Below are 57,671 nucleotides of genomic sequence, written 5' to 3'. Positions count from 1 at the left end.
TCGGAGCGGCAAATATGCTGTTCAATGATGGGCGTGAGATATGCCTGGGCGGCAGCCAGTTTGTTGTCCGAAATTTCGCCTTGCACGCGAACATCCCCGGCCAGCCGCACGAATGTCGCGTAGCGGGCCGTCTGGGGCATGGCGTCTCCAAGCATGAACACCACGAGCCCGACGACCATCAGCACCAGCACGACCGGGCCAGACTTTCGCACGGTTGCAAGCGGAAAATTGATACGATGCTTGAGAGACATGAACCGTTCTGTGGCGTTGCGTGTTGTCACGGTTGGCCGAATGATTTTCAGGGCGGGATGAGGACAATTCGAAAAGACGATGGTGGCCGGGTACCACCATCGTCCCGATCGAAGCTATTATCGTGTACGCAAACTCACGCGTCGAACTATTTATCCTCGTGATAATAAGACGTGTAACGCGATGCGTAATAATCGCTTGAGCCGAAGGAGCGGTAAAGCTTGAGCTTCTTCGCATCGACGCGGTTGAGGATGACGCCGAAGCACTTTTCGCGGATCTGCGGCTCATGGCTGAAGATGTTGCGTACGACGCCGCGGGCAGTGTTGCCCCATTCGATCACGAACAGGAAACCGTCCAGCCTGTCACTGATGGCGCGGGCATCGATCACCGGCGCAATCGGCGGCAGGTCCACGATCACGTATTCGTAGTCCGCGCGCAGATCATTGATCAGCTTGCGCATCGGCGCGGACATGAGCAGTTCGGACGAATGCGAAACACGCTGCTTCACGACGGTGGGCAGGAACGCCAGACCGGACTTCGGGTTGAAGAGCAGGACGTCGCGGTAGTCCACGCCTTCGAGCAACACTTCCAGAATGCCGCGTTTGGCGTGGCGACCAAGTGCGCGGGTCGAACCCGGATTGCGGATATCGGCATCCACGAGCACGGTCTTTGCGCCCTGGCTGGCCAGCAACTCGGCAAGGTTGGCCGCGATGGTGGACTTGCCTTCGCCCGGCAGCGTGGACACGATACCGATGACGCGTGTTTCCTTGCCCGGCAGGCTGAGGTCGATGGCAAGACGGGCATTGCGCAGCGTCTCGGCCATCGGCGACATCGCATATTCGATCACATAATCGCTTATGCTCGACGTTTTCAGAATGGAGCGGCTCTTGTCGTAGTCGCCGTCGACCGTCTTGCTGGAAACCACCTTTCCATCAAGTTCCATGACATTGCCAAGGAACTCCTGGCCAAGCACCTGGCGTACCTCTTCCCCGGTCCGGAAGAAGCGGTCGCGGAACTCCCGCACGGCGCCGATGGCGACACCGGCTGCACCGCCGATGAACATGAAGAAGGCAATCACGAGTATCTTGACGGGCGCGCTGGCTTTCTGCGGAACCGTTGCGTTGGAGATAATGCGCGCTTCGGTGACCGGGAAGGACTGCTGCTGGATTGCTTCCTGATAACGCTGGAGGAAGGTCTGATAGAGGTTCTTGTAGGTTTCTGCCTCACGCTGAAGTTCGCGAAGCTGAACCTGCGTCTGGCTCGCGCTGCTGGACACGCCACTGGCGCGGTCCACGCTTTCCTGCAACTGACGCTCGCGCTCGGAGGCGACATCGAGATCGCTCTTGTAACTCTGCGCCACGCGACGGATTTCGTCGAACATCAGGCGCTTGTATTCCTGCATTTCGTTACGCAGGCGAATGGCCTGTACGTGCTGACGCCCCAAACGGGCCGAGATTTCGGCTTCGAGCTTGGAAGCCTCGAGATACTTCTTGCGCAGTTCGTTGGCCACGGAACTGTCGAGCACGTCGGTCACGACTGCGTCCAGTTCGCCCGTATCGAGGATCTGCTGGATGCGCTGCAGGCGCGCGCGCGCCTTTGTCGTATCCGACTGAGCCGCGATGAGGGCCGAGTTCAACTCGGAGAGCTGCTGGTCCGATACGAGGGAGCCGTTGGAGCCGGACTGGATCAGGTTGTTCTCGGCACGGAACTTCTGCACAGCAAGGTCGGAATCGAGTGCCTTCTGACGCAGTTCGGTAATGCGGTCGCTCAGCCAGTCGCCGGCGCGACGTGTGGCATCATACTTGGAGTTCAGCTTGTCGAGCAGATAGGCGTCGGCAAGTGCATTGGCGATGTCTGCGGCCTGCTGCGGCGACTGCGACGTGTAGTCGACACGGAGCACATAAGTACGACCAACGCGCGAAATGTCGAGGTTGTTTCCAACAGTGTCGGCGGCACGCTGGCGCTTGCGATCGGCCTCATCCACGGCCTGCGTCTCGTCGTCGGACGAGAACCAGCGGGAAACGTTCAATACGGAACGAACCGCACCGATAGCGTTGCCGATCAGCGAACCCCGGTCAGCGTTGAAAACCGGGTCTTCCGTGAGGTTGAGCTTGTCCACGACGGCGAGTGAAACCGCATCGGACTTCAGAACTTCCACCTGGCTGAGAACGGAGGCTTCTTCATCGGCAACGGCGCCGATCGTCGAAAGCTGCTCCACGACCTGACCGTTACTGCGGTCGATCAGGATTTTTGCCGAGGCGGTGAAAGACGGAACTGCAGTTGCCAGATAAACGGCGCAGAGGGCGAGTGCGACCACAACGCAAACGGCGACGATGCGCCATTGCCGGTTGATGACGGCAAAAATGGCATCAAGATCGCCAAGCTCAAAATGAGTGGCCTCATCTGGTTGAGTGGCAATGCCACTTGCTCTCTCAGATATATGACGCAGTTGCAAGTCTCACCTCATTCACGGTTGTTTCAGTCTATCGCCCACCGCAACGAAGAACACTGCGATCAAAGCACTGCATTCCACCCGTAAACTTTATCGCATCGGCATCCGCATAAAGGCAATATTAGATTTGTAAGACTTGAAACAAAATAATGGTCTGCGCGAGACTTTTCGCGCAGACGTGCCGTAAATGCCGCAAATCATCACGGTTGTTCAGTCGGGCTCGTGCTCGTCCTGAAATTCGTGGTTGCAGCGGAGAAATAGCTGACGCCAGAAGGCGCTGTTACGCCAGCCGTCTGTGTCACGCCGTTCAAGGCAGAGCCTACGCCGCCAGTGGGAAGCGGCGAGGGATTGTTCCCGGTAATGTCCGCCGCACCGCCTGCACCGGCGCCTCCGGCCTGACGGCCAGCCGCCGTAAGCAGAAGGTTGTCGAGGAATGCCTCAGACAGGGCAACCGGCGCTTCACGCGAAGTGGCCTGCGACTGAATGGACGCGGCCAGCAGAATGTTATCGCCGGACGTCTTCAGGGTCGATGCAGCCAGCGCCAAACCTTCGCCGAAGACTTCATCGAGCGGGATGGCATTTGCCTCTCTCGCCATGCTGATCAGCGTCGCCGTGTTGGCGGGGTCGGCCAATGCGAAGGCGGAAACGCTTCCTGCCAGCTTGACCGGTTCCCGATCAGCCGCAACCGTCATGCCCTTGAGAATTTCCACGATCAGCGTTTGCGACGTTTCGGGATTCGTTGCGAGGCCGGCAAGGTAGGGGAAGACCGTCGGATCGTTGACGAACAGCGCCGCGACCTTGTCCGAGAGCGTCAGCGGATCGGCAGCCTGTAGGCGCCCGAGAAAATCGCCGACGGTTTCGCCTTCGTTGCGCACGAGCGGTGCGGCGGCCGGCGCGGGTGCCGTCACTTGCGCGGGCGCCGTCTCCTGCGCCTGCGCTGAGGGCGACCAAGAACAAATTCCAGCCGATGCAATAATCGATGCAGCAGCAACTTGCGCAAAGAATGAACGAGACATTTTTCTGCACTCCTGTTTGACGAATGTACTTACACACAGGACCTGAGCGTTCAACCCGTTTTTTCGGGTTGTGCCGGCGCTTCAACTGTCAAAATTTGGGTGGCATTTTCGCAAAAAAAAGACGAAGTTCGGATATCCATTTGTTCGTAAACGATTTTTTAACGATCAGCAAAGGTGCCGCCGCTCGGCATCCTCAGCTTTCCCAAATTAAGTATATTGAAAGAATATCGCCTGGCGGCGGGAAAACGGACAATGAAGCCGCCTGTTTTATCTCAGCCCAGCAGATGGGCCCGCCCGCGCTCGATCTTGAGAACAGTCAATTGCCCTGTCGTTACGGCGTTCGTATCGATTCCGATACGGTTCGGTCCAAGGTCCAGATCATCGCTCGGCGTATGTCCGTGAATGACAGTGTAATCCATCCGGGGGCCTTCAGACAAAAACGGCTCCCGGATCCAGAGCATGTCCTGGTCGGTCTGGGCATTGAGCGCGATGCCGGGGCGCAGGCCTGCATGCACGAAAACGAAGTGGCTTGCGCGCAGCGAAATCGGCATGGCCTTGAGAAAATCGACATGTTCGACAGGAACGGACTCTTGCATTGCCCGGCGAAGATCCTCGGCCAGAAGCTTGCGTTTGGACATGAAGTAATCGATGTCCACGCCGTAGGAGAGGAGCGTGTCTCGGCCGCCATACTCAAGCCACCACATATTGCTGAGCGGATCATCCATGAAGTCGAGAAAAGCGGCTTCATGATTTCCGCAAAGGGCCAGCCGTCGCATGACGTCCGGAAGCGGCTTCAAGAGATGGGAAATGACTCCGGCCGAGTGCGGTCCACGATCGATGTGGTCGCCTAGGGTGACGATGAGCCCGCGATCACCGGTCTCGTTCAAGTCGGCTTCGATCTTTTTCTCGGCCGCGAGCAACAGGTCAAGTCGGCCGTGAACATCGCCGATCGCATAGATGGAGTAGGCCGGAATATCGTCCCCAAGATCGATCCGTCGCCTGCTTCGCGAAGCTGTGATGGCCGTCGTCGCGGCGGTGCGTGCGCCCAGTTTGTTGATAAACAACTTCAACATCAGCGATGCCACATGTGTATCAACCAAAATCCTCCTGCGTCGGCGTGCTCGCCAGTTTTCACTTAAACCGTGTCTTCATGCAAGTCACAACGGCAGGACGTATGGTCACGACGGCGTGTCGGTATCTTTCAAACGGCACTTCGTTCCGTTGAGGGCTGGACTGTGCCGATCATATGAACATAGACGCCGTCGATCTCGCGAACCATGCGGTCGGACGTGTAGGCCGAGAGGAAGCGTTGATAGGCCCGTTCGCCCATCGCCCTCAATTTCTCCTTGTCGAGGGCGGCAAGCACTTCATGCAGCGCCCTGTCGTCCTCGGGGGGGAAGAGAAAGCCGCAGTCGCCATTGCCGATGACTTCGCGAAGACCACCGACTGCCGATGCGGCAACCGGTTTGGCAAGCCGCATGGCCTCGACCGCGACGAGACCGAAACCCTCCCAGCGTGACGGCATCACAAGCACGTCGCAGCTTTTCATCTGTGCAATGACATCCTTGCGATCCAGCCAGCCGAGCTTTTCAACGCAGGACGGCATTTCATCCTGCAGGAAGTTGCTGCCGACGGCGACGTCGCCGGCCAGACGGACGCTGATCTTGTCTTCCAGGCCGACGACAGCCTTCAGAAGGATATCGACGCCCTTCTGGCGGTCCAGCCGACCGGCGTAAAGCACCTTGAGGCGTTTATCGTTCCATTCGGCAGGCTCGACATCCGGCGGTTCCGTGGCAATGCCATTGGGAATGAGGTGGAGGCGGCTCTCGCCGACCCCAAGCTGGCGACCGCGATCGAACTCATGACGCGAGATAACGATCGTCTCGTCCGAAAACAGGGCCAGAACACGCTCGGAAACCTGGGCGAACAACCGCATGGCGGGACCGCTCTTCATATCGACCGACCAGCCATGCGGGCAGAAGGCAATCTTTGCCATGCCTGCTGTCCGCAGCGAGCGCACGACGAGGCCGGCAATCGAAGAGTGAGCGTGGACGACATCCGGACGGAACGTAAACAGTGCCTGACGATACGCGCCGATCAAATGAAACGCGCCGGCCAGCCGTCTTGGCCGCGCGAAATTGATGATGACGGGGCTGACGTTGCTGATGGACGTTTCAAGATAGTCCATCTGCGAATCGGGAATAAGCAGAGCCACATTCTCCGCGCCGTATTTGCGGACCTGGTGAGGAATAAGCTCCGCCAGATAGGACCCCGTTCCGCCGATAATGCTCTCACAAACATGAAGTATTTTCATATGTTCCGAAGACTCTGCCGCTTTGAGCGTATTGATGTGACTGCTGATAGCAGCGCTGACTGTATATTTCCTGTCTCTCCACTACCATGCAAAAATCATGTCATTTTGAAAACAGTTCGAATAATTCAAAATTGAATCCTCAATTGCAACCTAGACTGAGTAGTTACACTCGCGATTGTTAAATCGGGGACGACATTCAATCAACGCGCCTAAACAGCCTGATTTTCAGGTTCCATGTCCCACTACCCGAGTGGGGTTGTGTCGGCCCTATTCGTCTCGCTGAAAATGCAATGCGACCCGTTCGACGCCTGCCACATCGAGGATCACGGGGTCATCGCCTATTTTAAAGGCGCCTTCGGATGGCTGGACCGATCCATTGCACAAATGCCTTGCAGCCACCGGCGCATCGCCGGCCACGCTCAGCCGCATGCCACGCTTTTGCGATGTGGTCCAAACCGCCATCCGCACGCCATCCGGTGTATCAACCTGCACCACGAAGAGATCGTTCGAGGGACGCTTGATCTCGAAACGTTTTGCCCCCTTCAGGAAACGTACGGCCTCGCGAACTGCACAGGCCTGGGGATGGGGCACGAAATCGTAGTCGTAAAGGCCGAAATTATCCTGAACGTCGTTCTCGTTGCGGCCGGAATCCTTCAACTCGTAGACCCAGGCACCCTTGAGCCACGGCGTGGCAGCCGACCAGAGCAGAAACTGGGCCATGTTGGCGGCGGCCATTTCTGGCGTGACACTGCAGCGGTGCTTGCCGGTCGGCCAGCCAAACTCCGTGACGTAGACAGGCCGAGGCGGCGCTCCGGGATTGAGCGTTTTCTGGAGGTTTTCGAGCCGGTCGATCATCTCGGTCGCGGTTCGCTTGCTCAGGTCGTCGTAGCACATGTTGTAGAGATGCACGGAAAGCGACGTACGGGCATCGGGCTTGAGTTCGTCGACCATCGCCTTCGTCCAGCTCCAGTCATGATCGTCACCCACCGCGCCGTAAAGGATCGTTGCCTTCGGCGCGTCCTTGATTGCCACCGGCAGCGCCGACTGCGCGAGTTTGGCGTAATAGGTCGCGGCACGTTTGTCTTCCGGCCCACCGGGGCCGCGCAGCATCGGCCTTCTGTCTTCCGCGTTGATGTTCCATTCGTTCCAGATTTCATACATCGGCGAGTAGGATGCGGTCTTTTGAACGACATCTGTAATGAACGCGTCGTACGAGGCTCGTCCGGCATCCGTCACCGGAGGATTGCCTTCCGGCACATTCGGATTGGAATGGCCAGGAATGAGAAGCGGGGTGAGCCTGGACGTCATCAGCATGGTCAGAAGCCTTGGCGGCAAAGTACCGCTTCTGCCGCTGCCTTCCGGATCGTAATCGATCCACGGAATATCGTCGCGATAGGAATCGACGCCCAGTTCCGCCAGGGGACCGACCGAGAGTGCGGGAACGTAGTTCCGCTTGCCCTGAATGCCGAAATGGGTCGCAACGCCCGTCAGCATCGGTTCTGAGCGTTCGGCGAGTGCCGTCCGTTCGACCGTGACGTCCAGATTGCTACTCGATGCTGCATCGCAGGAAGTCAGAGGAGCGATGCAAATCAGAATTGCAAAACTCATCCTGAAATAGTTCATTCGACATGCTCCATCTGGTGGCAATACTGATTTTACAGGCCTCGCGGCTAAAAATTGCGAACACATTCTGGAAGTAAACCGGAGTTTCGCGGCAATGACGAGGCAAAATCGTTTCGCACATGCGTTTTTTATGTGGCGCCAACCGGCGTTCAGGGTCGAGGGCTCAAGTCAGTATTGCGGATTTTCCTGCTCAGGCGGCGATCGCCGGCACGGCCGCAACCTTTTCGAAGCGGGGCCGGCGAACGCGAACCGTCGCGGACCCGGCACCGGTAAACTTCACGTCCAGCGCCCGGCAAACCAGCCAGTTGATACTGTCATAGGCCGGAACGGTCGCGACCTCGGTCGCGTCTTCCAGAACGAGATGCTCTGAAGACGGATAGGCGCCGTAGGAACCGGTTTGATGGCATCCGTGGGTGAAGAGCGAGGAGGTGACGCCGGTTTTCACGGTATTGACTTCCATCGCTGGCGCGGCGGCGCCAAGATTGACGGCGCCCGGCATGATTTCCACGGTCGAGAAGCCACGCAGATTATCGCCCGCCAGCACCTTGCCGGCCGCCGATGTCACCTCATACTGGAAGAAGATGCCCCCCGCATTGGTCGTATTGATGACGAATTCCACGTAACGGCCGGCCATGTCCTCGCCGACATTGATGGTGAAGGTCGTGGTCGAATCCGACGAACGTCGAGTGGCCGCCCAACTGGTTGGAACCCCCGCCAGCGCCCCGCCGGACGGATTGAACCCAAGCGTGCCGCCAGCTCCCAGCGTTCCGGTCGTGCCGGAAAAATCGGGATACGTCAGAAGTTGCGAGGAAAGGTTCGATGAATAGCGTACCGCACCATCTGCGTAGAAAGATGGCAGGTCAGGAATGGCCTTCCTGACGATTTCCGCCAGCCGCTTGCCAACCGCAACGGCACCGGGAACGGCTTCATGAACGAGCACCCCGCTGTCATTCATCATATGGCCCGCGCGGAAAGCATAGAGCGCATTGGTTGTGTTCAGCGGATCGCGCAGCGGCTCCCGGGTTTCCAGAAGCCACATACGGCGGCCGTAAGGCAGCATGCCAATCTTGCGGTTCGTATCCTCAAACAAGGCGATCTGCGCTGCGTTGGCATTCGATGAACCGTGCAGCGTGCGGAAGATGCACTGGATACCGCGCGCCGTGCACGTATCGATCAACCGGGCCGCGTTGGCGACCACATTATCCGCCACGTTCGCCGGCGTCACGGCCACGCCGCTTACCACATCGGTGTAGCTGCCCTGGGCCACGTCGTTGGTGCCCATCGTGAAGATGATCGTACCGGCATTCGATGCATCGAGCGAGCCGTCCTCGACATCGGACAGGAAGCGCTGCAACACCTCATCGCTGCGCCACCCGGAGACGGCCCGTTTCATCACGTAGATCATGCGCTGGCCGGAGAGCGCGTTTGCGATATTGATGCTGTTGAAGGCGGCCCGTCGCAGGCGCACGCCTGGGTCCATGAAGGTCTGGGCGACCAGACTGTCGCCGTAGAGTGCGACGAGGTTCGGGCATTTGTTGACACCCTGAAGGCCTGCAATGCCGGCCGCATTGATGCCCAGTACGGCTTTCAGGTGGCGTTTGGCGATGTATTCGATTTCACCCGTCATCTTTTTTCCTTTCGGCATGGGACGGGGAAAGGATGGCATTGCGATCCGGGCCGGGAGCAAAATGACGGCGTCGATAGAGCTTGAAACCGCAAAGGGAACATTGCGGACATACGGCGCGCTTTGTTTTACAATGGCTTAGCGCCATGCTGGCCGGCAGGCAAAAATCCACGAAGGAATTTTTGCGCCGCTTTATGCCCCGCTCGGGCTATCGGGCAAAAAGCGTACGCGAAAATCAGGGCTGCAAATCGGAATAGATCTTACGATAATCATCGATCAGATCGGAGAATGCGCGCCGCGACGAGGCCTTGTCCACAAGGGCGGCTTCCGCGTCGGCGAGCAGCTTCGGTTGTTCGATGAGCCGCTTTAATATCCCGGCCAGAGCGTCGACTTCCGGGGGGACGATCCAGCCGGTAACGCCATCCTCGACGCCTTCCGAAATGCCGCCGCGGTTGCTGCCGATGACCGGTCGGCCAGCCGCCAGCGCATCCAGAACCACAAGCCCGGCCGGTTCTTCCCAGATCGAAGGTGCGACGCTCAGATGGACCTGCGCATAGAAATCGACCGGGGAGACAAAGCCGAGGAAGTCCATGCTGACCGCCGGGGCAAGCTGGCGAAGCCGTTCCTGATCTTCCGGTGACGCGGTGCCCGCGAGCTTCAGTTCGATGCTGCCGGCCGGCAAGAGGGCCGCCGCTGCGACAAGCAGGTGCAGGCCTTTTTCCTCCGCAAAGCGGCCGATATAGCCGACTTTGAGCACGCCTTCATATGGCATCGGCGGCAGAAGCGAAATGGCTGGATTGGCAACGTTGTGCACGACATGGGTCGGCAGGTTCGGCGCAAAGATGCCTTCCTGCTGATGGATCGCCAGGGTCCGGTGACTGACGCTCGTCACCGCATCGAGATCGCGGGTGCGTTCGCGCCGGTTGGTCGTCAGCAAGCGGCAGGAGCCGCAGCTCGTTTCGCAGACCTGGCCGTCCTTGAACCGGGAACAGCGCGGACAGATCAGGTAATAGTCATGGAGCGTATGCACGACCGGAATGCCGAGCGCCCGGGCCACATGCCACATATCGGTGCTCAAGCCATTGAATGTGTGGGTGTGAAAGATATCCGGCTTCACATCCTTCAGGATCGCCTCAAGCTCGCTTGGAGCGCGCCAGCGGTCGTCGATCACATGCCATGCCATACGCATCAACGGGTTGGTTTTCGGCGCGAAGGGCGGGTAGAGATTGCGGATCGGCACGAAATAAACGCTGACCCCGTTGGCGTCTTCGCGCCTGTAGTGACCGTCGAGGGCAATGCGCACCACCGATACGTCGTCACCCGCCGCGACCAGCCCCTCGGCAAGCTGCCGGGTGAAGACCTCCGCGCCGCCCATGATGCGGGGCTCGGAGGGCGTCGGATAAAGTGCGGCGGCAAGGACTACGCGCATGAATTCACCCTTCGGGCAATGGCGGGAACGAACAAACCGGCTCGGGAAGCCGGTCCGTTCACATCATCGAGGCGACGGCATTCAGGAGCTTCGACGCACTTCTGGACCAGCGGAAGTGCGACAGCGTATCGGGCGCATTGGCATAAGCCCGCATCAGGATCGAACGGTCGGTAATCACATCCTGCAGCACCCGCTCCAGGTGGGAGCGGTCCAGCGGGCTGAAATAGATCGCGCTCGCCCCGAAAACTTCTTTCAGCACATCGATGTCGCTGACGAGGATCGGTGTGCCACAGGCCAGGGCCTCGAGCGGCGGAATGCCGAAGCCTTCGTACAGGCTGGGGAAGATCAGGGCATAGGCATTGCGGTAAAGGGCGGCGATCGCTTCGTCGGAGACGCGCCCGGTATAGATGATGTTCGAGGCTTCGACGGTCTTCGCGCCCGCGAAAACCTTCGAATTCTGTCCGCCGGAAACCACCAGCTTGAGACCGGGTGGCGCCACCTTGAGGAAGGCATCGACGGCAAAGTCGATATTCTTGTGCGGTGCCCGCGAGCCGAGGATGAAGAAATAGGAACCAGGCCGCAGGTCGAACTCCCTGAGGATGGTATTGTCCGGCTGGACCCGTAGAATGTGTTCATAGCCGTTCGGCACGACCGTTATGCGGTTTTCCGCAACGCCAAGAACGCGGGAAACCTCCCGTTTGGAGAAGTCCGATACTGTTGCGATGCGGGCCAGGCGTGAGCACACCTTGTCTATGATCATGTGGACGAGGCGGTAGGCTTTGGAGAAATACTGCGGGTAGCGGTAGATCACAGCGTCATGGATGACCAGCAACTGCCGCATCTTGAAGAGGGGCGCGCCGTTGGCCAGATTGATCAGGAAGCCGTCCCGCGCCAACCAGGGCAGGCAGACCTGTTCCCAGAGATGGCCGTTGAAGGGCCCGCTTGCCCGCTGCTCGATATGCTTGAGCGGCAGAAGGTCCTTGCAGACGCCCGGCATGAGGAGGACGATGTCGTAGGACTTTCTCAAGTCGGGATCGGCGTCCAGCAGTCCGTCAAGATGGGTCACGATTTCGCGCGCATAGCGCTCGACACCGGTCACCGCGCCCGTCAGAAACCGGCCGTTGATGTAAATTCGTCTTTTCTTCACGCAATATTCCCCGCAAAAGTCGATTTACCCAATCACAGCGGCATGGGGCGGTCCATAGCCCGTCGCCGCTCGGTTTCCAGCGAGCATGTGTCAGGCCGGGAGCAATTCATCAGGAAGTTTCCCGTCTCGATACCCGCTGTACAAGCCGAACGCAAGCAACGAGAACGTTTGTTGCCGTTCAGCCATGCCGGGTTTGGCCGAAACTATTCGGCCGGTCGCCCCAGCGGCCTGAACGAAGCGAGTGAATCGGATGAACCGAACCTCTGCAGGATTGGCTTCAACCTCAATTCAGTTCGGGAGCGGAGGGCGAATACATCGCTGAACATGTAACCGAACATCATCGTCGCAAAGGACGGGCCGTAACACTGCACCGTAATGGAATAGATATTGAACAGGAATATCACGGCGAGCTTGGAGGTATCCCGCGACATGCCGGCGCTCTTGTACTGCGCGATGAGAATGAAAATCGTCGACGGCCCCATCATCAGCAATGTCATCAGATAGAAATTGTCGAGCGGGATGTAGAGCTGGGCATATGACGTATAGTAGATCGGATAACACATGCATCCCATGCCGCAACCCGTGAAGATGGTCCAGGGAAACATCTCCGCCATCAGTATGTAGGGTTCCTGCCAGGTGTTGTTGATCCGGTCCTGAAGGCTGAACAACTTTGGACTGATTTCCGTCAGGTCCATGCCAGCCGTAAAAATGATGAGCACAACGGGCACGAGAATGAAGAGAAACGAGAAGCGCGCCACCTTGCGCATGACGAAGATGCGGCGTTCGTTGTTACCGAGGAAATACTGGAACAGGTAAAGCAGGATCGCAATAAAGAACACGCCTGTGGCGGTCTTGCTGGTCGACGTGTTCAGCGCCCAGTAAATGATCGGCCAGGACACGACGTTGACCAGAAGCCTGTGCTGTCGAGCCAACAGCATATAGAGGAACGCGCAGAAATAGCCGGCCATCGTACTGTCGCCCGCGAGGCCACCATAGCGCACGATGCCGCCTTCCACCCACCAAAGGCGCGTCGCCTGACGTTCCACGCCGAGCGTGTTGAAGGTCTGCCCGACCCATGGATACGAGATATAGGGGTTGAGGATCAGGCCGATCACCGACGCCACAAACACGACGTGGAGAATGATGTTGGGCCATTTCCGTTCTTCCAGCACGGTGCCGCTCAGCGACATGCCGGCCAGAAGGGGCAGAAACATCTTGATCGAGGAAAAGAAGCCGCCAATGGTGTCGTTGGTCGTGAATACGCTCACCACAAGGGAGAAGACGAAGGAAAGGCAGATCGCGATCCCAAGCGGATTTCGCCGCGAAAACTGCTGGATGAAGAAGATGATCGTGGCGCCCATCGCGAATGCGTCCACGACGAACCACAGAAAATCGAGATGCACCAATGAAAACGCATAGCGCATCACGCCGGACATACTGTCGCGAACAGCGAACAGCATGAACGTCGTTATGAGATAGGCGCTTACAAGTGTTTCCGCCTTCTTCTTGGAAATCCGAATCATGGAGAGATATGCCTCTTGACCAAGGTTCGCCTCAGCTTGTCACAACTTTTGACGTGAACCGTCCTGACCCGGCCAGCATCACTAATGATACATGCGATACATCGGGATGGAAAGCGAGAAACGGTAACTTGCTCGACATCGGACCTCACCGCGTTGTCTCGGAAGGTGCTGGCATCGCGCTGTTTTTCGGTTTCGATGACCGGAACATCTTGAGAACCGGTTTTTCCACGTATTTGTGGAAGACGATCGAGGCGGCGATGCAAATAACTACCGAAACCGCGAAGTAAACCAGGCGGACGGCTAAGAACTCATGGCCGCCGAACGTATCCAGCACGCGGGTCACGACCGAAAGAAGCGGGAAGTGAATGAGGTACAGGGAATAGGACGCCTGGGCCAGCAGCAGAACAAAAGCGCTTTCGCCAACGGGCTTGCGCAAGAACCAGACGAAGAACAGCGCCGCGCCGATGCCGTAGCCGATATTGTTCAGCCAAAGGGGTGTGGCGAAGGCGCTGCGGCCGATGCAGGTGAGCAGGAAAAGCCCGATGCCGGCGGCCCCCACCAGTCCCCGGAAGGGTACGTCAATCTTGCGGACATGGATATGGGCGAGCCCGATGCCGGCGAGAAACAGAAAGTTGTTGGTGTTGAATACAATCTTGAACGCCGTGCCGCGCTCCATGAACGGACCGATGATCAGGCCGAGAGCGCACCAGGCCAAAAGCAGCGACCATCCAAGGGAGCGCTTCCATATCCAGACCGCGAAAATGACGTAGAAGAGAACTTCGTGGCGCAGCGTCCAGGCAACGGACAGGACCCTTTCCTTGGCGAGCGGGAAAGGGAAGTAAATTCCAAGATAATCGATGAAACCGGCGACGTTCGGCGTCAGACCGGCCTTGGCGGTGACGAAAAGAATGGTGGCGACGATCCACAATGGTATGAGGACGCGCGTCCAGCGCTTGTGAAAGAACGACCTGACATTGGCCAGACTTCCCTCGGGATCGCCATGGTGAATGAGATAGATGACGAAACCGCTGATAACAAAGAAGATCTGGACGCCGCTGTCGCCGTTGATCAGGAAGTGCAGGGTCGATTCACCCATGTATTTTGGACGGGCGAACGTCACCTCGACATGAAAAAGAAGCACCAGAATTGCAGCGACGGCGCGCGCATACTCAATCTGTAGAATTCTCATTCCTGCTCCACCACGTTTCGCTTTCGCCACTTTGCCCGATCAGGCCACAGCAGGCAATTCACTCATTTGCGCTTGCTAAGATGGACGCCGGTGCAGCATGGCATGTTTTTCGCCTTAATGCTGCGCCGCCCATACAAATATCGAACTAAACTTCTAGATCGAAATTGTCTGCGAGCAAGCCCAAATGCTCTCACACTTCATCTATACGCCCAGGAAATGAACTGGAAACTGGCCTCGTTTTTCTATAGCCTGACGGAAATTCGGGGTGCCGGGATTGCAATGACTTACTTGACTGTTGCAACGCACGATATTTGTAAACTGGGAAGGAATGCAAAAGTATGGCAGAGAACGCAAAGCCTTCATCTCCTCGTTTTGCCTATATCGATTGTGTTCGCGGTCTTGCTGCTGTCTTCGTGCTGATGCAGCACACCCTTGAATATGCCGGTTTCATCAATGTTCTTGGAAAAGGTTCGTATAACCTGATTGCCAATTTCGGGCAGGCCGGGGTCTTTGCCTTCTTTCTCGTCAGCGGCTTCGTCATTCCCTTCAGCCTGGAGCGGTCGAAATCCGCGAGAGACTTCTGGATCAAGCGCCTGTTGCGCATCTATCCCCTCTATCTCTTCATGTTCGCCATGACGTTCCTGGTGTTCACCTATGTCGAGGGCATACCATTCGAGCGACCGCTGCTGACTATCCTCGGGCAGCTTGTCTTCATCAATGCCTGGGTCGGCTTTCAGGATTATGTCGGCGGTTCGTGGACGCTGGTCATCGAATTCACCTGGTATGTTGGCCTCTTCATCTGGTGGCGCTTGACCGGCGGCATTCATGCGAAGAAGTTGCTGATCGTTGCTTTCGTGACCGCAGTCACGGTTTCCACGATTGCCATCGTCTATCCCACGCGCATTCCGCTCGGTAGTCTCGGCAATCTGTTGGCCTGCTGCTGGGGCCTGTTCATTCTTGAGTATACGAAGGGCAGGTTCAGCCTGCGGCAGTTCTGGCTGGTGAACGGTGTTTTCGTGCTGGTCTGCGTATTTGTTCTTTATGTCGGTTTTGGCCTGCGCCCCGTGGCGCGCCTCGGTGAAATGGTCAATTTTCCGATTTTCGTGGCGTCCTGGACCATTGGCGCGGCGACCTTTTTCTTCTTCTATCTGTTCCGCAATTCTCCAGCCATCTGCAACAGATACCTCGTGCTTCTGGGTTCGATCAGCTATTCGGTCTATCTCGTACACCCGCTGCTTCTGCATGTGCTGTCGCGCTATGGGGTTGTCGGTTTTCCGTTCGTTTTCATCGGCATTCCAGCCACGATCGCCATTGCCACGCTGACCTATCGCTACATCGAGCAGCCGTTCATTCGTATCGGTCACGGGAGGAAGGCGGCTCCTCAGCCGAACCCCGTCAAGGCATGATGCACTCTGCCGGCCCGCTGCGAGGCGGGCTGGGCATTTGTTTGTCATATTGAAAATTGAATATGGTGCCGCCGATTACTCGCACCAGGACGGGCGAACATCCAGTCTGGGAAGAGCACTCTCGGCGCGCCAGTGCATTGCTGACCGGCCGCCGATTTGTGTGACCGGCGATCATATAACCCGTGATTGAAGGCCCATCAGGCGGGTGCCGACCACGGTTCCGCCTGCCGACCGCCTTGGTCGAGGCTTAAATGTTTTCGACCTCGACAACGTGGGCGAGATAAGCCTTTTCGAGTTCCGCGACAGTCATTTCCTGCCAGTTTTCCGGCAGTTCGCCACCGAACATCTCTTCCATTTCGATGGCCAGGGACACGAAGGTCAACGAATCCACGGCGAGATCGATAAAGCGCTTTGCCGGCGTGATTTCACTTCGCGGCAACATGGTCTCGTAGATTTCGGAGATCGTGTTCCACGATGGCTGGTTCAGGCCAAGGATCTCCTTGACGCTGTTGAATATCTTGCCGATGAAGGTGCTTTCCGGCGGTTCCTCCGGCGCATTTGCCTCCTGCAGGATGCGGCGATAGTCATATTTTCCACTCGCGAAGACGGGCAGCTTTTCGTAGCTCTTCGTCTTGAAGATGTGGTCCGGCAGGTTGAAGCGCTTGGCAAGCCCGGCGATATCCGGGGCATTGGTCGTTGCCGACGTCTCTTCGATGGCGATGATGATGTGGCGATCATCCCCGGTGACCGCGCAGACACCCTCGAACACGCGCTTCAGATAGCTCTGGACTTCATCGAGATTGACGCGAACGCCGAAAGGCTTCACGAAACGGGATGCACGCCCGACGATGAAGAAGAGGCCGTGATCACGGATTTCGGCCAGGTCGCCCGTTTTCAGTCGCTCCGGCGTTTCATCCGTCGCAAGTTCCTCGGGTGAGGTGGCGTAGCCGAGCATGACATTCGGACCTTCGTAGGCGAGTTCGCCTTCCCGGTCGGTCTCGGTGATTTCATCGCCTTCCTCATCGATGAGGTAGAGACGACCGCCGGGGATAGCCTTGCCGATCGAGGCCGGGAACTCAGCGGCCAGTGCAGGCGGCAGATAGGAAATGCGCGGAGCGGCCTCGGTCTGACCGTACATAACGTAGAAGCGAGCGCCTGCTGCCTCGAACTTTTTTGCAAACTCCTGCACGAGACCTGCTTCCAGCTTGCCGCCGGCCTGGGTTGCATAGCGCAGTGACGGGTGCTTTTCGGCCCGGAAGCCGCTATGCTTGAGCGTCTCGAATGTGTAGGGCACACCGGCAAAACTGGTCGCCTTGTGTTGGTCGAACTCGTGCCAGAAGGTTTCTTCCATCACCGCAAACTGGGTCAGAATCAGCGCGCCGCCGCAGGCAATATGCGAATTGATGATGGACAAGCCGTAGGAATAGAAGGGTTTGAGGTGCTGGAAGGCGCGTTCGTCGGATTTCAGTTCGAGATATTCGGCAATCGAACGGGCATTGGAATCGATATTGCGGACCGAGAGCTTGACGAATTTCGGCGAACCGGTGGAACCGGAGGTGGACAAAAGGACGGCAAGATCGGGATGCAGCACAATCGGTGCTTCGTTGACGGTGCGGACGGAGCGCTGGCCGTCGATCACGATGTTCGGCTTGTAGAAATCGACCAGTTCCTGCACCTTGGGCGATGACAGGTCTTCCAGCAGGTAGACGACATGGCCGCCTTGCAGACATGCGAGGTAATCAACGATGGAACCGATGTCGTTATGGGCCTCGATAAAGACGAGCTTGCGGGTGGTGCCAAGATCGGACTTGCGGGCATCCACCCGCGCGGCCAGATCCAGGTAGGAGAGGGTTTCACCCGTGTCGGCAACGATCAGGGCCGGTGCGTCACCAAAGCGGCCGAGATCTTGGAAGAAAGGTTTCCGGTCTAGCTGCATTTTGCATTTCCTTCCAGCAAGGGCTTCCCGAGTCGGGTCGGCGCCTCAACCACCGATAATGTACCGGCTCTTGTCACGTGTGATGAGTTTTAGAACGACATAGACCGCAAGACTCATGACGATAATCGCAAGGAACGTCGCGATAATCACGATGACTTCGATAAATGGATTTTCGATCGCTGTAATAAGGCCCGCGCGACGCAGCACGGCGCGCTCGAGTGCCGAAAAATATCCGTGAATGAAGAATATGAAGAAGCTGAGCCGCGCAAACATGTCGAGTATGGCGTTTCGGCGGTCAAGATACTGTGCGAAGAAGACGGTGAGGAGCACGGTCAAAGGCAGATAGAAAAGCATCGTGCTGGTTGCGCCGTCGACCATCGTCGTGTCGTACACAGTAAAATAGAAGATGATGTAGATCGCCAGATACCCTGCCAGAAGCCAGCCGCTGATTGGCTTGAGCTTCAGAAGCGTTTGCAGGTGCACATGTGAAGCGATCCCGAGCAGATAGGACGGCAGGTAGAACACGAAGGATTGCAAAGGATTGCTGTTGCCCGGCGGGCGACCGACGATGAATGCGATGATCGTCGTGAGGAGAATGGCAGGGATCAGCAAATTCGAGCGTGTAATAAACTTGAAAGCCGGGGAAGCGATGAAATAGAGCACCACCATGGGAATGAACCACAGCGGCCCGAGGGCTGCCCCCATGGCAAGAATATAAAAATACTGTACTACGGGATTAAAGTTATGGCGCAGCCATTCAAGGTCTATCCAGCCATGACCGTTCTTTATCCCAATCAAGTAAGTCAAGATCGCCGGAGTGGCGATGAAAATATAAGGAAGTATGACGGAGAGAAACTTGTTCTTGAGGTAGGGCCCGTACTCGTAACCATCGAGGGTCGATGAAAACAGATACCCGGCAATGAACATGAAGACGACTGTGCCGTTACCCAGTACGTAGTCAAGAAAATAGCCGACATCGCCAGGCTGGGGAACCGCCGAAATAGCATGCGTAAAGACGATCAGCAGGATCGCCACGCCTCTAAGGTTGTTGATGAATTGCATGCTATTCCCTAAATCTTTGAAGATGTTTAACGAAACTTTGTCTTTTCGTTACCCGTGGGCGAGCACATAGTCAGTACGCTTCCCGATCATTGACGCAGATCGCACGGCAAATAAACATTGCGTCGCAACATTGGTCAAGCACCTTGCGGATTATAGGTGCAATACTGCAACCGCAGAATTGGAAGTGCTATGCAGACGTGCAGAAGAACATTCCTTTCGTTTTCGCTGGCGGCTTTAGCTTTGCCAGTCATGGCGAAAGCGGCCAGACCGCGTCGTGTCGGACTGGTCCTGTTGACCGGCAATTCGCATTCGATAGGCTGGGCGCAAAGACAGGCGGGGGATCGATTTTCCTCACGGGTGTTGCAGGTTGACCGCAACGGACAGCTCAATGGCATCACTGCGGGCATTCTCAACGCCGGCGACAAAAACCCGGCATTCGGCAACGAGTCGGTTGGCCCTTCGCTTTCCTTTCTGAACGGCCTTGCGGCGCAACGACCGGATCTTGATGCCATCGTGGCCGTGGCGCGTGGACAGGGGTCGACCGGGTTCGTGCGCGGAAAATGGGACCCTGCGGAAGCGAACCGCGGAAATCTGCTGCAATCGGCGCTTCGCCGCTGGAATTCCGCTTATGTTGCGCTGCTTGCCCTTGGCTGCGAGGTCGAACCGATTGCCGCCGCGCATCTGTCGTCGCGACCTGACGTGGACACATCCGATCCCGTCAGCCTGACGGAGAGGGCACGTGAATACGCGTTGCACGTCGATGCCTATGTCGACTTCGTTCGCGCAAACCTCAAAGCCGTACCGCCCGATTTTCCTGTTATCATCTCGGCGGCAATGACGCAGATGCAGGTCAGAATGCTGGGGGCGCCCGCGCTGACCTTTCTGTCGTCGGCGCATGGGGTTGCCTGGCGCAAGGCGCGCACCTGGTTCATGGACCCCATCAACGACTGGGGGGATGGCGAGGCCGCGAACCTGCCGGTTCACTCTTTCGACGGGACGCATGCGGATCGCAACGGCGTGTTGACGGAAGGCCGTCTGCTGCTTGCCGGCTTGCAGAAGGCGCGGGATAATCGCGATCCGCGTCTGCCATTTTCCGGTTTGCCGGAAACGGCCCGGCTTTTGTCGCTCTACGATTTCCGGGCGGGCGGTCTGACCGATCTGGCCGGCCGCGAGGATATTGAGCAGGGTGGTGCGACCCCTGATATCGTTGGCTTTTCCTCGGTGTTCGGAACTTTCGCGTTTCACCGGGACGGCCCTGGTGGCAGTGGCTATCTGCGCCGCGCGGCGCTGCCTGCGCGTTTTTCGATCGTGCTTCGCCTTTGCTTCGCGGATACAAGACGGGCACATACGCTCCTGACGACAGGGGGGCCTCTGGAGCGACCGCTTCTCGTGGTTGCGTCGGGTGCTCTCGTCGTGCCGGGTCATGGTGGCGAAATCGCCGTGCCGCTTACCGCAGATGACAATCAGCCCGTGACCGTGGCCCTGACCTGTGACGGTAAGCAAATGTCGCTCATTGTCGATGGCGTCGTGCAAGGCCGTGTCGCGGCACCGGCAGATGCGGTCGAGTCCTTGAGGCTGTTCCCGGCGAATGCCACTGCAGATGTCGATTTTCGGGGGCAGGTGCAGTATGCGGCGATTTTTGACGACGCGGTTTCGCCCGATCTTGTCGGAATGCTCGCCAGGGCGCGATTTGCGCCCTCCCGGTGAGGCACGGAAAGCAAGATCTTTGGCGGTGCAGTGCCTTCCGTGATATCCCGCACCGCCGCAAAATCCGATGTTGCGTTCAGACCTGCGAGGAAAATGAATGCGAACTGCCCTCTGTCACTCCGCCCTCACGCTTGTCACGCTCGCACTCGTTCTTCTCGCTTCCCGCTTCTTTCTGACCTCCGGCATCGTTGCGGTCGCATTCAGCCTGCATTTGCATATCGCTGTCCTGTGCGTCGTGGCCTGCGCGCTTGCCCTCGTGCTGCGGCGTGGCTGGTATGGCTGGCTGATGTTGTCTATCTCTCTCGGCATGGTCGGTTACGGTGTGATTCTGATGCAGAGCCACGCTCTTCCGGCCGCCACTGCCAGCGATGGCGCGGGTGGTGTGCCGTTTCGTGTGCTGTCGTTCAACGTCCTCTTCACGAATGACGAGGGCGGTAGCGAGGTGGCCGATATCGTGCTGGCGTCGGGTGCAGATGTGGTATCGTTGATGGAGGCGGGTCCGGTGCGTCCGTATCTGGACCGTTTGCGCGTGGCCTATCCCTATCAGCTCGGCTGTTCAACGACAGGACCCCGCTCCTGCGACCTGGTGTTGTTATCCAGGCATCCGTTCCGCTCGGCGGAACTGGGAACTCTCAGTAATCTTTGGCCTGAGCGGCTTGCGCTTGCCGTTATCGATCTCGCGGGAAGGCCCGTCAATATCGTGGCGGCACATCTGAGCAAGCCCTATTACGATGACTACCATAACAGGGAGGCGCGCCGTCTTGCCCGGCGTCTGGAAAAACTGGACGGGCCGCTCGTGCTGTCTGGCGATTTCAATGCTTCGGTTCTCGCGCCCGACATGCAGGGCCTGTTGCGGCGAACCGGCTTGCGCACGCTTCCCCTGGAGCCGGCAACCTGGCCTGTGGGCGCGGCACCCGTTGGACTGGCGATCGATCACATTTTCGCCCGGCCGCCAATGCGGCTGGTCAAGGCCGGGCGCATCGGCCCGGCCGGTTCGAACCATTACGGCTTGATCGCCGACATGCTGCTTTTCGAATCAGCGGGAGGCTGAACGACCGGCTTGCCGCGCGGACGACGCATCACATAGCGCTCGAGGGCTGGCATGATGGCCACCGAGATCAGGGCGCAGACGATGGCAATCGCCAGCGCGATAAACGGCAGGGCTAATTGCTTTGCCGGCCAGGGCACCATTCCCAGTGGTCCCTTCAGTTCCTTCACGGCATAGATGTGAATGCAGAAGATGACCAGCGAGTGCGTCGAAAGAAGATCGGCGAGTTTGGTACGCGGCACAAGCAGGCAAAGGGCTGCTACGGCCATCGTGCCCAGAAACGCAGCCAGCAGATAGATCAGATTATTACGTCCGAACTCCATGATATTGATGTTGGCTGTGCCGTTTTTCAGGGCAAGCGCCGCCATGGCGAGGGCAGCCACAACACCAATCGGCACAAGCATCCAGCGCTGGATTTCGATGCGTCCAACTGGGCCTTCGAGCGAGCGGCGGAACAGCAGCCCCGCGCCGACAAAAGCAAGGCCGACGCCCGTTGCGTCCAGCGCCCAGGGCAGGCGCGGTCCGCTATAGTTCGTCGTAAAGAGGAAGAGTGCGATGAAGACCGGTATGCGGGCGAGCGTCGGCAGCCGCATGGTGGCATATAGCACGAGGAACGTGGAAACGAGGAACGGCAGATACCAGATCGGCCCGTTTTCATGCAGGAAACGGTCACCGTCCGCCTGTGTTCCGTAAATCGATTGCCAGATCGCTGTCAGCACGCTGTCGATTTCGACGTGGAATTTACGCCGCAGCACGATCCAGATGATGATGGAAAACACGCTCACGACGGCATATAGCCGGGCGAACGGGAAGACATACTTGCCGAGAAAGTCTCTGAACGTCGTGGCTTCCAGCCGTGAGGACAGCATGAAGCCGGTCAGGAAGAGGAAGGCTGGCAGGTGAAAGGCGTAATCGATCGTTTTCACCCTGTACCACAAGGCCGCGAAATGCCCGAGCACGACGAGGACGATCAGCAGCGCTTTCGCATTGTCGACCCAGACGATGCGCTTTGTCGCGCTGTCCGCACTCAGGAGAAGGGTTTTAAGTTGCATCTGGCGTCCTGCAAGTGAGGGTGGCGGGCGGGCGATGGCGGTGTCTGTCCGGTCGCGGCACATCGGCGTCGACCGGATCTGATCGTAACAAAGCATTTGTCGCGATCAACAGCACAATAAATTGAGACGGTTTGATGACGCCGCTATCGAGGCCCTCATTTAGAGTCTTGCGACCAGACGAACCACGCCATCGGCTGGCAAAGATACCATCAACGGAACGCCAGGTCCTCCGCTATCGATGCGGGCAAACAAAGCACGGTAGTTCTGCGTCGTCGTCCCACGGCCAAGACGAGGCAGAGTGAGGGCGCATGTTACAGAAATCGAGATTTGAGTCATGAAGGGGTCTCCGGTTAAGAGATTATCCTGACATTAACCTGAACGACGAGGATATTCGTTTTTCCTGATAGTTAGCCGTGGTTTATTTTGATGAGGTTTCGTCAATCAATTTGTGCTACCCAGATCTTTACATCGGCTCTGACGAGAGTAACTCTGCCCAACGCGGCCGATGGAGGTCTTATGGCGCCAAAATACGTTACAAATATACAGATACTGCGCTTTTTTGCGGCTCTTTCGGTTGCTTTGGCCCACATCGGGGTCGCTGTTGAAGAGCATGATCAGGTCGATTCTTCCGTGTTCCGGATGGTTTATCCTTTCGATTGGGGCCTCGGTGTCGATGTGTTCTTCATCATCAGTGGCTTCATCATGTATTATCTGATGCGCGACCGATTTGGTGAGCCAGGCATTTCCGGAAAATTTCTGCGTCGTCGCCTTATTCGTGTCGTGCCGTTGTACTGGGCCTGCACGACGCTGATGGTGGCCTCCATCCTGTCCGCGAAGCAGTTGATCAACAACAATGTTCTCGATCCGGTTCATCTGATAGCGTCCTATCTCTTCATCCCCTGGCCAAGGGCGAATGGCGAGATTTTCCCGGTCTTTTCTCTGGGGTGGACGCTGAATTACGAGATTATCTTCTACATCGTGTTCGCAATCGCGCTTTCCATGTCGCGCCGCAGCGGTTTGATCTTCGCTTTTCTGGCGTTTTCCGCTCTCGTGGCCGGACACATGGCGGCTCCGGAATCCTGGTGGTTCCTGCATTATGTCGGTGACTGGATTATCTTCGAATTCCTGATCGGGATCGCACTGGCAGCGATTTTTCTCAATACCGATAGAAGAATATCGCCGCTTGTCGCCGTCGCTTTCATGGTGGTTGGCGTGCTTCTGGCCGTCATCTTCTACCAGACGGGAAGCTACACTTTCATGCCGCGCCTTGTGACCGGTGGCATACCCGCCGCGTTCATCTTCATCGGTGCAGTGTTCGTGGACTTTACGCCGAAAAACCGCGTTGCGCGCTGGCTGGAGGTTGGGGGTGATGCGTCCTATGCGCTCTATCTGGTTCACGCATTTACGGCGAATATCGTGGCGATCATCGGCGGCAGGCTTGGTTTGCCCTCGCTGGTCACATTCGGCGTTGGTGTGGTCGTCAGTGTCGGTGCGTCGGTCGTGACTTACCGGTTCTTCGAGCGGCCAATCACGAATTTCCTCAATCAGCGCTTCGGTCGGGTCTGATCCGTGGAGTAAAATTCTCCTCGAGCATCCCGGCATAAGATTCCTGTCGCACAGCGATGATGTCTTATTGTGTCCGAGGACTGTAAAATGCCTGAATAAACTCGATCGCCAATCATCGTACCCAGAAAATGAACATTCGCTTGCGTTGCCGTCTGTGGAAAACCGTGGTTAAAGACTCCCGAGATTCTGACTGATGAAGGCAGTATGTGCTTGTTCCGCAACAGTGCATTAAGAATTGGCGCTTAAGAGTGTTATTAATGTGATTTGTTCACGCACTAGGCTACCCTTCGGTCTAAATGGCTGCGCGACTGTTGAAAATTGTCTTGAGGACCTTATGCGACTTTTGACTGTATCGGTTTTACTTGCAACCACCGCTTTGGCTGGCTGTGCGGCAACATCTGCCTCAGGTCCTGCATCCTCGAAGATCGAAGCGCAGGCTGCGCTGAAGATTGAACCGGTGAAAACGAATGGTGGCAAGACCGCAGGTCTTGACTACGCACTGATCGACATCAACAGCGCTGTACTGAATTACCTCGGCGATACCACCAGCACGACGATTGCAGGCAGCTTCGGCGGCGGCAAGGGCGGTATTCCGTCACTTCCGCTCGGCGTTGGCGATGTCATCCAGGTCTCGGTCTTCGAAAGCCAGGCCGGTGGTCTGTTCATTCCGGCCGATGCAGGCAGCCGTCCCGGCAACTATATCACCCTGCCGCAGCAGAGCATTGACCGCGAAGGCAACATCACCGTTCCCTACGCCGGCAAGATCCGCGCCTCCGGCCGCTTCATCGATGAAGTGCAGAAGGAGATCGAGGAGCGTCTGGCGAACCGTGCAATCGAGCCCCAGATCATGATCTCGCGTCTGACGATCCGCTCTGCACAGGTTGCTGTGCTCGGTGACGTCAACAATGCCGCAAAGATCCAGATTTCTGAAGGCGGCTCGCGCATTCTGGATGTGATCTCCGAAGCCGGTGGTCTCAGTGCCCCGAACGTTGAGTCCTACGTGACACTGACCCGTCGCGGGCGTTCTGCTCGCATCAGCTATAATCATCTGATCGCGACGCCTGCCGAAAACATTTACGTGGCACCGAACGACACGATTATCGTGGAGCGCGAGCGCCGGACATATATGGCCTTTGGTGCGTCGGGTGCGAATGGCCGGTTTGAATTCGAGGATGCCGATCTCAAGCTGGCCGATGCGCTCGGCAAGGCTGGCGGTCTGCTCGATTCCCGTGCGGACCCGGCTCAGGTCTATATCTATCGTACCGTCAGTCGTGAACTGCTGGTCAAGCTGGGCGCTAATGTGTCCAAATTCCAGGGCGAGGCCGTTCCGGTCGTCTTCCGTGCGAACCTGCGCGATCCGTCTACCTTCTTTGTGGCTTCCAAGTTCCCGATGCAGCACGGCGACATCATCTATGTCACCAACTCGACGGCGACCGAACTTTACAAGTTCCTCGATCTCGTCGGCTCGGTTCCCTCGACGGCAGCGGATGTTTCGGCCAACGCTCGCTCGACGCGCCTCAACATCAAGAATTTCTAATCTCTGGTGGGATTATGAAACAAAAAGCCCGGCCTTTTGGCCGGGCTTTTTGCATTGTGCGGTGACGAACGTATTGATCAGCAGACACGCATCATGCACGAGTGACCGGCGCGGTGCGGGTCACTCGTCGTTTTTGATGAGTACTGCGTCAGAAAGTGCGCGCGAGTTCGAGCCCCTTGGCGAGAAGCGCGTTTGCCGCGGCTTCGCTGGCCGCTTCGACATAGCAGCGCATTTCCGGTGCATTGCCCGAGGGGCGGAAGTGTATCGTGCTACCGTCCGCAAGCGATATACGCAGGCCGTCAATATCGCTGACGGCAGCAACCGCGCCAACCGGTGCGACGAAGCTCTCAAGATTGGCGCGCGTTTCCCGCAAATGCGCCATCAGCGCGCCGCTCTTCTCCAGCGGATAGTTTTCCAGCCGGTCCGCGGCGGCAACGGGAAGGTTGAAGTCCTTCGCAATGGTCGAAAGCGACTTCTTCTGTGCCGCTGACAGATAAAGCGGTGCCAGAATGGGAAGGAAGCAGTCGCGTGTCGGTAGCGGATCGAGCCTTTTGCCGTTCACCGTAAATGGTGAAGCAGTCAGCAATCCGCCGTTGGCTTCGAAGCCCATCACATTGGTTTTGCCAGCAGCCAGTGCCTCCATCATGCCGGCAATAACATAGGGTGAGCCGACGCGGGTGCGAACAACAGTGAAGACGCCGTTGGCCTCGATGCCGGAATTCGACGTCACCGGTGTCGAAACGATGTCGGCGCCGAGGAACCGGGCTGTAATCAGGCCGATCAGGTCGCCGCGCAGCGGGGTGCCGGTTTCTTCGGTGAGCAGAGGACGGTCGCCGTCACCGTCGGCCGAAGCGATGGCGTCAAGACCGTACTCCGCCGACCATTTCTGTAGCAGCGCAATTGTTTCCGGGGAAACGGCTTCCGTATCGACCGGAATGAAGGTTTCCGACCGGCCAAGCGGGGTCACTTCAGCGCCGTAGTGGCGAAGAACATCGACCAGAAGATCGCGCGCTACAGTCGAGTGTTGGTATACACCGATCTTGAGCCCGTTGAGCGCATTGTCCGGCAATACGGAAATGTTGCGCCCGTAGAACAGGGCTATGGCGTCGTTCGAGCGGTCCTCACCCACACCGGGCGTCGCGTCGATGTCGGAAATGGCCGCTGCCTGCGCGGCGATCGCCAACTCATCGGCTTTGTCGATCTCGCCATCCGGACGATAGAACTTGATTCCGTTGCGGTCGGCGGGGATGTGCGACCCCGTCACCATGATGCTCGCTGCCTTCAGCGACAAACCGTAAAGCGCCAGAGCGGGAGTGGGTATCGCGCCGACATCCAGCGGCACGAGGCCGCAACGGGCGAGCGCGCCGATTGCCGTAGCGGCAATTTCGGGGCTAGAATCGCGGAAGTCACGACCGACCAGAATGGGGTCGCCTGCTTTCGCAAGCCCGGCATTGACCAGATGGCGGGCGAAAGCGGTGGCGTAAACCGCAGCTGCGCGCCCCTTGAGGTCGATGGAAAGGCCACGCAAGCCGCTGGTGCCGAACTTCAGACTCATTTTCTCTCCAGGTCGCAGGGATTGACGCGTTACTAAAGCAACGGATCGGCTAGACTGTATTTATTATTATGGTTCAAGCCAGTGAGGCAATCGCAAAGCGGTGGATTTTACCATATGGCCAACATTTCGTCTTGCGGCTTGACTCCCGGGGCCGAGACAAGGAATTTGACGTCCGATGAAACTCCTACACCATATTTGCAAGGAATTGCCGGCGTGAAAGAAACTGTGAGCAAAATTACTCCTGTGCTTCTTGCTGGCGGTGCGGGATCGCGCTTGTGGCCTGTGTCCCGCGATCAGCTACCGAAACAGTTTCAGCCGCTCGTCGGCCCCTATTCCACTTATCAGCAGACCCTGAAGCGTGTTTCGAGCCCCGCGCTCTATCGGGATCCCGTGGTCATTACCAATGAGGACTTCCGTTTTTTCGCCCGTCGGCAGGCGGAGGATGTCGGGGTTGATGTTCTTGTCGCGCTTGAGCCGGCCCGTCGCGACAGCGCCGCGGCCATGGCTGCGGCCGCTGTCATTGCCGAAAAGCGTTCGCCCGGTGGCCTTGTTCTGGCGCTTGCCGCCGACCATGTGGTTCTGGATGACAACCTGTTTTCGGAAGCCGTGCGTCTTGGCTGCAAGGCTGCGCTTGAAGGCCATCTCGTCGTGTTCGGCTTGACGCCGTCCGAGCCGCGAACCTCCTATGGTTACATCAATCCCGGCGCGGTTTTCGGTGATGACGACGATTTGCGCCTTGTCGAGGCTTTCGTCGAGAAGCCGAACGCCGAGAAGGCCGTTGCCTATCTCGAGAAGGGTTATCTCTGGAATTCCGGTAACTTTCTGTTCCGTTCCGACGTGATGATAGCCGAATTGCGGGCCTATGCGCCGGAAATATTGGACGCCGTGACAGCGTCGGTCGAGAAGGGGGAAACTGATCTCGGCTTCTTGCGTTTCGACAAGGAAAGTTTCGAGGCTTCGCCGAAAAATTCCATCGATTACGCGGTGATCGAGAAGACGAGGAAGATCGCCGTCGTGCGCGGTCACTTCCCCTGGTCCGATATCGGGAGTTGGGACGCCATCTGGGAGGTTTCCGAAAAGGATGACTTCGGAAATGCCATTGAAGGCGAGGGGCTGGCGTTGAATTCGGAAGGCTGCCTTATTCATTCGAGCGGCTTGATGACGACGGTCGTTGGGGCCAAGGATCTTGTCGTGGTCGCCACCAAGGATGCGGTCCTCGTTGCGCCGAAGTCCCGGGCTCAGGAGGTCAAGGGTCTGGTGGATCGCCTCAAGACCACGGGGCGTGCCGCCGTAACCGAACTGCACAGCCGCGCATATCGCCCCTGGGGCTATGTGGAGGAGATGTTGACGGGTGAACGTTTCGGCGTGAAGCGTCTGCTGATCGATCCGGGTGCACGGACCTCGGTCCAGCGCCACATGAACCGGTCCGAACATTGGGTCGTCGTGCGCGGTACGGCAACGGTCATCATCGGCGAGAATGAAACCGTTCTGACGGAAAACGAATCCCTCTACGTCCCGGTCGGAACGTTCCATCGCATTGCCAATCAGGGCCGCATTCCGCTCGAGTTGGTCGAAGTTCGCACAGGGGCCTATATCGGCGAAGACGATATCGAACGGATTGAGGACGATTACCGCCGGCTCTGACGAGCCGGCTCCGTCCCTATCCGCGAATGACCGTTTCGAACACGTAGCGGTCCTGCGGGTAGATCGACACTGAAACCTGATAGAGCCGGCCGTCGGCATCGGTATAGCGCCGCTGGATGCGAACCGTCGCCGTTCCCTCGGCAACGTCCAGAGCTTCCGCCCGCGTTCGGTCTACACCGAGCGCATCGATGCGCACGACAGCCTCTGCCGGGTGAATGCCGTAGCGCTTTTCCACCAGTTCGAACACTGCGCCGCCGCCCGGAGGCACATCGCGTTCGACATCGGCGTATTCTTCCAGCAGATAGATCTCGATATAGGAGACAGGAGCTGCAATGCCAGGCATGCGTCGCCTGAAGGAGAAGCAATACCAGTTGCCGCTCTCATCGAGGTCGGCCTCGGCAAAGGCGCGGTCATGCGGGGAAACGGGGCCGCCGGTCAGCAACTCGGTCTCTGTGCCCACAGGATAGGCGAGCAGGGCCTCAAGAGAGTTCAAGGGCATTCGCAATTGCTGCGGCTCCCGTGCCACCACAATCGTGCCCGACCCCTGGCGCCGACGGATCATGCCGCGGCTTTCGAGGAAACGCAACGCTTCGCGAACCGTGGCGCGGCTGACTTTTTCCGATGCGGCGATTTCCCGTTCCGTCGGCAGAGCGGTGCCAATGGCAAATTCGCCAGCGGCAATACGCTGGAACAGCGTTTCGGCCAGGGCCTGATGTCGCCATTGCGGCTTGCGATGCATCGCCATCGTCGTGTCCGTGGTCTCGCTCAGTGTTCGTTCCCCCTTTTGCTCACTGCCCCTGAATTTACTAGCTCTCGCCCAACATTCCGGCAAGACCCGTTACGCACCGGGCGCGGCTCGACCTGGTATGTAGGGATAATTGTCGATTGCTAAAAAACGTCACTTGTGCTTCTCCTGCATTCGCCTATGTTCGCCGTAACTTGCATGTTTGCGCTTGGTTTTCTGGAGAGTTTCTGAATGTTCGGCCGATGCCTGTTTGCAAGTCGCCACACACTTCCGGTCATTCTGGCCGGCGCGACGATGTTCCTGCTCTCCAGTTGCAGCGACAACAAGTCCCAGGCGGAAAAGCCGCTGACGCCGGTCAAGGTGGAGCAGGCGCGGTTCACCAGCTATTCGCCGGCGGTAACCATGACCGGTGAGATCGAGGCGCGGATCGAGAGCGATATTTCCTTCCGGGTTTCGGGCCGCATCATAGAGCGTAGCGTGGATACCGGGCAGCATGTGAAGGCGGGTGATCTGCTTGCCCGCCTTGATCCGGAAGAGCAGAAGGCTGACCTTGCCTCGGCCGATGCTGGCCTGAAGCTGGCCGAAGCCCAGCAGGCACAGCTTCAGGCGGCGTTCAACCGCAGTTCCGAGCTCTTGCAGAAGGGTCTGACGACCCGTGGCGATCACGACACCGCCCGTGCGGCGCTGACCAGCGCCCAGCATGCTGTCGATGCGGCCCGCTCGTCCCTTGCCTCCGCACAGGACGCGTTGGGCTATACAGAACTGCGCGCTGATGCCGATGGCATCATCACCGCTCGCAGCGCCGAAGTCGGTCAGGTCGCGCAGGCTGCGCAGATGGTGTTTCGGTTGGCCCGCGATGGCGCCCGCGATGCCGTGTTTCATGTGCAGGAATCCATTTTCCTCAGACGCAACGCCTTCACCGGGCAGCAGGTAGAGGTTTCCGTTGCGCTTCTCACCCGGCCGGAGGTCACGGCCAAGGGCGTGATCCGCGAGATTTCACCGACTATCGACGCCAAGACGGGCACGGTCCGGATCAAGGCGGATCTTGGCGATGTCAGCGCGGACATGGCGCTCGGTGCTGCCATCAGCGGCCGGGTGGTGCTTGACCCGACGCAGGTTATCCGTGTGCCCTGGACGGCGATCGGTTCGAAAGACGGCGAGCCGGCGGTCTGGGTCCTTGACCGGAACGCGCAGACGGTCGCCATGCGCAAGGTATCGGTCTTCTCCTATGAAAAGGAGGCCGCGCTCATTTCACGCGGCATAGCGCCTGGGACAGAGATCGTGTCGGAAGGGGCCAAGTTCCTGCGCGAGGGGCAGAAAGTCCGGATTCTCGGGGAGGACAAGCCGTGAAGCGCTTTTTCATTTTCGCTCCCGTTCTGCTTCTCGTCGCATGCAGTGAGGAACAGGTGAAGGCGCCGCCGCCGGTGCGTCCGGTGCTTTCCCTGGTTGCAAAGGCGACCGATCATGTCGATGCGGGGTTTGCGGGTACCGTCCAGCCACAGGTCTCCACACCCATGGGGTTTCGAACCCTTGGGCGTCTTGTTGCGCGAGACGTGCAGGTTGGCGACATGGTGAAACAGGGCCAAAGGCTTGCAGCCATAGACCCCACTTCCATGAAGCTTGCGCTCGAGGCGGCGGAAGCTGATCTCGCCAGCGCGCGCGCGCAGCTTGTCGATGCCGAGGCAACCGCCGAACGGGTCAAGGTGCTGCGGGCAGGCGATGCGACATCGCAGTCCATGGTCGAACGTGCCGATCTCGGACGTGCTTCCGCTCAGGCTTCCGTGGCCAAGGCGGAAGCTGCACTCTCCAAGGCGCGGGAGCATCTGTCCTATACGACGATTTCGGCGGATTACGATGCCGTTGTCACCTCCGTCGATGCCGAGGTGGGGCAGGTTATTTCACCTGGCGAAACGGTTCTCACCATTGCCCGACCGGACCTGCGCGATGCGGTTGTCGATGTGCCGCTTTCCGTTGGAACGGTGGCGATGGGTGAAGCCTTCGCGGTCAGCCTGCAAATCGATCCCAACGTCAGCGTCATGGGAACGGCCCGGGAAGTTTCGCCACAGGCAGATCCGTTGACGCGTACTTTTCGCGTGCGTATCGCCCTTTCGGATGCGCCGGAGAATTTCCGCCTGGGCACGACGATTACGGCGCGTCCCGAACATGCGTTGGTAAAAACCATCACGCTGCCCCTGGCGGCACTGCTGGAAGAGGGAGGCAAAACCTCTGTCTTCGTGCTGGATGAGGCGACTGCGACCGTGCGCCGGCAAGACATTACCGTTGCCACGCGCGACGAGAGCGGCTTCACCCCCGCAAGCGGCATCAGCGAGGGAATGCGCATCGTGATCGCTGGAGTTCATGAATTGCAGGATGGCCAGAAAGTGAAGCTTTCCGGAGACGAGGCCCGATGAAAAAGTTCAATCTCTCCGACTGGGCACTCGAGCACCGCTCGTTGATCTGGTACTTCATGCTGTTGTTCATGGTCGCGGGCGTCATGTCCTATGTCGACCTCGGCCGTGAAGAAGATCCATCCTTCACCATCAAGACCATGACCATTTCGGCCAACTGGCCGGGTGCTTCGGTGGAAGATACCACGACGCAGGTCACCGAGCGCATCGAGCGCAAGCTCGAGGAACTCGATACGCTGGATTATACCCGCTCGATGACGAAGCCGGGCTCGACGCTGATCTTCGTGAACCTGAAGCCCACCACGCGCGGCAAGGTCGTGGCGGACACTTGGGTGAAGGTCCGCAACATGATCGCCGACATTCAGAAGGATTTCCCTTCGGGTGTTGTCGGACCGTTCTTCAACGACCGCTTCGGCGATGTGTTCGGCAATATCTACGCTTTCACGGCGGAAGATCTGCCGCACCGGCAATTGCGCGACTACGTGGAGGAAGCCCGCACCCGCGTGCTGACCGTCGAGAATGTCGGCAAGGTCGATCTGATCGGCGCCCAGAACGAAGCGATCTATCTGGAGTTCTCCACCCGTGAACTGGCGGCCATGGGGTTGGACCAGCAGACGGTTCTGGCTACGCTGCAGGCGCAAAATGCCATCACGCCCTCCGGCGTCATCCAGGCCGGGGCCGAACGGATCAACATCCGCGTATCGGGCCAATTCAATTCCGAAGAGGATCTGAAAGCGGTCAATCTGAGGATCAACAACCGCTTCTTCCGTCTCAGCGATATCGCCCGCATCACGCGCGGCTATACGGACCCGCCGTCCGAACTCTTCCGTTTCAACGGCAAACCGGCGATCGCGCTTGCCATCGGCATGAAGCAAGGCGCCAATCTCCTGACCTTCGGTGAGCATCTGAAGGCGGAAATGCAGTCCATTGAAAGCGACCTGCCGGTTGGCGTTGGTGTCCACCTTGTTTCCGATCAGCCGCATGTGGTGGAAGAGGCCGTCTCCGGTTTCACCAGAGCACTGTTCGAAGCCGTGGTGATCGTTCTGGTTGTCAGTTTCGTCAGTCTCGGGCTACGTGCGGGGTTCGTGGTGGCGCTAGCCGTGCCGCTCACACTCGGCATTACCTTCCTTGTCATGGCGCTGCTCGACATTTCGCTGCAACGTATCTCGCTCGGTGCGCTTATCATCGCGCTCGGCCTTCTGGTCGATGATGCGATGATCGCCGTCGAAATGATGGTGGCGAGGCTCGAAAAGGGTGACCCGCTGGAGCGCGCCGCAACGCATGTCTACACTTCGACGGCCTTCCCGATGCTGACGGGCACATTGGTGACGGTGGCGGGCTTCATCCCGATCGGCCTCAACTCATCGCAGGCGGGCGAATTCACCTTCACGCTGTTCGTCGTTCTGGCGGTGTCGCTGCTGACCTCCTGGGTGGTGGCCGTGGTGTTTACGCCGCTTCTTGGCGTCACGATCCTTCCCAAGGCGATGAAGCAGCATGCCCCTGAGCACAAGGGCCGCGTTGGCAGCGCTTTTTCCGCCCTGCTCGATCTTGCCATGCGTTTTCGCTACACGACAATCGCCATCACCGTGGCGACCTTTTTCCTGGCGCTGTTCGGCATGGGTTTCGTGCAGCAGCAGTTCTTTCCGTCTTCCGACCGTGTCGAACTGATCGTCGACTGGACGCTGCCGCACAATGCCTCCATTGCCGATACCAGTGCCCAGATGGGCCGGCTGGAAAAGGAAATGCTCGACGGTAATCCGGATATCGAACATTACTCCTCCTATATCGGCATGGGTGCGGTGCGCTTCGTTCTGGCCTTCGACGTGCAGCCGCCTGAACCGTCCTTCGGCCAGACGATCATCGTTACCAAAAGCCTTGAGGCCCGCGACCGGTTGCGCCCCAAGATCCGCGCCTATCTGCGGGATACGTTCCCCGGCACGGATGCCTTCGTGAAGCTGCTCGATATCGGTCCCCCGGTCGGTCGGCCTGTGCAATATCGCCTTTCGGGTCGCGACATCGAAAGCCTGCGCAAGCACGCGCAGGATCTGGCCGCCGTCATGGCCGAAAATCCGCATCTTTCCGATGTCGTGTTCGACTGGATGGAGCCGGTGCGCGTCGTGCGCGTCGATGTCCTGCAGGACAAGGCGCGTCTTCTCGGCGTGTCATCGAAGGATATTGCGACGGCGCTGAACGGCATCGTCGGCGGTCAGACGATCACCCAGATCAAGGACGACATCTACCTCATCAACGTGATGGGCCGGGCCCGCGCCGATGAGCGATCCTCCATCGATACGCTGCAAAACCTGCAACTGCCGGGTTCCGGCGGGAACGCCGTGCCGCTTTCGGCCGTCGCCAATTTCCGCTTCGATGTGGAACAACCCGTGATATGGCGACGCTCGCGTTTGCCGACCATCACCGTCAAGGCGGGTATTGCGGATGCGACGCAGCCCGATACCGTAGTGAAACAGCTTTCGCCTGCTATCTCCGCCTTTGAAGCCAAGCTGCCGTCAGGCCTGAAGCTCGAAACCGGTGGTACGGTCGAATCGAGCGCCGAAAGTCAGGCGCCGATTGCAGCGGTCGTGCCGCTCATGCTGCTTGTCATGACGACGATCCTGATGATCCAGCTCCAGAGTTTCTCACGGCTGTTCCTCGTTTTTGCCGTCGCACCGCTGGCGGTCATTGGCGTCGTGGCGGCACTCCTGCCCGCCAACGCCCCGCTTGGCTTCGTGGCGATCCTCGGCGTTCTGGCGCTCATCGGCATTCTCATCCGCAACTCGGTCATTCTCGTGGTGCAGATCGAGGATCTGCGCAAGGAAGGCATGGAAGCCTGGGCGGCGGTGAAGGAGGCCACCGAGCATCGAATGCGGCCGATCATGCTCACGGCTGCCGCGGCGTCGCTCGGTCTCATCCCGATCTCGCGCGAGGTGTTCTGGGGGCCCATGGCCTACGCGATGATGGGTGGCATCATCATTGGGACGGCGCTGACGCTGATTTTCCTGCCCGCGCTCTACGTTGCCTGGTTCCGCATTCCCCGTCCTGGCAAGGGCTGACACGTATAAAAAAGGCCGCTCTGAAAAGCGGCCTTTTTTATGGGGCGGACAGTCAGCGCTCAGTCCGATCCGAAGAGGTCGCGTGTATAGACCTTCTCCGAAACGTCGGCCAGGTCTTCGGAAAGGCGATTGGCAATGATGATGTTGGATCGCTTCTTGAACTCGGCGAGGTCGCGGACAACCTCGGAGCGGAAAAAGTCCGCGCCCGGATATTCCGGTTCATAGACGATCACCTCGATGCCCCGGGCCTTGATACGCTTCATAATGCCCTGAATGGAAGAGGCGCGGAAATTGTCCGAATTCTTCTTCATTGTCAGGCGATAGACGCCGACGGTGTTGGGCTCGCGCGAGGCAATGTCGGCCGCCAGAAAGTCCTTGCGAGTCGTATTGGCATCGACGATGGCCTTGATCAGGTTCTGCGGAACCTCCTGAAAATTGGCAAGCAATTGCTTGGTGTCCTTCGGCAGGCAATATCCGCCATAGCCGAAGGAGGGGTTGTTGTAGTGATTGCCGATGCGGGGGTCGAGGCCGACGCCCTTGATGATCTGGCGCGTATCGATCCCGCGAAGCATGGCGTAGGAATCGAGTTCGTTGAAATAGGCCACGCGCATGGCGAGGTAGGTATTGGCGAAAAGCTTGATGGCCTCCGCCTCGCTCGATCCCGTGAACAGCACATCGATGTTCTGCTTGATGGCGCCCTGTTGAAGCAGTTCGGCAAACTGGTGCGCCTCCGGCGTATCGGCGCCCACCACGATGCGTGATGGGTAAAGGTTGTCGTAGAGTGCCTTGCCTTCCCGCAGAAACTCGGGTGAGAAAATGAGGCGGTCATCGCCGCGCTCCTGGGCAAGTTCGCTGGTGTAGCCGACGGGAATGGTGGATTTGATGACGACTGTCGCCGTCTTGTTGTACCGGCGCACATCGGCAAGGCAGGCCTCGACACTGCTTGTGTCGAAATAGTTGGTCTCCGGGTCGTAGTTCGTGGGCGTTGCAATGATGACGAAATCCGCACCGGTGAAGGCCTCTGCCTTGTCGGTGGTAGCCTTCAGGTGCAGAGGCTTTGTCGCCAGATACTCTTCGATCTCGGCATCCACGACGGGAGACTGCTTCCTGCTGAGCTTCTCGACCCTCTGGGTGGCGATGTCATAAGCGGTAACATCGTTGTGCTGGGCAAGGAGGATGGCGTTCGACAGCCCGACATAGCCAATTCCTGCAACCGTGATCTTAACCATGACGGCCCCGTTTCTCTCTTGTGATCTGGTTGTGTGACGTATGGCAATTGCGCTGTCAACGAGCAGCACGTCACGGGCATTGCGATTTTCCGGACCCTATATATAGGCAGCGCGACAGTTTTGTGAGCGGTGGGCGCTATCGATTTGTCGCTTTTCATCCTGTTCAAGAATGTTGGCTCGCGTTGTGCCGGCGATGGTATCGCCAAAACTCGGCATGAGGAATGCGACTAAATTGCAGGTTGCTTACAACGCTTTGAATCGCATAGTCCTAAAATTAGGATCACGCGAGTATTAGAGCCCTTGATATTGACGATTCCCAAACTGCTGATGTGGCTCAAGTTACGATCTATGCTGTGCGCACAAGTCGCTCTGATTGAGCATGACAGAATCCTGCTCCTGCGTTCCGGGGGCAATATGGGCTGGGAGTTGCCGGGCGGTATTGTTGCGCCGCCTGAACCGCCGGAAGCCACAGCCATACGTGCGCTTGGCCAGAAAACCGGTTATGAGTTGCGCGACAGCCCGGAACTTCTCGGCGTGTTTCCTGATCTGGAACGAGTGACCCCGCGCCTGTATTTCGCGGTCTTCATTTCCTGCAACTTTACAGCGCCTTCGAAGCTGCCGGTTTCATCGTCAGGGGCGCTTCGCTGGTTCCCGCGCGATGCCTTGCCGCAGGGGGCGTCGCCGCTTTGCCGCAAGGTTGCCGGTGTGCTTGTCGATTGATACCGGCCACGCCAATAAATCGACAGATCGTTAAACTGTTACCGATTGGCTTCAACTGACCGAAAGTCCTTCCGAGCAAGATCGAACCAAGCAAAAAAGTCTCGGTTCAGGGGGATGGGCATGGAAGGTTCGATCGTTGTCTTTGGCGGCTCCGGTTTTGTCGGAACGCATCTGATCCGCAAGCTTGTGGCAGCCGGCGAGCGCGTCATCTCACTCGATCTCAAGCGCCAGCGCGAAACGCTTGCGGGCGTCGATTACCGGATAGGCGATGTGCGTGATCTCAGCGGGTTCACCGTCGACGGTCCTGTGAAGCGGATTTACAATTTCGCGGCTGTTCACACGACCCCGGGTCACCCCTTTTGGGAATACTATGACACCAACATCAACGGCGCGATCGAAGTCACGCGCTGGGCTGGTGCCTGTGGTGTCGGTGAAATCGTCTTCACCAGTTCCATTTCGGTCTACGGTCCTTCCGAGGAGACCAAGACCGAGGCAACAGAGCCGAAGCCGGAATCGGCCTATGGCTATTCCAAGCTCATGGCGGAACGCATTCACCGGATCTGGTTCGACGCGCAGCCAGCCCGCAAGCTCGTGGTCGTGCGACCGGCCGTGGTGTTCGGTCACGGTGAACGCGGGAATTTCACCCGGCTCGCCAAGCTGCTGAACAAGGGGTTCTTTGTCTATCCTGGCCGCAAGGATACGATCAAGGCCTGCGTCTACGTCGAAGACCTGCTCGATTCCATGGACTTTGCCCTGGCGCAGCCGGATCCGGCGATTACCTATAACGCCGCCTATCCGGAGCGTTACACGCTCGAGCAAATCATCGAAACCTTCCGTGCCGATCACTTCCCGGCCGCCCGGCTGTTCATGATCCCTCGCATCGTTGTGACCGGTGCGGCGGCGATCCTCGGCAAGATCGGCGCGGGTAATATCGGCTTTCATCCGGAACGGGTAACGAAACTGGTGCGCTCCACGGATGTCTATCCGGGTGTGCTGACTGCGCGGGGTTATCGGTTCCCGTATAATCTCAAGGGCGGTCTCGCCCGTTGGTCGCCGGTGACGGATATTGCCGTGCGCCCCGCGGCAGCGGCGACGCCGCATGTCCCGGCCTATGGTCAACAGGCCCGACCCGGCGTCTGATTTCCGCCGGCTGTTTTCCTCATGCTTAACGCGCTACGCGGCCCGCTTGGGCCGCGTTTGCGTTTCTGATGGGCTGTCAGCGTCTGATCGTGCAGCGCAAAAAGCACAAATTTCCGGCACCGTGAAAACAGGATCAAGCTTTGTGCAAAACGCATGCGTCCTCGCTTGACAGGAGCGGAACGGCGACCTTTAATGTCTGGATCGATATATTGATATATCGCGATTACCTCAGACCACGCTCGCGTTCTAACGAAAAATCCACAAGGGGAACTTCATGCGACGTCTGCTTTCCACATCCTTTGCAATAATCCTCATGGCCGGTGCGGCGTTCGCGGCACCCTCTGCCGGCGGTAAAGTCAATCTCATCGTGCAGCCGGAACCGCCCAGCCTGATGATCGGCATCACCACCAATGCTCCGGCACTGGCGGTGGGGGGCAATATCTATGAGAGCCTGCTGCGCTACGATGAAAAGCTGCAGCCCATGCCTTCGCTCGCCAAGTCCTGGGATATTTCTCCGGATGGCCTGACCTACACTTTCAAGCTTCAGGACAATGTGAAGTTCCACGACGGCAAGCCGATGACTTCGGCGGACGTGCTGTTCACCGTGAACGACTTCCTGATGAAGACCCAGCCGCGCCACCGCAATACCATGGCGCGCGTTGAAAGCGTTTCGGCCCCGGACGACAAGACGGTCATCTTCAAGCTGAAGCAGCCCTTTGAACCCTTCATCCGTTCCTTCGCCTTCGGCTCGCAGCCGATTGTGCCGAAGCACGTCTATGAAGGCACCGATTACACCACCAATCCGGCCAATGAAAAGCCGATCGGCACAGGTCCTTTCAAGTTCGTGGAATGGAAGAAGGGCAGCTACATCAAGCTCGAAAAGAACAAGGATTATTATCTCGACGGTAAGCCCTATCTCGATGAACTGATCTACCAGATCATTCCGGATGGCGCTTCGCGCGCTGTCGCCTTCGAAACGGGCAAGATCGACATTCTGCCGGGCGGTTCAGTCGAGAACTTCGACATTCCGCGCCTGACCGCGCTGCCGAACACCTGCACCACGGAAAAGGGTTGGGAATATTTCGCTCCGCTGTCCTGGCTGTGGCTGAACAACCGCACGGCACCAATGGATAACCCGAAGTTCCGCCAGGCGATCATGTACGCCATGGACCGCGAATTCGCCAAGGATGTGCTGTGGAACGGTTATGGCAAGGTCGCGACCAGCCCGTTCTCCTCCAAGCTGCCGTTCTACAGTGAGCAGGAACCACAATATGCCTTCGACCCCGCCAAGGCCAAGGCGCTCCTGAAGGAAATCGGCTATGACGGCAAGCCGCTGAAGCTTCTGCCGCTGCCCTATGGCGAAACCTGGCAGCGCTGGGCCGAGGCCGTGAAGCAGAACCTCGGCGACGTCGGTATTCCCGTCGAGATCGAATCCACCGATGTGGCCGGCTGGAACCAGCGCACCGCCAACTGGGATTACGATATCGCCTTTACCTTCCTCTACCAGAACGGCGACCCGGCCATCGGCGTGGAACGTAACTACAAGACGACGCAGATTTCCAAGGGCTCGCCCTGGAACAATGTCGAAGGTTACTCCAACGCTGACGTCGACAAGATGTTCGATGACGCGGCGGTTGCCTATCCGGCAGCCGAGCGTCAGAAGATCTACGACAAGCTGCAGGCCAAGATCATGGAAGACGTGCCGGTGGCATGGCTGCTCGAGCTGGGCTTCCCGACGATCTATAACTGCAAATTCAAGGATATCGTGACCACCGCCAACGGTCTGGCTGAGTCCATGCGCGACGCCTACATCGAAAAGTAACGGCTCGGAAGACCGGACCGGCGGGTTCTCCGCCGGTCCCTCCTGCAACACGAACGGGATAGGTCCTCATGGCGCGTTTCATCGCGGGGCGATTGCTGAAGGCAATCGTCATCCTGATATGCATCACCATCCTCAACTTCTTCCTCATCCATGCCGCGCCGGGTGACCCGGCAGCCGTCATGGCGGGGGAAGCAGGTGAGACGGATGCCGTCTTCCTGCAGCAGCTTCGTGAGCGCTTTGGCCTCGATCAGCCGCTCTACATGCAGCTTTTCATCTACCTCAAGTCGGTCGTTCAGCTTGACCTCGGCTATTCGTATCGCCAGCAGTTTCCCGTACTCGACCTGATCGCCGACCGCTTGCCGGCGACGCTCCTTCTGTCGCTCTCGGCCTTTGTCATCTCGCTTGGTCTCGGCATTCTCGCCGGTGCGGTTGCGTCCGCGCGGCAGGGGCGTTGGTCGGATACGCTGATTTCCATGGTCGCGCTGATCTTCTATGCCACGCCACTCTTCTGGCTGGCACTGATGGCCGTTCTGCTCTTTTCCGTTCAACTCGGCTGGCTTCCGGGCTTCGGCTACGAAACGGTCGGGGCTGGTTATACCGGCATTGCGCGCGCGCTCGATATTCTCAGCCATCTCGTTCTGCCGGCGCTGACGCTCGGGCTGTTCTTCATGGCTGTCTATGTCCGCATGACGCGGGCCTCGATGCTTGAGGTCAACACGATGGACTTCGTGAAGACGGCGAAGGCCAAGGGCTTGCGGCCCGGCGTCATCCAGCGGCGTCATGTGCTTCGCAACGCGCTTTTGCCGGTCGTCACGCTGGCGGGTCTTCAGGCCGGTCAGCTTGTCGGGGGTGCAGTTCTCATTGAAACCGTCTTCGCCTGGCCGGGCATCGGGCGCTTGATGTTCGAAGCGCTTTCCCAGCGCGATTACAATCTGCTGCTCGGCGTCTTCGTCATTTCCGCCGCCATGGTGCTCCTCTTCAACCTGATCACTGACGTTCTCTACCGCGTCGTCGATCCGCGCATCCGGGTGACGTCATGAAGGATTTCTGGAAACGCTTCGCGCGCAACAAGGGCGCGGTCATTGGCCTCGTCATCCTCGTCGCCGTCATCGCGCTTTCGGCGGCGGCTCCCTTCCTGTTTCCGAAATCGCCCTGGGCGATGGTGCAGCGACCGTTCATTCCGCCCTTCACCATGGACAAGTTTCTGCTGGGCACGGACCCTATGGGCCGCGACCTCGCCTCCGGTCTTGCCCACGGCGCCAGCGTCTCGCTGCTGGTCGGGCTGGTCTCGACGGTCGTCTCCCTGCTGATCGGCATTCCGATCGGCGCGCTGGCCGGTTACTTCGGCGGCTGGGTGGATGATGTCCTCATGCGCTTCACCGAGTTCTTCCAGTCGGTGCCAAGCTTCGCGCTTGCCGTCGTGCTGGTCGCCATCTTCCAGCCGTCGATCACCTCCATCGTCATCGCCATTGCCATCGTCTCCTGGCCGCCGGTCGCCCGCTTGCTGCGTGGCGAGGTCATGTCGCTGAAATCCCGCGAATTCGTGGAGGCCGCGGTTCTCTCCGGTCAGACCCACGCCACCATCATCTGGCGGCAGATCCTGCCCAATACGCTGTCGCCGATCATCGTGCTGGCTTCGATGATGGTCGCCGCCGCGATCCTGATTGAAAGCTCGCTTTCTTTCCTCGGGCTCGGTGACCGCAATGTCATGTCGTGGGGTTATATCATCGGCGCAGGCCGCACCGTCATCCGTCAGGCCTGGTGGGTCAGCTTCTTCCCCGGCGCCGCCATCCTGCTCACCGTTCTCGCGCTCAATCTCATCGGCGAAGGACTGAACGATGCACTCAATCCGCGCCTTTCGCGGCGTGGCAAGTGAGGAGGGCCGCATGACCGAAGAACCCCATCGTCCCGTCATCCGCCCGGAGCCCGTAGAGGGCCGTCCCGCGCCGGTGGTGCGCATCGAGCGCCTGTCCATTGCCCTGCCGGAAGGTGCCGACCGGCCCTTTGCGGTGGAGCGGGTGAATTTCAACCTGCGTCCCGGAGAACTGCTCTGTGTCGTCGGCGAAAGCGGCTCCGGAAAATCCATGTCGGCCAATGCGCTGATGGGGCTTCTGCCCGACACGGTGCGCGTTGCCGAAGGCCGCATCCTGCTGGAAGAGACCGATCTTTTGCGTGAACCCGCGGACAAGCTCTATGACGTCCGTGGCCGCCGCGTCGCCATGATCTTTCAGGAGCCGATGTCGGCGCTCAACCCGCTGATGAAGGTGTCCGCCCAGATCGAGGAAGTCTTTGAGGCCCATGGCCTCCTGACGCCGAAAGAGCGCAAGGACAAGGCGCTTCAGCTTTTGACCGAAGTCGGCCTGCCCGATCCGCCGCGCGCCGCCGACAGTTACCCGTTCCAGCTTTCGGGCGGACAGCGTCAGCGCGTTATGATCGCCATGGCGCTCGCGCTTGAACCGCAGGTGCTGATTGCCGACGAGCCGACGACCGCGCTCGACGTGACGACCCAGGCGCAAATCCTGAAACTCATCGCCCGGCTCCAGAAAGAGCGCAACATGGCCGTGATGTTCATCACCCATGATTTCGGCGTGGTCGCCGAGATTGCGGATTATGTCACCGTCATGCAGCTTGGTCGGATCGTGGAAAGTGGTCCGGCGGATGAGGTGCTCTATTCGCCCGAGCATCCTTATACGAAGAAACTCATCGCCGCGATCCCGAAGCTTCGGGCCGGGGCTGCGGAAAAGACCGCCAGCGCCCCCGTTTTGACCGTCGAGGATCTGACCAAGACCTATCACATGGGCGGCGGGTTTTTTAAGAGGCAGCGTGATGTGCATGCGGTGAAGGGCGTTTCCTTCACGCTGGGGCGCGGCGAAACACTTGGAATCGTCGGGGAAAGCGGCTCGGGCAAATCGTCCGTCGGACGCTGCCTCGTGCGTCTGCAGGACCCGACATCGGGTCGCGTGCTGCTCGGCGACAAGGATATGGCGCATCTGAAGGGTACGGAGTTGCGTGCCGTGCGTCGCCGCATCCAGATGATTTTTCAGGACCCGTTCTCCTCGCTCAATCCGCGCGAGAAGGTGGGCCGCATCATTGCCGACGGTCCTATTGCCTATGGTGAGGACCCGAAAAGGGCGCTTTCACGCGCTGCGGCGCTGATGGAAATGGTCGGGCTTGATCCCCGGGGCGTCAATCGTTTCCCGCACGAGTTTTCCGGCGGCCAGCGCCAGCGCATCGGCATTGCCCGCGCGCTGGCACTCGAACCGGAGATCATCGTTGCCGACGAGGCCGTTTCGGCGCTTGATGTATCCATTCAGGCGCAGGTTCTCGACCTGCTCGGCACGCTGAAAAAGGACCTGAACCTGTCGCTGATCTTCATCACCCACGATCTGCGCGTCGCCGCCCAGATCTGCGATCGGGTGATGGTGATGCAGAAGGGGGAAGTGGTCGAAATCGGCCCCGGTGCTGCCATTTTCGGCGCGCCCAAACACGCCTACACTCAAAGCCTGATCGATGCGATTCCCGGCCGGGAAAAAGAGGCCGCGATGGCCTGATCCCCGGCAAATCCGCCAATTCAAGATACGAAGATCCAACAACGGAGCCAACCATGACAATCGTTCCCAACTCCATCGAAGCGCGTGACATCGCCTACCAGCTTCACCCCAACGTCAATCTGCGCAAGTACGAGAAGACGGGCGGCCTGGTGATCGAATCCGGCGATGGCATCTACGTGACGGACACGTCGGGCAAGCGCTACATCGAGGGCATGGCCGGCCTGTGGTCGGTGGCGCTCGGCTTTGGTGAGAAGCGTCTCGCCGAAGTCGCCAAGGCGCAGATGGAAAAGCTGCCATACTACCACACTTTCTCTTACAAGACGCATGGCCCTTCCATCGATCTGGCTGAGATGCTGATCAAGATGGCGCCGGTGCCGATGTCGAAGGTGCACTTCACCTCGTCGGGTTCTGAAGCAAACGACCTTGCCTGCAAGATGGTGTGGTACCGTTCCAACGCGCTCGGCCTCAAGGACAAGAAGAAGATCATCGGTCGCGTGAAGGGCTATCACGGCGTCACCATCGCGTCGGCTTCGATCACCGGCCTGCCGCGCAACCATGAAAGCTTCGACTTGCCGCTGGATCGCATGATCCACACATCCTGCCCCTCCTATGTCCATTTCGGCCTTGAAGGCGAAAGCGAAACCGAATTCACGGCCCGTATCCTCAAGGATCTGGAAGACCTGATCCTGAAGGAAGGCCCGGAAACGATTGCCGCTTTCTGGGGCGAGCCGGTCATGGGCGCCGGTGGCGTTCTCACGCCGCCGGCCGGCTACTGGGAAGGCGTTCAGGAAATCCTCAACAAGTACGATATCCTGCTCGTTGCCGACGAAGTGATCTGCGGCTTTGGCCGAACCGGCAAGATGTTTGCCTGCGAAACCTTCAACATCAAGCCGGATGTTCTGGTTGTCTCCAAGCAGATCTCGTCTTCCTACATGCCGCTCTCGGCCATCATCGTGAACGACCGCTTCTACCAGCCGATCGCCGATGAATCGAACCGCATCGGCGTGTTCGGCCACGGCTTCACGGCTTCGGGTCATCCGGTCGCCACGGCTGTCGGCCTTGAAAACCTGAAGATCATTCAGGAGCGCGATCTCGTCGGCAATGCTGCCCGTCTGGAAGAGAAGTTCCTCGGCGGTCTCGCCAAGCTCGCGGAACATCCGCTGGCCCATTCCTCGCGCGGCGTCGGCCTCATCGGCGCTCTGGAAATGAAGCCGTGGGAAGGTGCCGCAGCAGGGGATGCCGCTGCAGCCCTTTCCGCCGCTTGCGAGGAAGAAGGTCTGATTTGCCGCAACGTGGCTGAGGCGCTCTGCTTCTGCCCGCCGCTGATCATCACGGCCGAGCAGATCGATGACATGTTCGCCTGCGTGGCCCGCGCGCTGGACAAGGTCGCCGCCGCCCGCGCCTGATTGCAACGGAACGGGTGAGGGGCGTCATGCGCCTCACCCACTCTTTTGGAAATCCCGTGGCGGCTGCCGTCACCGCGACCGCGCCCGTTCTTAGGCGGTGCCGGGCCGGATGATCGCGTTCGCCGCACGAAACAAGAGGAACGTGGCGACCGCGCCACTTTCCAGCCGATCATCCATAAAGGGGAATAATCATGAGCGGTTTCGAAAAGACCGATCTCGGCGAGATGAGCGCAGCGGAGCTTTCCGCGCTCTTCGCCTCCGGCAAGGCTTCTCCGGTCGAAGCGGCAAAAGCCTCGCTCGATCGGATCGAACGCTTCAATCGGGACGTCAATGCCTTTGCCTATGTCGTGCCGGATCTGGCGCTTGAGGCGGCAAGGGAATCCGAAGCCCGCTGGAAAAAGGGCGAGCCGCTTTCACCCATCGATGGCGCGCCGACGACGATCAAGGAACTAACCCCGGTGAAAGGTATTCCGTGGCGTCGCGGTTCCGCACTGGGCGCAACGACCCCTTCGGACAAGGAATTCCTCATCATGCAGCGCCTGCGTGGTGCTGGCGTGACGGTTATCGGCACCACGACCTCGCCGGAGTTCGGCTGGAAGGGCGTGACCCATGGGCCGGCTTTCGGCAATACACTGAACCCCTGGCGCACGGACCGTGCATCAGGTGGCTCCTCCGGCGGTGCCGCCGTTGCCGCGGCCCTCAATATGGGCGTCCTGCATGAGGGATCGGATGGCGCGGGTTCGATCCGCATTCCCTCGTCCTTCTCCGGCTGCTTCGGTATCAAGCCCACCTATGGCTGGATCCCGGCGGATACGCCGACCGCCCTGTTCGAGCTTGCCCATCGCGGCCCGCTGACACGTACGGTCGAGGATTCCGCGTTGTTCCTCAACGCCACGACCGGCCCGACGCCGCTCGCCATGTACGGCACCTGCCCGACGCCGGTGCCGGACTGGAAGGAAACGATCAAGAACGCGTCCGTCAAGGGCATGAAGATCGGCTACAGCCGCAATCTCGGTTATGCGGAAGTGCAGCCGGATGTGGCGGCAGCCGTGCAGCGCGCTGCCGAGCGTCTGGCCGACATGGGCGCTATCGTCGAGGAGGTCGATCCAGGTTTTGCCAACCCGCAGGATGCGCTGATCGCGCTCTGGTATGCGGCGGAAGCCAAGACGGTGATGCTGGCCAATCCAACGCCGGAACAGTTCGCGATGATGGATCCCGGTCTCGTGAAAATCTACGAGAAGGGCAAGACCTATTCGGCCACGGATTACGTTGCCGCCGAACAGGTGCGCGCAGATCTCAAGGTCTGCATGGCGCTGTTCCATGAAAAATACGACGCGCTGATGCTGCCGACCATGCCGGTGACGGCCATCGAAGCCGGTGTCGATTTCCCCGGCGGCATCGAGGGCAAGGACTGGTCCGACTGGTCGCCCTTTACCTATCCGTTCAATATGACCGGGCAGCCGGCGGTTTCCGTGCCCTGCGGTTTCGACAAGGGCGGTCTGCCGGTCGGTCTGCAATTCGTCGGCCCGCGCTACCGCGACGATATCGTGTTGAAGCTTGCCGCTGCCTATCAGGCCGCCTGGCCGGAGGAATTCCTGACCGCGCCGCGCAAGCCGGCCTGAGCAGAACCCAACAGAGCGCCCTTCCCGGTGAGCCGGGAAGGGGAACGAATTCAGACAAAGGACATATTCATGACGGCAGCGGCCACGACCGTTGGTGCGGAACTGAAGACCGAGGCGGTAATCGTCAGTGCGGACGAGGCTCAAACCATCGCGCGCGAGAAATACGGTCTCGACGGCAAGGCCGAGTGGCTATGGGGCGAAAAGGATTCGAACTATCGCCTGACGCTGGCGGATGGAACGGAGTATCTTCTCAAGATCCTGAACCCGGCGGAAAGCCAGGCCGTGACATCGATGCACAGCCAGGCGCTCATCCATGTCGAGACCCATGATCCGGAGATACCCGTCCAGCGCATCATCCGCACTGTCGATGGTGAGGCCGACTTCCGCATGGTCGATCGCGGCGGTCAGGAGCGCAGCGTGCGCATGGTCACTTTCGTCCCCGGCAAGTCGCAGAAAAGCGCGCCGCATTCAAAAGCCCAACGCCGCGCCGTCGGCATCTGGCTCGCCCGCATGCAGAGGGCGCTTGCCGATTTCACCCATGAGGCGGCGCATCACCGCATTACCTGGGACATGAAACATGCGGGCGGCATGCGTGGCCTTCTGCCGGCCTTCGGTGACCAGCCCATCCGGGCGCGGCTGGAAAAGGCCGTCGATGATTTCGATGCGCGGATCGTGCCGGCCATGGCAAGCCTTCCCGCGCAGGTCGTCCATAACGATTTCAACATGGAAAATATTCTGGTCGATCCGGATCATCCGGATGTCATCAGCGGGATCATCGACTTTGGCGACATGGTGCATGCGCCTGTTCTCTTCGACGTGGCCGTCGGCGCCGCCTACCAGATGGGCGAAGCGGACGATCCGGTGACAGCCGCCGTCGAGTTCCTTGAAGGTTACGCCACGCTGAAGAGCCTGTCCGATGACGAGATCGGCCTGCTTTATCCCGCCATCGTCATGCGCATGACGATGCGGCTTGCCATTCCCGAATGGCGGTGCAGCCTGTTTCCCGAGCAGCGGGACTTCCTGACGCGCAACAGCCCGACGGTCGAGCGGCAGTTCGCCCGTCTCGATGCCGCCGGCGAAGCCGAAGCTGCCCGCCGTTTTGCAGCCGTTTTCCGATAGGATAGAACCGATGACAAAGACCGCACCCGTGATGATCAACGGCTTCGATCCAGCGAAGCTCGCCAGCCTGCCCGAGCGTGAACGCCGGCTGATCGAGCGGCGGCAGGCGCTGCTGGGACCTTCCTACCGCCTGTTCTACGAGGAACCGGTTCATCCGGTGCGGGGCGAGGGCGTGTGGCTCTACGATGCCGAGGACAATGCCTATCTCGACGTCTACAACAACGTGCCTTCCGTCGGGCATTGCCATCCACACGTGGCGCAGGCCGTGGCGAAGCAGGCGCTGGTGCTCAATACCCACACGCGCTATCTCGATGAGAATATCCTGAACTATGCCGAGCGGCTTCTCGCCACTTTCCCGGAAGAGATCACCCGGGTGATGTTCACCTGTACGGGGTCGGAAGCGGTCGATCTGGCGCTGCGGGTCGCCCGCCACTATACGGGCGGCACCGGCATCATCATCACCGAAAACGCGTATCACGGCGTCACAGCCGCTGCGGTCGAAATCTCGCCCTCGCTTGGTCCCAACGTGCCGCTTGGACAGCACGTCTTTACCGTGCCGGCGCCCGATCCGGCAAATGCGAACGGCCGCGATGTCGGTGAGGTGCTGGCAGAGGAGGTGGAGAAGGCCATCGCCTTCATGATGCGCCATGGTATCAGGCCGGCTGCCTTCATCGCCGACAGCATTTTCTCGACAGATGGCATCTTCCCCGATCCCGCCGGCTTCCTGCAGAAGACCGTCGATGTGATGCACGCACACGGTGCGCTTTACATTGCCGATGAGGTGCAGCCCGGTTTCGGTCGCACCGGAACGCATATGTGGGGCTTTGAGCGTCACGGTATCGTTCCCGATATTGCGGTCATGGGCAAGCCGATGGGCAACGGTATTCCGATTGCGGCGGCCGTCATGAAGGCCGAGGTGCAGGACCGGTTCGGGCGCGATATCCGCTACTTCAACACGTTCGGCGCGAACCATGTGTCGATCGCGGCCGCATCCGCCGTTCTCGACGTGATCCGCGACGAAAAGCTCATGGAAAATGCCGCCGCAACAGGTCATCATATGCTGGAGGGAATGAAACGGCTCCAGCAACAGTTTGCCTGCGTTGGCGAAGCCCGTGGGGCGGGGCTGTTTCTAGGGCTCGAATTCGTCAAAAACCGCGAAAGCCGCGAGCCGGACGGGGCCCTGGCGCTCGCTGTTGTCAACGGATTGAGGCGCAAGCGGATACTGATTTCGGCTTCCAGCCCCTATGGGCATGTGCTGAAAATCCGCCCGCCGTTGCCATTTAAGCGCGAGCACGCGGATATTTTCCTGGAATCGCTCGCAGCGGTATTGACGGAGCTTGCCTGAAAAGGTCCAGCACGCTAGGGCCAATCAGGTTACGGGGAAGAGACGCATGCAATTTGAATTCAGGCCGATAGAAGCCGGGGATGGTCAACCGAAAGCCGCAAAGACCTATAGCGAGCTTCGCGATGCGATCATAACCATGAAATTGCAGCCGGGCGTGGCCCTGCAGGAGCGTGAAATCTGCGCCCAGCTTGCGATATCGCGCACCCCGATGCGCGAGGCCGTTCTCCGATTGGCGCAGGAGGGGCTTGTCAATGTCATCCCGAGCGGTGGCACATTCGTCAACAAGATCTCGGTGCGTGATGTCATCGAAGGTCAGATCGTGCGCGATGCGCTCGAACTCAGAATGGTGCGTCTGGCTGCGCGCAATTTTGACTCGACACATGAACGTGCCTTCGACCTCCTGATGTTCCGCCAGCAGGAGGCCGGGAAACGTCGGGATGCGGACGAAGCCTTCACCATCGACAACGAATTCCACCGGCAGATCTGTGCTGTTGCCGGTTTCCCCAATATCTGGCAGACGATTCACGCAGCCACCGGTCAGCTTGATCGATTACGCCGTCAGGCCTTTCCGAAGGAAGGCTTCTTCGATGAGGTGGTGGAAGAACATGCCGCCATCCAGAAGGCGCTTGCCGCGCATGACGAGGCCGAAGCCGTTCGCCTGATGAAAGCGCACCTCAACGGCATCGCTCAGGTGCTGCGCTTCGTCATGGCGTCCGATCCTGGCATTGTCTCGGATGAACAGGAACTTGCCCTTCTCGACGTGATGATTGCCGCAGGTGCATGAGAGCGCTCGAGCGCAAGCGTGGATACAAGCACCAATTGAACATCGGGCACGCAATCTTTGTGGTCCGTTAAGACTCTCACTGTACGACCGAAGGAATGTTTTTTGGTGCGTCTGGGCGGCGATCCATGTCCTATTGGGAATGCGTGAAAGCCAAGCTGAAGTACCCGCTCATCCGCGCGGGTCTTGAAGTTACGGCCCTTCCGGCGGTGCGCGCACTGTTTCCGGCTGCACGCGGTCGCGGATTGATCTGGACGCTGCATCATGTGCGCCCGGATGAGGGCAAGGCCTACACGCCGAACGCGTATCTTTCCGTCACAACGGAATTTCTGGCCAGCGCCATCGAGGAAAGCCTGGCAGCCGGGTTGACGCCGGTGCATCTCCATGACCTGCCGGCTCTGCTGGCCGATCCCAATGAAACGCGCCGCTTCGTTGCGTTCACGCTGGATGACGGTTACCGCAATAACCGGGAGTTCGCCGCGCCGATTTTCCGCCGTTATGGGGTTCCGTACACGATCTTCATCACGCCCGGATTCGTCGAACGCACGCGCTCGATGTGGTGGGAAACCGTCGAGGCGCTTGTTGCCAGCCGCGACAGTTTTCGTTTCGACTTCGGCGCAGGCGATGAATGGGTGCAATGTCGCAGCCATCCGGAAAAGGATCAGGCATTCGACCGACTCTCGGCCTTCATTCGCACGGTTGTCGAAGATGAGGCCGTCGAACGTCTGGATGCCTGCGCGCGCGCCTATGGCGTCGATCCGCTGGCCATTGTCGAGGACCTGACGATGGCGAGGGAGGAACTGGCCGCCTATGCCGCCGAAGATCCGCTCGTCCACTTCGGCGCGCACACCATGACCCATTCCAACCTCTGCCGACTGTCCGATGAGCGGTTGCGCTATGAGGTTGACGCTTCGGTTGAAACGGTTGCCGCTTATACTGGAAATCCGCCCCGGTCCTTTTCCTACCCTTACGGCTGGTCGTCGGCCTTCTGCGAGAGGGCTGAGCGGATGGTGGCCGAGGCCGGCATTCCTGTTGGTGTCACCACCCGGCCCGGCGTTCTGCAACCGGGCCTTCTCAAGCGTGTTACAAGCCTGCCGCGCGTTTCGCTCAACGGCTATTATCAGCAGCGGCGCTATGTCCGCGCGCTGATATCAGGCGTGCCCTTCCGGCTTTTGCACTGACGGGCATCCGCCGAAGGCAATGAAGGAAGGGTTTTCGAAGCCCGGTTTTCCATAGACAAGCGGCGCGCCTTGCGCATCCGTGACCTGACCGCCCGCTGCACGCAGAACGGCATCGCCCGCTGCCGTATCCCACTCCATCGTGCGCGAGAAGCGTGGATAGATATCTGCGCCGCCTTCGGCGATCAGACCGAATTTCAGCGAGGAGCCGACGACACGGCGCTCCGCGATCTTCTCCCGTTCCAGATAGGCGAGTGTCTCCGGTGAATTGTGCGAGCGGCTGATGAGCGCGACGGGTTCGGTGGAGCAAGGCCGAACCGCAATCGGCTGGCGGTCAGCTATCGTGAAGTCCGCCGCGATCGTGAGTTTTTCGACGCCACTTTTCGAGGCGCTGTAGGCCAGCTTGCAGACGGGCGCGTAAACGACACCGGCGACCGGGACGCCGCCTTCAATGAGTGCGATATTGACGGTGAAATCGCCGTTGCGGGCGATGAACTCTTTCGTGCCGTCGAGCGGGTCGACAAGAAAGAACGGCCCGGTGCCGATCTCCGGCACGCGCCCGGCCGCAACCGATTCCTCAGCAATTACGGGAATATCGGGAAAAGCCCGGGCGAGATGGTCGAGAATGATGATCTCGGCCTGCTGGTCAGCCTTTGTTACCGGAGAGCAATCGGCTTTCAGCATGACTTCCGCGCCTTCGGCATAGACCGTCAGAATGGCCTCACCGGCAGCCAGCGCGGCCTGTTCAAGAACTTCCATCATTTCCCGTGTCGCTCGCGTCGTCATCTGTCCCGTCCGTCCGTGGTGTCACCCCGGTTTAGGACGAGACAGGCCCGGCTGTCCATGCCGGTGACGGTAAGGTGTCAATTGCCCGAAAGCGGCGGGCCAGCTTCGTAGATCGCCTGCGTCTCCAGCAGGGCCTCATCGAGCGTGCGGCCCTTTGCATAATGGCGGAGGTTGTCGGGAACTGTGATGCCAGGGGCGAGGATCGGGCTGGGCTGCAAGGGGCCGATGACGGTTGAAACAGGAATGACCCCCGCCCAGACCGGGAAGGTCGCGTCATCCAGGTCGTCATCGCCGACGCCCTTGGCGCGAATCTTGACGGAAGCCTCCTCAATGGTCATGCCGATCACGGTCGTTGCCTTCACCTCCTGCTCATCGATGGGACGAAGCGTTGCGGCCCTGTCCGGCCAGAAGCGGTCGGTCACGGCGGCCAGCGCCCGCATCTTCTCCTCGGGATCATCCACGATGGCGGCGGTGCCGAAGCACATGGCCGAGCGATAGTTGGCGGAATGGTTGAAGCCGGAGCGGGCAAGCACCAGCCCATCCAGATGCGAGACGGTGACACAGACCGGTGCGCCCTTCTTCTCGTGCCGCAACATGCGGCTGGCGGAGGAGCCGTGCCAATAGAGCCGGTCGCCTTCGCGCCAGTGGATGGTTGGCGTGCAATAGGGTTGACCATCGATGACATAGGCGACGTGACAGAGCATGCCGGCATCGAGCACGGCATAGACCGTTGCGCGATCATATTGGCCGCGTTCATGGGACCGCTTGACCCGGTTGCGCGGCGTTACGGGGTAGGAAGTGGGTTCGGCGCCGTCACTCATTGTCAGTTCCTCTTGGTATTCTTGCGATGCCGACTTGTCGCGGCACCTCTCATGCGGCTATTCCTGCTTGTTAAAATTGGATTGGAAAAGAGCCAATATGGTCAAGAATGAAAAGACCAATTTGCCGGATTGGTCGGCGCTGATGCCGGTGCTGCCAGAGGCAGGTAACCGCGCCGGGGCGCTTTACGATGCGATCAGGCGGCTGATCGAGGCGGGATTGGCGCCACCGGGCACCAAACTGCCGCCAACCCGTGATCTGATGAAGCGCCTGCGGCTGTCGCGTGCGGCGGCAGTGATGGCCTATGAACGGTTGACGGCGGAAGGCTTTGCCGAAGCGCGCGTTGGTGCAGGCACCTTTGTCGCGGCCGCCGTGCCGCAGGTGCTGGAACGCCCGGCAGTACCGGTGACGCCGCCTGCGCCCGCAGCGCAAGCGCCGCTTGCACTCGGCGTTGCGACACCCGACCTGCGCACCTTCGATGTGTTTCGCCGTCTCATTGCGCGCGATCTCGCCCGTCCGCACGAAAGCTTCTTCCGTTATGGCGACCCGCGCGGCAGCCATGAATTGCGCGAGGCCGTGGCCGGTTATCTGCAAACGGCGCGCGGGGTTCGTTGCTCGCCGGAACAGATCGTTATCACGGCCGGCACCCAGCAGGGGCTCGACCTCGTGTTGCGGGCAACGCTGAAGCCGGGCGACGCCGTTCTGGTGGAAGATCCATGCTACCCTTCCGCGCTGGCGGCTGTGCGAGAGGCGGGCGGAAAACCGCGCCCTGTGCCGGTGGATCGGGAAGGTCTTGACCCCGCAGCGATCGATGATGCAGAGCCGGCGGCAAGGGCGGTCTGTGTCACGCCCTCGCACCAGTTTCCGCTTGGCGTTACCATGACCATGCGCCGGCGCCTGGCGCTGATCGAGTGGGCAAGGTCCAGCGGTGCCGTCATCATTGAGGACGATTACGACAGCGAGTTCCGTTATGCCGGGCCGCCGCTTGCGGCTTTGCAGGGCATGGATTCATCAGGCTCGGTCGCTTATCTAGGCACCTTCTCCAAGGTTCTCTTTCCTGGGCTTCGCACGGGTTATGCGGTTCTGCCGGAGCGGCTTTTGTCTCGGGTTCTGCAATTGCGCCGGCGCGCCGACCGCCAGCCGCCGGTGCTGGCCGAACGGGCACTGGCACGGCTGATTGCGGAGGGGCATTTCTCCGCCCACCTGAAGCGGGCGCGCCGCGCTGCCGAGCAGGCCCGCGACACACTGGTTGCGGCATTGAAGGCGCATTGCGGCGAGGCGATCTGCGTTACACCACCGGAACAGGGCCTGCATCTCGTTGCCCGCTTTGCCGCGTTCCCCGCATGTGATGTCGATGCCCTGGCTTTCGAACGACGGATTGCCGTTGAAACGGGACTTCGCCCGCTTTCGCCAATGTACATGGACCCGCCTCGGGATCAGGGCCTTGTTCTCGGCTTTTCCGGATTCACGCCGAGGCAGATGGATATGGCGGCCGGGGTGCTGGGCAGAAGCCTGACGGTGGCGATGTGATGAAACGGCGGGCTAAGATTTCGACAATGGGCCAGAGGATATGAGCGCAGCGGCGATGGTTTCCGGAACGCAAGGCAACCGACGCCAAAACGCGTCGCGCCTTGCGCCCTGGTTTGCCTTGTCGTTTCTCATCCACGTTCCCGCTGTCGTGCTGCTCGCCATCATCGCGGTGTCGCCTGATCTGCCGAAGCCGGAGGATCAGGCAATCAGCGTGACGCTCGCGCCTGAAACACAAACACGTCCCAAGCCGGTCCCGACCGAACTTCAGGCCCCGGAAGCGGCTTCGCCTGAAAAGCCGCCTGCGCCGGCGGAAGACGGCATGATCTCCGCGACACGGTTGCGCGCGGCGGAGGTGCTGGCTGATCCGCGCAGCGCTGGCGTACGTCGCGATCTCGGGACGCTTGCGCCGGAAACCCGACTGGAGCAAATCTGTAATCTGGAGGCCATGGAGCAGGTTCATCTGTGGAAGCCGGCGCTCGAACCGGATTTCCTCGTTGCCTATGCTTTGGAGGATACCCGTATCGAAAGCCGTGAAATCCGGGCGGACGGTGCGGCCATTCGCATCGCCGGTCGCTGGTTTCGGCTGCGTTATGCCTGCGCGATGACGGCCGATACGGCCACGGTCGCACACTTCTCGTTTGCGCTTGGCGCGGAAATTCCCCGCGCCGAGTGGGATGATCACGGGCTTCTGCCCGCGTCGGGCGATATGCATGGCGATTGATGATCGATGATGTCTATGTCGCCCATTCGCATCGCCCCTCTTTATCTTTTCCCGATGGCGTGGCTAAGCTTGGCTGCCCTCTGGTGCGCAAAGGAAACCGCATGACCAACGATCCGAAAATCATCAAGTCGCCGCTTAGCCGCAAGTTCACCGCCGACGGAATTACCGTTGATGTCGAGATCTATCGCGCTGAAGGCTCGGACCAGTGGACGCTGGAACTCGTGGATGACGAGTGGACCTCGACGGTGTGGGATGACCCGTTCCCGACCGACCAGGCGGCATGGGAGGAGTTCGAAAGCGGTGTTCAGGAAATCGGCCTTGCCGCGCTCCTCGAAGAAGATCAGCCGACGGTCCATTGAGGATAAGCCTGCCATGAGAATTGCCATATCGCTTCTGGCGGTCACGCTTGCCGTCGTCCCGGCGCATGCCGCCCTTTCCGGTTTTTATGACAGCGCCGAGCAGATCGGCGTCATTCTTTCCAGTGCGGCCGTTGCCAATGCGCTGCATCAGGCGCCGGTTGGCACCATTTCCAACACCGGCACTCGCAAGGATGGCGCGCGTGAATGGACAGTGCGGGTGCAGGATTGCGATCTGAAGGTCTATCTGGTTCCCGTTATGCCGAATGGCGTGGGCAAGACGACCTACAAGATCGAGATTCCCGGCGTATGCAAGTGAAGCGGCTGCGAAAGCCCGAACATCCCGAGGGAATGTTGAAATTTTCAGCATGTCATTTCAATGCTTCCCGCCTGGCGCATGGCTGAAATGCGCCCGCGCGGTTGACTGACGGGTGTTATGTGCAATCCTTATCTCGCAACTGCGAAATGGAGTGCATTCATGACTCAGGATTTTCTGGAAATCCTTGCTGCCCATGAAGTAACCGCCAGAAGCAAGCAGCAAGCGGCACGATTTATGTTCGGCGAACGCACTGCGTCGCATGAAGCCGCCTCGATGTTCAACGACGAGGTTCGGTCTTCATTTGAAGCGTTCGCCAGCGTCCAGCGCAATATCAGTGATCACTGTCATATGGATCACGCGCTGGTGGAGAAAAGCGAGGAAATCTCGGAGAGATTTCTTCGGCTGCTATCGGCCATTCAGGAATATATCGTTTCGATATCCGCCGATGCGGAGCGTGCATAGCGCGCGCCGTGATTTCAGGCAGTTCCGCCGTTCGATGCGATCGGCGGGGCTGCGCTTTGCCGAATTCCTATTCCGCATTTGCCAGATCGAGTGCCATGTCGAGCAGCACCTGCGCGCCGGCGGTGGCGTGGTCCGGTTCGCACCATTCCAGTTCAGAATGGGAAATGCCGTCGCGGCAGGGCACGAAAATGATGGCGACGGGCGCGACCATGTGGATGGACAGCGCATCATGCGCCGTCAGGGTCGGTAATTTCATCACCGGGAACCCGTGCTTTTCCGCTGTCTTGACGGTCAGGCCCAGCATATCAGGCGCGAAATCCAGTCGGTCGCGGAAAAAGGCCGTCGTGGTCTCGATTTCGAGGCCGCTTTCGGCGGCAATGCTGGTAGCGGCCTCCTCAATACGGTCGATGATGGCCTGACGTCCCTCTGCCGTTTCGTGGATCACCACATAGGAAAGCTTTGCGAGATGGGGAATGTTGACGCGGTTGTTCGGCCAGCTATCGATGACGGTGGCGCTCACCATGCCCGCCGGTTCCTGGCTCGCGCCGATCTCCTCAATGGCAAGAATAAGCTTGGCGGCACCCACCAGTGCATTGCGGCGCTTCGACATGGCCGCTGTCTGCGAATGACCATTCTCGCCGCGAATTTCGATGAAACCCGAGCAGCCCCAGGAGGAGTTCGTTACCGCTCCGATCAGCGTGCCGGTTTCTTCCAGTTCGGGTCCCTGTTCGATGTGCAGTTCCAGATAGGCGTGGATCGGCCTGCCGCCGACCGGCAACGTGCCGGCATAACCTGATGCGGACAGTTCATCCCTGACCGAGAGCCCCTTGCGGTCGGTGCGGGCCAGAACTTCTTCCAGCGGCAGAAGGCCGGCAAAGACGCCCGAGCCCATCAAGCCCGGCTGGAAGCGTGCGCCTTCCTCGTTCGTCCAGTTGGCGATCTCGATGGCGCGCTTCGTAACGATGCCAGCCGCGTTCAGCGCCCGCACCACGGCAAGGCCGGCGAGTACGCCGAGCACGCCATCGAACCTGCCGCCCGGCATCTGCGTGTCGAGATGACTGCCGATCATCAGCGGCGGCCGCGAAGGATCGCTTCCTTCGCGGCGCGCGAACATGTTGCCGACCTGATCGACAGTGACCGCAAGCCCGGCCTCGCGCGCCCAGTGGGCGAAAAGATTGCGGCCTTCGGCATCCGTGCCGGAAAGGGCCGGACGGAAGGAGCCGCCGCGCGCCGTGCCGCCGATTGCGCCCATGGTCATCAGGTCGGACCACAGGCGCGTGCCGTCGATATCAGGAGAAAGGGCCATGTCGTTCGTCCTCTGGCGTTATTTTTGGTGCGTTGCACAATAGGGATATATCGCAGCATTTCCCGTTCCTTGGCGGGAGGCAAGCGGGAAATGGTCCGGACAAACTCTTTTTGCCCTTGCCGGCAATTGCCTCGACGCTATTTCGCTGTAACTTGCCGGATATCAATGGACTCAAGT

General features: G+C 59.3%; 46 protein-coding genes (1 of these 46 only partly in view). 26 read left to right on the top strand and 20 right to left on the bottom strand.

The genetic code is table 11. The features are described from left to right. The 11 genes from GGQ66_RS11915 to GGQ66_RS11865 all read right to left on the bottom strand — a co-directional run. On the bottom strand, positions 1-251 hold the 5' end (the start) of the coding sequence (locus tag GGQ66_RS11915) for an SAM domain-containing protein (RefSeq protein ID WP_183792737.1). The gene continues 409 nt to the left of window position 1, outside the view; 251 of the gene's 660 nt are visible here — the first part of the coding sequence; its start codon is at positions 249-251; the stop codon falls past the left edge of the window. A 146-nt stretch (positions 252-397) separates the two neighbouring features. Then, complete coding sequence (locus GGQ66_RS11910) at positions 398-2,668, bottom strand: GNVR domain-containing protein (protein ID WP_183792770.1); 2,271 nt, start codon at positions 2,666-2,668, stop codon at positions 398-400. A gap of 233 nt (positions 2,669-2,901) precedes the next feature. Further along, complete coding sequence (locus GGQ66_RS11905; protein WP_183792735.1) at positions 2,902-3,609, bottom strand: hypothetical protein; 708 nt, start codon at positions 3,607-3,609, stop codon at positions 2,902-2,904. Positions 3,610-3,989: 380 nt separating this feature from the next. Further along, positions 3,990-4,790: a metallophosphoesterase gene (locus tag GGQ66_RS11900; protein WP_183792733.1), complete on the bottom strand. Its 801-nt coding sequence runs from the start codon at positions 4,788-4,790 to the stop codon at positions 3,990-3,992. A 128-nt stretch (positions 4,791-4,918) separates the two neighbouring features. Further along, positions 4,919-6,031 carry a glycosyltransferase family 4 protein gene (locus GGQ66_RS11895; protein ID WP_183792731.1) on the bottom strand — a complete coding sequence of 371 codons (1,113 nt, stop codon included), beginning with the start codon at positions 6,029-6,031 and terminating at the stop codon, positions 4,919-4,921. 267 nt (positions 6,032-6,298) lie between these two features. Beyond that, a complete protein-coding gene (locus tag GGQ66_RS11890) occupies positions 6,299-7,654 on the bottom strand; it encodes a glycoside hydrolase 5 family protein (RefSeq protein ID WP_183792729.1) in 1,356 nt (451 codons plus the stop codon). A 190-nt stretch (positions 7,655-7,844) separates the two neighbouring features. Continuing rightward, the gene (locus GGQ66_RS11885) at positions 7,845-9,281 is read right to left on the bottom strand and encodes an SGNH/GDSL hydrolase family protein (RefSeq protein ID WP_183792727.1); all 1,437 of its coding nucleotides are present in this window, start codon (positions 9,279-9,281) and stop codon (positions 7,845-7,847) included. 232 nt (positions 9,282-9,513) lie between these two features. Continuing rightward, a complete protein-coding gene (locus GGQ66_RS11880; RefSeq protein WP_183792725.1) occupies positions 9,514-10,707 on the bottom strand; it encodes a glycosyltransferase family 4 protein in 1,194 nt (397 codons plus the stop codon). A 58-nt stretch (positions 10,708-10,765) separates the two neighbouring features. Beyond that, entirely contained in the window at positions 10,766-11,854 is a 1,089-nt protein-coding gene (locus GGQ66_RS11875; protein ID WP_183792723.1) for a glycosyltransferase family 4 protein, read from the bottom strand. A gap of 203 nt (positions 11,855-12,057) precedes the next feature. After that, positions 12,058-13,377 carry a hypothetical protein gene (locus GGQ66_RS11870; protein ID WP_183792721.1) on the bottom strand — a complete coding sequence of 440 codons (1,320 nt, stop codon included), beginning with the start codon at positions 13,375-13,377 and terminating at the stop codon, positions 12,058-12,060. 145 nt (positions 13,378-13,522) lie between these two features. Continuing rightward, entirely contained in the window at positions 13,523-14,566 is a 1,044-nt protein-coding gene (locus GGQ66_RS11865; RefSeq protein WP_183792719.1) for an acyltransferase family protein, read from the bottom strand. A 338-nt stretch (positions 14,567-14,904) separates the two neighbouring features. On the opposite strand from GGQ66_RS11865, the gene GGQ66_RS11860 reads away from it, so the two are divergent. Further along, on the top strand, positions 14,905-15,972 hold the full coding sequence (locus GGQ66_RS11860) for an acyltransferase family protein (RefSeq protein ID WP_183792717.1): 1,068 nt from the start codon (positions 14,905-14,907) through the stop codon (positions 15,970-15,972). A 247-nt stretch (positions 15,973-16,219) separates the two neighbouring features. Here the strand turns inward: GGQ66_RS11860 and GGQ66_RS11855 are convergent, their stop codons facing one another. Together GGQ66_RS11855 and GGQ66_RS11850 are read right to left on the bottom strand one after the other, a co-directional pair. Beyond that, positions 16,220-17,908, bottom strand: a complete 1,689-nt coding sequence (locus tag GGQ66_RS11855; protein WP_183792715.1) for an AMP-binding protein — start codon at positions 17,906-17,908, stop codon at positions 16,220-16,222. A 45-nt stretch (positions 17,909-17,953) separates the two neighbouring features. Continuing rightward, complete coding sequence (locus tag GGQ66_RS11850) at positions 17,954-18,970, bottom strand: acyltransferase family protein (RefSeq protein WP_183792713.1); 1,017 nt, start codon at positions 18,968-18,970, stop codon at positions 17,954-17,956. Positions 18,971-19,261: 291 nt separating this feature from the next. Here GGQ66_RS11850 and GGQ66_RS11845 point away from each other — a divergent pair, with 291 nt between their 5' ends. After that, on the top strand, positions 19,262-20,677 hold the full coding sequence (locus GGQ66_RS11845; protein WP_183792711.1) for a hypothetical protein: 1,416 nt from the start codon (positions 19,262-19,264) through the stop codon (positions 20,675-20,677). A gap of 97 nt (positions 20,678-20,774) precedes the next feature. Further along, positions 20,775-21,728, top strand: a complete 954-nt coding sequence (locus tag GGQ66_RS11840; protein WP_183792709.1) for an endonuclease/exonuclease/phosphatase family protein — start codon at positions 20,775-20,777, stop codon at positions 21,726-21,728. Here the strand turns inward: GGQ66_RS11840 and GGQ66_RS11835 are convergent. Beyond that, entirely contained in the window at positions 21,680-22,777 is a 1,098-nt protein-coding gene (locus GGQ66_RS11835) for an acyltransferase family protein (protein WP_183792707.1), read from the bottom strand. The two genes, GGQ66_RS11840 and GGQ66_RS11835, sit on opposite strands and share 49 nt — an antisense overlap. A 426-nt stretch (positions 22,778-23,203) precedes the next feature. On the opposite strand from GGQ66_RS11835, the gene GGQ66_RS11830 reads away from it, so the two are divergent. Together GGQ66_RS11830 and GGQ66_RS11825 are read left to right on the top strand one after the other, a co-directional pair. Beyond that, positions 23,204-24,343, top strand: a complete 1,140-nt coding sequence (locus tag GGQ66_RS11830) for an acyltransferase family protein (protein ID WP_306414073.1) — start codon at positions 23,204-23,206, stop codon at positions 24,341-24,343. 334 nt (positions 24,344-24,677) lie between these two features. Beyond that, a complete protein-coding gene (locus tag GGQ66_RS11825) occupies positions 24,678-25,880 on the top strand; it encodes a polysaccharide biosynthesis/export family protein (RefSeq protein WP_183792703.1) in 1,203 nt (400 codons plus the stop codon). A gap of 148 nt (positions 25,881-26,028) precedes the next feature. Here GGQ66_RS11825 and GGQ66_RS11820 read toward each other — a convergent pair whose 3' ends face one another. Next, positions 26,029-27,435 (bottom strand): phosphomannomutase, encoded by a 1,407-nt coding sequence (locus tag GGQ66_RS11820; RefSeq protein WP_183792701.1) that lies wholly within the window; start codon positions 27,433-27,435, stop codon positions 26,029-26,031. Positions 27,436-27,648: 213 nt separating this feature from the next. Between GGQ66_RS11820 and GGQ66_RS11815 the strand changes: the two genes are divergently transcribed. Then, positions 27,649-29,079 carry a mannose-1-phosphate guanylyltransferase/mannose-6-phosphate isomerase gene (locus tag GGQ66_RS11815; RefSeq protein ID WP_370686336.1) on the top strand — a complete coding sequence of 477 codons (1,431 nt, stop codon included), beginning with the start codon at positions 27,649-27,651 and terminating at the stop codon, positions 29,077-29,079. Between the two features lie 16 nt (positions 29,080-29,095). Here the strand turns inward: GGQ66_RS11815 and GGQ66_RS11810 are convergent, their stop codons facing one another. Further along, on the bottom strand, positions 29,096-29,824 hold the full coding sequence (locus GGQ66_RS11810; protein WP_183792697.1) for a GntR family transcriptional regulator: 729 nt from the start codon (positions 29,822-29,824) through the stop codon (positions 29,096-29,098). Between the two features lie 231 nt (positions 29,825-30,055). Between GGQ66_RS11810 and GGQ66_RS11805 the strand changes: the two genes are divergently transcribed. From GGQ66_RS11805 to GGQ66_RS11795, 3 genes are read left to right on the top strand one after another with little or no spacing between them, the layout of a single operon-like run. After that, positions 30,056-31,174 (top strand): efflux RND transporter periplasmic adaptor subunit, encoded by a 1,119-nt coding sequence (locus GGQ66_RS11805; protein ID WP_237358885.1) that lies wholly within the window; start codon positions 30,056-30,058, stop codon positions 31,172-31,174. Beyond that, positions 31,171-32,235, top strand: a complete 1,065-nt coding sequence (locus GGQ66_RS11800) for an efflux RND transporter periplasmic adaptor subunit (RefSeq protein WP_183792695.1) — start codon at positions 31,171-31,173, stop codon at positions 32,233-32,235. The genes GGQ66_RS11805 and GGQ66_RS11800 overlap by 4 nt, the downstream gene beginning before the upstream one ends. Further along, positions 32,232-35,282, top strand: a complete 3,051-nt coding sequence (locus GGQ66_RS11795) for an efflux RND transporter permease subunit (protein ID WP_183792694.1) — start codon at positions 32,232-32,234, stop codon at positions 35,280-35,282. Before GGQ66_RS11800 ends, GGQ66_RS11795 begins: the two co-directional genes overlap by 4 nt. A gap of 59 nt (positions 35,283-35,341) precedes the next feature. On the opposite strand, the gene GGQ66_RS11790 is transcribed toward GGQ66_RS11795, so the two are convergent. Beyond that, complete coding sequence (locus GGQ66_RS11790; protein ID WP_183792692.1) at positions 35,342-36,511, bottom strand: nucleotide sugar dehydrogenase; 1,170 nt, start codon at positions 36,509-36,511, stop codon at positions 35,342-35,344. A 306-nt stretch (positions 36,512-36,817) separates the two neighbouring features. On the opposite strand from GGQ66_RS11790, the gene GGQ66_RS11785 reads away from it, so the two are divergent. The 12 genes from GGQ66_RS11785 (at position 36,818) to GGQ66_RS11730 (ending at position 51,198) form a co-directional block, all read left to right on the top strand. Beyond that, positions 36,818-37,231, top strand: a complete 414-nt coding sequence (locus GGQ66_RS11785; RefSeq protein WP_183792690.1) for an NUDIX domain-containing protein — start codon at positions 36,818-36,820, stop codon at positions 37,229-37,231. A gap of 120 nt (positions 37,232-37,351) precedes the next feature. Further along, positions 37,352-38,371: an NAD-dependent epimerase/dehydratase family protein gene (locus GGQ66_RS11780; protein ID WP_183792688.1), complete on the top strand. Its 1,020-nt coding sequence runs from the start codon at positions 37,352-37,354 to the stop codon at positions 38,369-38,371. A gap of 274 nt (positions 38,372-38,645) precedes the next feature. Next, complete coding sequence (locus GGQ66_RS11775) at positions 38,646-40,193, top strand: ABC transporter substrate-binding protein (protein ID WP_183792686.1); 1,548 nt, start codon at positions 38,646-38,648, stop codon at positions 40,191-40,193. A gap of 68 nt (positions 40,194-40,261) precedes the next feature. Next, complete coding sequence (locus GGQ66_RS11770) at positions 40,262-41,233, top strand: ABC transporter permease (protein ID WP_183792684.1); 972 nt, start codon at positions 40,262-40,264, stop codon at positions 41,231-41,233. After that, a complete protein-coding gene (locus tag GGQ66_RS11765) occupies positions 41,230-42,069 on the top strand; it encodes an ABC transporter permease (protein ID WP_183792682.1) in 840 nt (279 codons plus the stop codon). Before GGQ66_RS11770 ends, GGQ66_RS11765 begins: the two co-directional genes overlap by 4 nt. Before the next feature lie 10 nt (positions 42,070-42,079). Continuing rightward, positions 42,080-43,744 (top strand): ABC transporter ATP-binding protein, encoded by a 1,665-nt coding sequence (locus tag GGQ66_RS11760; RefSeq protein ID WP_183792681.1) that lies wholly within the window; start codon positions 42,080-42,082, stop codon positions 43,742-43,744. 53 nt (positions 43,745-43,797) lie between these two features. Next, on the top strand, positions 43,798-45,150 hold the full coding sequence (locus tag GGQ66_RS11755; RefSeq protein WP_183792679.1) for an aspartate aminotransferase family protein: 1,353 nt from the start codon (positions 43,798-43,800) through the stop codon (positions 45,148-45,150). Positions 45,151-45,341: 191 nt separating this feature from the next. Continuing rightward, on the top strand, positions 45,342-46,772 hold the full coding sequence (locus GGQ66_RS11750; protein WP_183792677.1) for an amidase: 1,431 nt from the start codon (positions 45,342-45,344) through the stop codon (positions 46,770-46,772). Between the two features lie 69 nt (positions 46,773-46,841). After that, complete coding sequence (locus tag GGQ66_RS11745; protein ID WP_183792675.1) at positions 46,842-47,891, top strand: phosphotransferase; 1,050 nt, start codon at positions 46,842-46,844, stop codon at positions 47,889-47,891. A 31-nt stretch (positions 47,892-47,922) separates the two neighbouring features. Further along, positions 47,923-49,236 carry an aspartate aminotransferase family protein gene (locus tag GGQ66_RS11740; protein ID WP_183792766.1) on the top strand — a complete coding sequence of 438 codons (1,314 nt, stop codon included), beginning with the start codon at positions 47,923-47,925 and terminating at the stop codon, positions 49,234-49,236. Between the two features lie 46 nt (positions 49,237-49,282). Next, positions 49,283-50,020, top strand: coding sequence for a GntR family transcriptional regulator (locus GGQ66_RS11735; protein ID WP_183792673.1), 738 nt, complete (start codon positions 49,283-49,285; stop codon positions 50,018-50,020). A gap of 125 nt (positions 50,021-50,145) precedes the next feature. Continuing rightward, a complete protein-coding gene (locus GGQ66_RS11730; RefSeq protein WP_183792671.1) occupies positions 50,146-51,198 on the top strand; it encodes a polysaccharide deacetylase family protein in 1,053 nt (350 codons plus the stop codon). On the opposite strand, the gene cysQ is transcribed toward GGQ66_RS11730, so the two are convergent. Next, entirely contained in the window at positions 51,169-51,957 is a 789-nt protein-coding gene (cysQ, locus tag GGQ66_RS11725) for a 3'(2'),5'-bisphosphate nucleotidase CysQ (RefSeq protein WP_183792764.1), read from the bottom strand. The genes GGQ66_RS11730 and cysQ overlap by 30 nt on opposite strands. 101 nt (positions 51,958-52,058) lie before the next feature. Then, a complete protein-coding gene (locus tag GGQ66_RS11720) occupies positions 52,059-52,802 on the bottom strand; it encodes a pyridoxamine 5'-phosphate oxidase family protein (RefSeq protein ID WP_183792669.1) in 744 nt (247 codons plus the stop codon). A 97-nt stretch (positions 52,803-52,899) separates the two neighbouring features. Between GGQ66_RS11720 and pdxR the strand changes: the two genes are divergently transcribed. The 5 genes from pdxR (at position 52,900) to GGQ66_RS11695 (ending at position 56,188) form a co-directional block, all read left to right on the top strand. Further along, the gene (pdxR, locus tag GGQ66_RS11715; protein WP_183792668.1) at positions 52,900-54,330 is read left to right on the top strand and encodes a MocR-like pyridoxine biosynthesis transcription factor PdxR; all 1,431 of its coding nucleotides are present in this window, start codon (positions 52,900-52,902) and stop codon (positions 54,328-54,330) included. Between the two features lie 40 nt (positions 54,331-54,370). Next, entirely contained in the window at positions 54,371-55,051 is a 681-nt protein-coding gene (locus tag GGQ66_RS11710; RefSeq protein ID WP_183792666.1) for a DUF930 domain-containing protein, read from the top strand. 101 nt (positions 55,052-55,152) lie between these two features. Next, positions 55,153-55,410 carry a hypothetical protein gene (locus tag GGQ66_RS11705; RefSeq protein WP_183792664.1) on the top strand — a complete coding sequence of 86 codons (258 nt, stop codon included), beginning with the start codon at positions 55,153-55,155 and terminating at the stop codon, positions 55,408-55,410. A gap of 13 nt (positions 55,411-55,423) precedes the next feature. Continuing rightward, positions 55,424-55,726, top strand: a complete 303-nt coding sequence (locus GGQ66_RS11700; protein ID WP_183792662.1) for a hypothetical protein — start codon at positions 55,424-55,426, stop codon at positions 55,724-55,726. Positions 55,727-55,885: 159 nt separating this feature from the next. Further along, the gene (locus tag GGQ66_RS11695; protein WP_183792660.1) at positions 55,886-56,188 is read left to right on the top strand and encodes a hypothetical protein; all 303 of its coding nucleotides are present in this window, start codon (positions 55,886-55,888) and stop codon (positions 56,186-56,188) included. A 67-nt stretch (positions 56,189-56,255) separates the two neighbouring features. Here GGQ66_RS11695 and GGQ66_RS11690 read toward each other — a convergent pair whose 3' ends face one another. Further along, positions 56,256-57,494: a hydantoinase/carbamoylase family amidase gene (locus GGQ66_RS11690; RefSeq protein ID WP_183792658.1), complete on the bottom strand. Its 1,239-nt coding sequence runs from the start codon at positions 57,492-57,494 to the stop codon at positions 56,256-56,258. Positions 57,495-57,671: the final 177 nt, after the last annotated feature.

This window comes from Allorhizobium borbori, assembly GCF_014196535.1.
In the GTDB taxonomy this organism is placed as follows: Bacteria; Pseudomonadota; Alphaproteobacteria; order Rhizobiales; family Rhizobiaceae; genus Ectorhizobium; species Ectorhizobium borbori.
This window is presented reverse-complemented; position numbering and strand designations above follow the sequence as displayed.

Bases quoted from the DNA above. Each gene is read 5' to 3' on its own strand.
- GGQ66_RS11770 (WP_183792684.1), top strand. From the start codon at position 40,262: ATGGCGCGTTTCATCGCGGGGCGATTGCTGAAGGCAATCGTCATCCTG.
- GGQ66_RS11695 (WP_183792660.1), top strand. From the start codon at position 55,886: ATGACTCAGGATTTTCTGGAAATCCTTGCTGCCCATGAAGTAACCGCC.
- GGQ66_RS11710 (WP_183792666.1), top strand. From the start codon at position 54,371: ATGAGCGCAGCGGCGATGGTTTCCGGAACGCAAGGCAACCGACGCCAA.
- GGQ66_RS11730 (WP_183792671.1), top strand. From the start codon at position 50,146: ATGTCCTATTGGGAATGCGTGAAAGCCAAGCTGAAGTACCCGCTCATC.
- GGQ66_RS11720 (WP_183792669.1), bottom strand. From the start codon at position 52,802: ATGAGTGACGGCGCCGAACCCACTTCCTACCCCGTAACGCCGCGCAAC.
- GGQ66_RS11900 (WP_183792733.1), bottom strand. From the start codon at position 4,790: ATGTTGAAGTTGTTTATCAACAAACTGGGCGCACGCACCGCCGCGACG.
- pdxR (WP_183792668.1), top strand. From the start codon at position 52,900: ATGGTCAAGAATGAAAAGACCAATTTGCCGGATTGGTCGGCGCTGATG.
- GGQ66_RS11860 (WP_183792717.1), top strand. From the start codon at position 14,905: ATGGCAGAGAACGCAAAGCCTTCATCTCCTCGTTTTGCCTATATCGAT.
- GGQ66_RS11820 (WP_183792701.1), bottom strand. From the start codon at position 27,435: ATGAGTCTGAAGTTCGGCACCAGCGGCTTGCGTGGCCTTTCCATCGAC.
- GGQ66_RS11805 (WP_237358885.1), top strand. From the start codon at position 30,056: ATGTTCGGCCGATGCCTGTTTGCAAGTCGCCACACACTTCCGGTCATT.
- GGQ66_RS11745 (WP_183792675.1), top strand. From the start codon at position 46,842: ATGACGGCAGCGGCCACGACCGTTGGTGCGGAACTGAAGACCGAGGCG.
- GGQ66_RS11735 (WP_183792673.1), top strand. From the start codon at position 49,283: ATGCAATTTGAATTCAGGCCGATAGAAGCCGGGGATGGTCAACCGAAA.
- GGQ66_RS11855 (WP_183792715.1), bottom strand. From the start codon at position 17,908: ATGCAGCTAGACCGGAAACCTTTCTTCCAAGATCTCGGCCGCTTTGGT.
- GGQ66_RS11755 (WP_183792679.1), top strand. From the start codon at position 43,798: ATGACAATCGTTCCCAACTCCATCGAAGCGCGTGACATCGCCTACCAG.
- GGQ66_RS11750 (WP_183792677.1), top strand. From the start codon at position 45,342: ATGAGCGGTTTCGAAAAGACCGATCTCGGCGAGATGAGCGCAGCGGAG.
- GGQ66_RS11830 (WP_306414073.1), top strand. From the start codon at position 23,204: ATGAGGTTTCGTCAATCAATTTGTGCTACCCAGATCTTTACATCGGCT.
- GGQ66_RS11790 (WP_183792692.1), bottom strand. From the start codon at position 36,511: ATGGTTAAGATCACGGTTGCAGGAATTGGCTATGTCGGGCTGTCGAAC.
- GGQ66_RS11840 (WP_183792709.1), top strand. From the start codon at position 20,775: ATGCGAACTGCCCTCTGTCACTCCGCCCTCACGCTTGTCACGCTCGCA.
- GGQ66_RS11870 (WP_183792721.1), bottom strand. From the start codon at position 13,377: ATGATTCGGATTTCCAAGAAGAAGGCGGAAACACTTGTAAGCGCCTAT.
- GGQ66_RS11825 (WP_183792703.1), top strand. From the start codon at position 24,678: ATGCGACTTTTGACTGTATCGGTTTTACTTGCAACCACCGCTTTGGCT.
- GGQ66_RS11865 (WP_183792719.1), bottom strand. From the start codon at position 14,566: ATGAGAATTCTACAGATTGAGTATGCGCGCGCCGTCGCTGCAATTCTG.
- GGQ66_RS11895 (WP_183792731.1), bottom strand. From the start codon at position 6,031: ATGAAAATACTTCATGTTTGTGAGAGCATTATCGGCGGAACGGGGTCC.
- GGQ66_RS11775 (WP_183792686.1), top strand. From the start codon at position 38,646: ATGCGACGTCTGCTTTCCACATCCTTTGCAATAATCCTCATGGCCGGT.
- GGQ66_RS11760 (WP_183792681.1), top strand. From the start codon at position 42,080: ATGACCGAAGAACCCCATCGTCCCGTCATCCGCCCGGAGCCCGTAGAG.
- GGQ66_RS11880 (WP_183792725.1), bottom strand. From the start codon at position 10,707: ATGCGCGTAGTCCTTGCCGCCGCACTTTATCCGACGCCCTCCGAGCCC.
- GGQ66_RS11740 (WP_183792766.1), top strand. From the start codon at position 47,923: ATGATCAACGGCTTCGATCCAGCGAAGCTCGCCAGCCTGCCCGAGCGT.
- GGQ66_RS11885 (WP_183792727.1), bottom strand. From the start codon at position 9,281: ATGACGGGTGAAATCGAATACATCGCCAAACGCCACCTGAAAGCCGTA.
- GGQ66_RS11850 (WP_183792713.1), bottom strand. From the start codon at position 18,970: ATGCAATTCATCAACAACCTTAGAGGCGTGGCGATCCTGCTGATCGTC.
- GGQ66_RS11700 (WP_183792662.1), top strand. From the start codon at position 55,424: ATGAGAATTGCCATATCGCTTCTGGCGGTCACGCTTGCCGTCGTCCCG.
- GGQ66_RS11765 (WP_183792682.1), top strand. From the start codon at position 41,230: ATGAAGGATTTCTGGAAACGCTTCGCGCGCAACAAGGGCGCGGTCATT.
- GGQ66_RS11705 (WP_183792664.1), top strand. From the start codon at position 55,153: ATGACCAACGATCCGAAAATCATCAAGTCGCCGCTTAGCCGCAAGTTC.
- GGQ66_RS11780 (WP_183792688.1), top strand. From the start codon at position 37,352: ATGGAAGGTTCGATCGTTGTCTTTGGCGGCTCCGGTTTTGTCGGAACG.
- cysQ (WP_183792764.1), bottom strand. From the start codon at position 51,957: ATGATGGAAGTTCTTGAACAGGCCGCGCTGGCTGCCGGTGAGGCCATT.
- GGQ66_RS11690 (WP_183792658.1), bottom strand. From the start codon at position 57,494: ATGGCCCTTTCTCCTGATATCGACGGCACGCGCCTGTGGTCCGACCTG.
- GGQ66_RS11890 (WP_183792729.1), bottom strand. From the start codon at position 7,654: ATGAACTATTTCAGGATGAGTTTTGCAATTCTGATTTGCATCGCTCCT.
- GGQ66_RS11835 (WP_183792707.1), bottom strand. From the start codon at position 22,777: ATGCAACTTAAAACCCTTCTCCTGAGTGCGGACAGCGCGACAAAGCGC.
- GGQ66_RS11810 (WP_183792697.1), bottom strand. From the start codon at position 29,824: ATGGCGATGCATCGCAAGCCGCAATGGCGACATCAGGCCCTGGCCGAA.
- GGQ66_RS11795 (WP_183792694.1), top strand. From the start codon at position 32,232: ATGAAAAAGTTCAATCTCTCCGACTGGGCACTCGAGCACCGCTCGTTG.